The 56,985-nt window shown below is 71.2% G+C and carries 49 protein-coding genes (2 of these 49 cut by a window edge); 24 read left to right on the top strand and 25 right to left on the bottom strand.

The genetic code is table 11. The features are described from left to right. From ACIQFZ_RS01455 to ACIQFZ_RS01470, 4 genes are all read left to right on the top strand, one after another. Window positions 1-200, top strand: the final stretch of a protein-coding gene (locus tag ACIQFZ_RS01455; RefSeq protein WP_402690367.1) for a hypothetical protein. 376 nt of this gene lie to the left of the window's left edge; 200 of the gene's 576 nt are visible here — the last part of the coding sequence; the start codon falls outside the window, past its left edge; it ends in the stop codon at window positions 198-200. Between the two features lie 11 nt (window positions 201-211). After that, window positions 212-838, top strand: coding sequence for an OmpA family protein (locus ACIQFZ_RS01460; protein WP_402690368.1), 627 nt, complete (start codon window positions 212-214; stop codon window positions 836-838). A gap of 196 nt (window positions 839-1,034) precedes the next feature. Next, window positions 1,035-3,194 (top strand): hypothetical protein, encoded by a 2,160-nt coding sequence (locus tag ACIQFZ_RS01465; protein WP_402690369.1) that lies wholly within the window; start codon window positions 1,035-1,037, stop codon window positions 3,192-3,194. Then, window positions 3,191-4,057, top strand: a complete 867-nt coding sequence (locus ACIQFZ_RS01470; RefSeq protein ID WP_365418185.1) for a hypothetical protein — start codon at window positions 3,191-3,193, stop codon at window positions 4,055-4,057. The genes ACIQFZ_RS01465 and ACIQFZ_RS01470 overlap by 4 nt, the downstream gene beginning before the upstream one ends. 23 nt (window positions 4,058-4,080) lie before the next feature. On the opposite strand, the gene ACIQFZ_RS01475 is transcribed toward ACIQFZ_RS01470, so the two are convergent. Further along, window positions 4,081-4,446: a DUF192 domain-containing protein gene (locus ACIQFZ_RS01475; protein ID WP_365774032.1), complete on the bottom strand. Its 366-nt coding sequence runs from the start codon at window positions 4,444-4,446 to the stop codon at window positions 4,081-4,083. A gap of 85 nt (window positions 4,447-4,531) precedes the next feature. Here ACIQFZ_RS01475 and ACIQFZ_RS01480 point away from each other — a divergent pair, with 85 nt between their 5' ends. The 6 genes from ACIQFZ_RS01480 (at window position 4,532) to ACIQFZ_RS01505 (ending at window position 11,954) form a co-directional block, all read left to right on the top strand. After that, a complete protein-coding gene (locus tag ACIQFZ_RS01480) occupies window positions 4,532-5,314 on the top strand; it encodes a prepilin peptidase (protein ID WP_383130651.1) in 783 nt (260 codons plus the stop codon). A gap of 89 nt (window positions 5,315-5,403) precedes the next feature. Next, window positions 5,404-6,198, top strand: a complete 795-nt coding sequence (locus tag ACIQFZ_RS01485; protein WP_365418193.1) for a methyltransferase domain-containing protein — start codon at window positions 5,404-5,406, stop codon at window positions 6,196-6,198. Window positions 6,199-6,903: 705 nt separating this feature from the next. Continuing rightward, window positions 6,904-7,677: an isoprenyl transferase gene (locus ACIQFZ_RS01490; protein WP_361413139.1), complete on the top strand. Its 774-nt coding sequence runs from the start codon at window positions 6,904-6,906 to the stop codon at window positions 7,675-7,677. 340 nt (window positions 7,678-8,017) lie between these two features. Further along, the gene (locus ACIQFZ_RS01495) at window positions 8,018-9,343 is read left to right on the top strand and encodes a PhoH family protein (RefSeq protein WP_365418196.1); all 1,326 of its coding nucleotides are present in this window, start codon (window positions 8,018-8,020) and stop codon (window positions 9,341-9,343) included. Window positions 9,344-9,776: 433 nt separating this feature from the next. After that, window positions 9,777-10,511 (top strand): transglycosylase SLT domain-containing protein, encoded by a 735-nt coding sequence (locus tag ACIQFZ_RS01500; RefSeq protein WP_365418199.1) that lies wholly within the window; start codon window positions 9,777-9,779, stop codon window positions 10,509-10,511. Window positions 10,512-10,643: 132 nt separating this feature from the next. Next, window positions 10,644-11,954: an AI-2E family transporter gene (locus tag ACIQFZ_RS01505; RefSeq protein WP_365774035.1), complete on the top strand. Its 1,311-nt coding sequence runs from the start codon at window positions 10,644-10,646 to the stop codon at window positions 11,952-11,954. 57 nt (window positions 11,955-12,011) lie between these two features. On the opposite strand, the gene ACIQFZ_RS01510 is transcribed toward ACIQFZ_RS01505, so the two are convergent. Further along, the gene (locus ACIQFZ_RS01510) at window positions 12,012-12,545 is read right to left on the bottom strand and encodes an alkyl hydroperoxide reductase (RefSeq protein WP_361413143.1); all 534 of its coding nucleotides are present in this window, start codon (window positions 12,543-12,545) and stop codon (window positions 12,012-12,014) included. 4 nt (window positions 12,546-12,549) lie between these two features. Continuing rightward, window positions 12,550-13,104 (bottom strand): peroxiredoxin, encoded by a 555-nt coding sequence (locus ACIQFZ_RS01515; protein ID WP_141366301.1) that lies wholly within the window; start codon window positions 13,102-13,104, stop codon window positions 12,550-12,552. A gap of 133 nt (window positions 13,105-13,237) precedes the next feature. On the opposite strand from ACIQFZ_RS01515, the gene ACIQFZ_RS01520 reads away from it, so the two are divergent. After that, window positions 13,238-14,197: a hydrogen peroxide-inducible genes activator gene (locus tag ACIQFZ_RS01520; protein ID WP_402690370.1), complete on the top strand. Its 960-nt coding sequence runs from the start codon at window positions 13,238-13,240 to the stop codon at window positions 14,195-14,197. Window positions 14,198-14,243: 46 nt separating this feature from the next. Here the strand turns inward: ACIQFZ_RS01520 and ACIQFZ_RS01525 are convergent, their stop codons facing one another. The 5 genes from ACIQFZ_RS01525 to ACIQFZ_RS01545 form a co-directional block, all read right to left on the bottom strand. Beyond that, window positions 14,244-16,580: an ABC transporter permease gene (locus ACIQFZ_RS01525; protein ID WP_402690371.1), complete on the bottom strand. Its 2,337-nt coding sequence runs from the start codon at window positions 16,578-16,580 to the stop codon at window positions 14,244-14,246. Next, a complete protein-coding gene (locus ACIQFZ_RS01530) occupies window positions 16,577-17,266 on the bottom strand; it encodes an ABC transporter ATP-binding protein (protein WP_376651266.1) in 690 nt (229 codons plus the stop codon). The genes ACIQFZ_RS01525 and ACIQFZ_RS01530 overlap by 4 nt, the downstream gene beginning before the upstream one ends. After that, on the bottom strand, window positions 17,263-17,787 hold the full coding sequence (locus ACIQFZ_RS01535; protein WP_361413147.1) for a PadR family transcriptional regulator: 525 nt from the start codon (window positions 17,785-17,787) through the stop codon (window positions 17,263-17,265). The genes ACIQFZ_RS01530 and ACIQFZ_RS01535 overlap by 4 nt, the downstream gene beginning before the upstream one ends. A gap of 105 nt (window positions 17,788-17,892) precedes the next feature. Next, window positions 17,893-18,156: a hypothetical protein gene (locus tag ACIQFZ_RS01540; protein ID WP_225075367.1), complete on the bottom strand. Its 264-nt coding sequence runs from the start codon at window positions 18,154-18,156 to the stop codon at window positions 17,893-17,895. Beyond that, window positions 18,153-19,046, bottom strand: a complete 894-nt coding sequence (locus ACIQFZ_RS01545; RefSeq protein WP_365418225.1) for an SPFH domain-containing protein — start codon at window positions 19,044-19,046, stop codon at window positions 18,153-18,155. The genes ACIQFZ_RS01540 and ACIQFZ_RS01545 overlap by 4 nt, the downstream gene beginning before the upstream one ends. A 342-nt stretch (window positions 19,047-19,388) precedes the next feature. Here ACIQFZ_RS01545 and ACIQFZ_RS01550 point away from each other — a divergent pair, with 342 nt between their 5' ends. Then, window positions 19,389-21,737 (top strand): transglycosylase domain-containing protein, encoded by a 2,349-nt coding sequence (locus tag ACIQFZ_RS01550; RefSeq protein ID WP_402690372.1) that lies wholly within the window; start codon window positions 19,389-19,391, stop codon window positions 21,735-21,737. 376 nt (window positions 21,738-22,113) lie between these two features. Here ACIQFZ_RS01550 and ACIQFZ_RS01555 read toward each other — a convergent pair whose 3' ends face one another. From ACIQFZ_RS01555 to ACIQFZ_RS01570, 4 genes are all read right to left on the bottom strand, one after another. Continuing rightward, a complete protein-coding gene (locus ACIQFZ_RS01555) occupies window positions 22,114-24,297 on the bottom strand; it encodes a SpoIIE family protein phosphatase (protein ID WP_383058207.1) in 2,184 nt (727 codons plus the stop codon). A gap of 285 nt (window positions 24,298-24,582) precedes the next feature. Further along, complete coding sequence (locus ACIQFZ_RS01560; protein WP_365774042.1) at window positions 24,583-25,275, bottom strand: DUF402 domain-containing protein; 693 nt, start codon at window positions 25,273-25,275, stop codon at window positions 24,583-24,585. A 72-nt stretch (window positions 25,276-25,347) separates the two neighbouring features. Continuing rightward, window positions 25,348-26,733, bottom strand: coding sequence for a class II fumarate hydratase (locus tag ACIQFZ_RS01565; protein WP_365774044.1), 1,386 nt, complete (start codon window positions 26,731-26,733; stop codon window positions 25,348-25,350). A gap of 104 nt (window positions 26,734-26,837) precedes the next feature. Then, window positions 26,838-28,517, bottom strand: coding sequence for a fumarate hydratase (locus tag ACIQFZ_RS01570; RefSeq protein ID WP_365422849.1), 1,680 nt, complete (start codon window positions 28,515-28,517; stop codon window positions 26,838-26,840). Between the two features lie 173 nt (window positions 28,518-28,690). Here ACIQFZ_RS01570 and ACIQFZ_RS01575 point away from each other — a divergent pair, with 173 nt between their 5' ends. Together ACIQFZ_RS01575 and ACIQFZ_RS01580 are read left to right on the top strand one after the other, a co-directional pair. Continuing rightward, window positions 28,691-29,386: a DUF1707 domain-containing protein gene (locus tag ACIQFZ_RS01575; RefSeq protein WP_365422851.1), complete on the top strand. Its 696-nt coding sequence runs from the start codon at window positions 28,691-28,693 to the stop codon at window positions 29,384-29,386. A gap of 141 nt (window positions 29,387-29,527) precedes the next feature. Continuing rightward, window positions 29,528-29,905, top strand: a complete 378-nt coding sequence (locus tag ACIQFZ_RS01580; protein ID WP_361413154.1) for a WhiB family transcriptional regulator — start codon at window positions 29,528-29,530, stop codon at window positions 29,903-29,905. 170 nt (window positions 29,906-30,075) lie between these two features. On the opposite strand, the gene glpX is transcribed toward ACIQFZ_RS01580, so the two are convergent. After that, entirely contained in the window at window positions 30,076-31,110 is a 1,035-nt protein-coding gene (glpX, locus tag ACIQFZ_RS01585; RefSeq protein ID WP_326803908.1) for a class II fructose-bisphosphatase, read from the bottom strand. Window positions 31,111-31,237: 127 nt separating this feature from the next. On the opposite strand from glpX, the gene ACIQFZ_RS01590 reads away from it, so the two are divergent. Next, on the top strand, window positions 31,238-31,762 hold the full coding sequence (locus ACIQFZ_RS01590) for a DUF4245 domain-containing protein (RefSeq protein ID WP_365422854.1): 525 nt from the start codon (window positions 31,238-31,240) through the stop codon (window positions 31,760-31,762). 227 nt (window positions 31,763-31,989) lie between these two features. Here ACIQFZ_RS01590 and ACIQFZ_RS01595 read toward each other — a convergent pair whose 3' ends face one another. Continuing rightward, a complete protein-coding gene (locus ACIQFZ_RS01595; protein ID WP_365422857.1) occupies window positions 31,990-32,223 on the bottom strand; it encodes an exodeoxyribonuclease VII small subunit in 234 nt (77 codons plus the stop codon). Between the two features lie 9 nt (window positions 32,224-32,232). Further along, a complete protein-coding gene (gene xseA / locus ACIQFZ_RS01600) occupies window positions 32,233-33,441 on the bottom strand; it encodes an exodeoxyribonuclease VII large subunit (RefSeq protein WP_365422859.1) in 1,209 nt (402 codons plus the stop codon). Window positions 33,442-33,567: 126 nt separating this feature from the next. Here xseA and ACIQFZ_RS01605 point away from each other — a divergent pair, with 126 nt between their 5' ends. Both ACIQFZ_RS01605 and ppgK read left to right on the top strand, forming a co-directional pair. Then, window positions 33,568-34,584 carry a 4-hydroxy-3-methylbut-2-enyl diphosphate reductase gene (locus ACIQFZ_RS01605; RefSeq protein ID WP_402690373.1) on the top strand — a complete coding sequence of 339 codons (1,017 nt, stop codon included), beginning with the start codon at window positions 33,568-33,570 and terminating at the stop codon, window positions 34,582-34,584. 29 nt (window positions 34,585-34,613) lie between these two features. After that, on the top strand, window positions 34,614-35,360 hold the full coding sequence (ppgK, locus tag ACIQFZ_RS01610; RefSeq protein ID WP_365422865.1) for a polyphosphate--glucose phosphotransferase: 747 nt from the start codon (window positions 34,614-34,616) through the stop codon (window positions 35,358-35,360). Window positions 35,361-35,466: 106 nt separating this feature from the next. On the opposite strand, the gene ACIQFZ_RS01615 is transcribed toward ppgK, so the two are convergent. Continuing rightward, window positions 35,467-35,808, bottom strand: coding sequence for a DUF6542 domain-containing protein (locus ACIQFZ_RS01615; RefSeq protein ID WP_376651270.1), 342 nt, complete (start codon window positions 35,806-35,808; stop codon window positions 35,467-35,469). A 353-nt stretch (window positions 35,809-36,161) separates the two neighbouring features. Here ACIQFZ_RS01615 and ychF point away from each other — a divergent pair, with 353 nt between their 5' ends. Together ychF and ACIQFZ_RS01625 are read left to right on the top strand one after the other, a co-directional pair. Beyond that, a complete protein-coding gene (gene ychF / locus ACIQFZ_RS01620) occupies window positions 36,162-37,250 on the top strand; it encodes a redox-regulated ATPase YchF (protein ID WP_376651271.1) in 1,089 nt (362 codons plus the stop codon). 375 nt (window positions 37,251-37,625) lie between these two features. Further along, a complete protein-coding gene (locus tag ACIQFZ_RS01625) occupies window positions 37,626-40,370 on the top strand; it encodes a SpoIIE family protein phosphatase (protein ID WP_402690374.1) in 2,745 nt (914 codons plus the stop codon). Between the two features lie 135 nt (window positions 40,371-40,505). Here the strand turns inward: ACIQFZ_RS01625 and ACIQFZ_RS01630 are convergent, their stop codons facing one another. Genes ACIQFZ_RS01630 through ACIQFZ_RS01645 form a run of 4 tightly spaced genes read right to left on the bottom strand, consistent with a single transcriptional unit; the run spans window position 40,506 to window position 44,794 of the window. Further along, the gene (locus ACIQFZ_RS01630; protein WP_383058195.1) at window positions 40,506-40,976 is read right to left on the bottom strand and encodes an HIT family protein; all 471 of its coding nucleotides are present in this window, start codon (window positions 40,974-40,976) and stop codon (window positions 40,506-40,508) included. Between the two features lie 2 nt (window positions 40,977-40,978). Next, a complete protein-coding gene (locus ACIQFZ_RS01635) occupies window positions 40,979-42,451 on the bottom strand; it encodes a carboxylesterase/lipase family protein (protein ID WP_402690375.1) in 1,473 nt (490 codons plus the stop codon). Then, a complete protein-coding gene (locus ACIQFZ_RS01640; protein ID WP_402690376.1) occupies window positions 42,448-43,482 on the bottom strand; it encodes an alpha/beta fold hydrolase in 1,035 nt (344 codons plus the stop codon). Before ACIQFZ_RS01640 ends, ACIQFZ_RS01635 begins: the two co-directional genes overlap by 4 nt. Window positions 43,483-43,504: 22 nt before the next feature. Beyond that, window positions 43,505-44,794 (bottom strand): lipase, encoded by a 1,290-nt coding sequence (locus ACIQFZ_RS01645; RefSeq protein WP_361413166.1) that lies wholly within the window; start codon window positions 44,792-44,794, stop codon window positions 43,505-43,507. A gap of 402 nt (window positions 44,795-45,196) precedes the next feature. On the opposite strand from ACIQFZ_RS01645, the gene ACIQFZ_RS01650 reads away from it, so the two are divergent. Then, the gene (locus ACIQFZ_RS01650) at window positions 45,197-45,451 is read left to right on the top strand and encodes a hypothetical protein (RefSeq protein ID WP_402690377.1); all 255 of its coding nucleotides are present in this window, start codon (window positions 45,197-45,199) and stop codon (window positions 45,449-45,451) included. A 58-nt stretch (window positions 45,452-45,509) separates the two neighbouring features. Here ACIQFZ_RS01650 and ACIQFZ_RS01655 read toward each other — a convergent pair whose 3' ends face one another. The 3 genes from ACIQFZ_RS01655 to ACIQFZ_RS01665 all read right to left on the bottom strand — a co-directional run bounded on the left by ACIQFZ_RS01655 (window position 45,510) and on the right by ACIQFZ_RS01665 (window position 49,718). Further along, window positions 45,510-46,862 (bottom strand): MFS transporter, encoded by a 1,353-nt coding sequence (locus tag ACIQFZ_RS01655; protein WP_365436718.1) that lies wholly within the window; start codon window positions 46,860-46,862, stop codon window positions 45,510-45,512. Window positions 46,863-46,959: 97 nt separating this feature from the next. Further along, window positions 46,960-48,612, bottom strand: a complete 1,653-nt coding sequence (locus tag ACIQFZ_RS01660; protein WP_383058189.1) for an amidohydrolase — start codon at window positions 48,610-48,612, stop codon at window positions 46,960-46,962. A gap of 158 nt (window positions 48,613-48,770) precedes the next feature. Further along, window positions 48,771-49,718 (bottom strand): Lrp/AsnC family transcriptional regulator, encoded by a 948-nt coding sequence (locus tag ACIQFZ_RS01665; RefSeq protein WP_376651279.1) that lies wholly within the window; start codon window positions 49,716-49,718, stop codon window positions 48,771-48,773. 207 nt (window positions 49,719-49,925) lie between these two features. Between ACIQFZ_RS01665 and ACIQFZ_RS01670 the strand changes: the two genes are divergently transcribed. Both ACIQFZ_RS01670 and ACIQFZ_RS01675 read left to right on the top strand, forming a co-directional pair. Continuing rightward, entirely contained in the window at window positions 49,926-50,897 is a 972-nt protein-coding gene (locus tag ACIQFZ_RS01670) for a C-terminal binding protein (protein WP_402690378.1), read from the top strand. Between the two features lie 20 nt (window positions 50,898-50,917). Beyond that, a complete protein-coding gene (locus ACIQFZ_RS01675; protein WP_383058185.1) occupies window positions 50,918-51,721 on the top strand; it encodes a class II aldolase/adducin family protein in 804 nt (267 codons plus the stop codon). Window positions 51,722-51,755: 34 nt separating this feature from the next. On the opposite strand, the gene ACIQFZ_RS01680 is transcribed toward ACIQFZ_RS01675, so the two are convergent. Further along, a complete protein-coding gene (locus ACIQFZ_RS01680; RefSeq protein ID WP_365417948.1) occupies window positions 51,756-53,270 on the bottom strand; it encodes a PucR family transcriptional regulator in 1,515 nt (504 codons plus the stop codon). A 135-nt stretch (window positions 53,271-53,405) separates the two neighbouring features. Between ACIQFZ_RS01680 and ACIQFZ_RS01685 the strand changes: the two genes are divergently transcribed. After that, window positions 53,406-54,896, top strand: a complete 1,491-nt coding sequence (locus tag ACIQFZ_RS01685; protein ID WP_402690379.1) for a purine-cytosine permease family protein — start codon at window positions 53,406-53,408, stop codon at window positions 54,894-54,896. Further along, window positions 54,877-55,752: a polysaccharide deacetylase gene (locus ACIQFZ_RS01690; protein ID WP_383058182.1), complete on the top strand. Its 876-nt coding sequence runs from the start codon at window positions 54,877-54,879 to the stop codon at window positions 55,750-55,752. The genes ACIQFZ_RS01685 and ACIQFZ_RS01690 overlap by 20 nt, the downstream gene beginning before the upstream one ends. Window positions 55,753-56,340: 588 nt before the next feature. Here the strand turns inward: ACIQFZ_RS01690 and ACIQFZ_RS01695 are convergent. After that, a protein-coding gene (locus ACIQFZ_RS01695) for an IclR family transcriptional regulator (RefSeq protein WP_383058180.1) crosses the window boundary here: on the bottom strand, window positions 56,341-56,985 show its 3' portion. It continues 225 nt past the right edge of the window; the window shows 645 of its 870 coding nt (coding positions 226-870); its start codon lies beyond the right edge, outside the window; the stop codon is at window positions 56,341-56,343.

Here is a 56,985-nt window from a genome sequence, read left to right on the forward strand (position 1 = left end):
TGGACTCCCAGGGCAGGAAGCGCTACTACGTGTTGCGTGATACCGACGGGCGGCCTCTCACCACGACTGACCTCACCACTGTGAAGTCGGGCCAAACCATCCCCGTCTTCATGCAGTTCCCGTCCCCACCGTCGAACACCGCCGAAGTCACGCTGCAACTGCCCACCTTCTCCAGCGGCACTATCGAGATCTCTGGCTGAGGCGGCCCGACATGACCCACACCCGTCTCACCCTGACCCTCACAGCCGCCGGCGTCATGGTCGCCGCGAACCTCTACGGTGCCGTGGCGGCTCGCGCGGACAGTGGCCCCAGTGTGCCCCCGGGCACCGAGCCCTCCGCCTCCGCCCCCGTGAAGGTCGACCCGAGCGACCCCGACCTCAAACTGCCCGAGGGGGCCACCCTCGCGGCACCCAAGGTGCTGGACATCAAGTCGGTGGTCGAGGAGCAGGGCGGTGAGGAACGCCGTGAGGACACCAACACGGACGTGACGTTCGCCCTCCAGGCCGAGGTGCTCTTCGCCAAGGACAGCGCGAAGCTGAGCGACCAGGCGAAGGCCCGGATCGACACGATCGCGCAAGAGATCAAGAAGCAGAAGGCGAGCCAGGTCCGCGTCTTCGGCTTCACGGACAACCTCGGCACCCACGCGCACGGCGTGGTCCTGTCCAAGCAGCGCGCCAACGCCGTCCAGGACGTCCTCTCCCAGGAGCTGAACGACCCGAACATCACCTTCGACGTACGCGGTTACGCCGAGCAGTACCCCATCGCGGACAACTCCACGGAGGACGGCCGCAAGAAGAACCGCCGAGTGGAGGTCACGTTCCCCCGCAACCAGAACTGACGGCGTGCGCCGCCAGTCGCAGGTGCCGAGCGAACTCGCCGCCTGTGACTGCGGTTTAACCCGTGCGTACCCGGCGTGAGCGGGCCGCGCTGCCCAAGCGCTGATTGGGTGTCCGTTTGGGTCTCCGGGCCCATGCTGGGCGGGTGGTCGTTCCCTAACCTCGGGCGGAGTTGTGCGCCAACCGGGGGGAGGGCACATGCCACGGTCGCTGTCGGCGGCGTTGGTGCTCGTGCACGCACTGTTCGTTGCCACCGTGCTCGGCGGGATCGGTCTGCTGCTGACGGCCGGGTCGTACGGCGCCCTCGACGGCGGTGTCATCGCCCTCGTCGCGTACGCCGCCGCGCCCGGGGTGCTCGGCTGGTGGCTCGCCCGGCGAAGCTGGGAGGGCGGGGGCCGGATCCGGTGGGCGCTGATCGGCGTACAGGTGTGGCTGATCCTCGGGGGGCTCGCCAACCTCACCGGAGGTTCGGCCCGCGGCGGCATCCAGCTCTTCCTGCCCATCCTCATCCTCTACTTCCTGCTTCAGTCCGAGACCCGGCAGTGGTACGAACTCCCGGTACCGGCGCGGGCCGAGCGCCGTCCCTTCTCGTTCGCCCGGATGATCCGGTGGCGGCGGGGGGACGAAGGGCAGACCGCGGTCGAGTACGTGGGCCTGGTCGCGATCGTGGCCGCCATCGTGCTGGCACTGGTGTTCAGCGGTCTCGGCACGCAGATTTTCGTGAGCATCGAGGCCCAGGTCTGCAAGGTCGTCGGGACGGGCTGCGCGGCCCCGGCGGGCAACGGCACCGACACCCACGCCTCCGGCGACACCAGCGGCGGCACGACCGGTGGCGGTGCCGGCACCAGTGGCGACACCAGCGGCGGCGGTACGACCGGTGGTGGTACCGCGACCGGTGGCGACACCAGCGGTGGCAACACGACCGATGGCGGCACCACCACTGACGACGGCGACCAGACCACCGGCGGCGACCAAACCACCGAAGACACCCCGCCCACCGAAGACACCCCGCCCACCGAAGACACCCGCACCACCGAATCCGACAAGACCGACAACACCAGCAGCCCCGACGAGAAGAAGGACGACGGCTGTTTCTCCGGTTTCGGTGCCTTCTTCGGGTGTGCCGGGGATCAGCTCAAGCAGCTCGGTGAGGGGATCTTCGTCGACGGTGTCTGGGGGGACGTCACCGGGATCTGGGACATGGTCACGAACCCGAAGGACACCCTCAGCGGGATCGCCGACTACGGCAAGCAGCTCGGGCAGGACTGGCTGGAGGACTCCAAGGAAGCCGGGAAGAAGTGGTCGGACGGCGACTACTTCGGGGCCATCTGGGACTGGGGCGGGGCCTCGCTGAACACCGGCGGGACGGTTCTGTGGGACGTGTTCATCGGCGACGACGTGGCCGAGGACTGGAACAACGGCGAGAAGACCCGCGCCGTCTCCCACGTCGTCTGGAACATCGGCTCCCTCTTCATCCCCGGCTACGACATCGGCAAGGTCGTCGAGAAGGTGGGCGACCTCGGCAAACTCGGGAAGCTCGGCAAGCTGGGCAAGTTCGCGGAGCAGGCCGGCGAGGCGGCGGAGGACGCCAAGAAGGCGGCAAAGGCGGGTGACGTCGAGGGCGCCGAGCGGGCCGCGAAGAAGGCGGACGAGGCGGCCGACGAGGCCGAGCGGAAGGCACGCGAGTCCGGCTGCACGATCGCCGCACCCGACCGCCGGATCCCCTACGAGGGCGGCGGCGGCCTCGGCGGAGGCGCCGGCACCACCGTCCTCGCCGCGGGCGGTCCCCGTTACGTGATCCTCGCCGAGGGCCACTGCGACGAGGAGGCGAAGAAGGAGGCCGCCGAGGCCCGCAAGCAGGCGGACGAGGCGGACGAGGCCGCCGAGGACGCGCGGCGCGAGAGCGGCAGGCCGGCCAACGAGTGGCAGGCGGGGGACGACGTTCCCGGCCCGGCGCGCGGGAAGACGCTCAAGTTCCCCAACAAGCGTCACACGATCAGCGGAGCGTCGGGCGGTCAGGTCAAGGAGCGCAACACGGTGATCCTCAGGGGCAACGAGGACCTCGTACGCTCGGACATCGAGGGCATCGCCAAGGGCCGGGCGAACCTGTCGCCGGACGGGAACACCTACGAGATCAACGGCCGCAAGTACGAGGTGGAGGCCAACGGGACGGTCTTCCCCAAGTCCGGTCCGGGACTGGTCGAGCTGGACCGCATCGAGTACGCCGCCCTGAAGGAGATCGCGCGGAACAAGGGCGACCTGAGCAAGTCGCAGCAATTGCAGCGCGACCCCAAGTTCGTCAACAATCCCGCGAAGGTGCAGAAGGCCAAGGAGATCTACGACGGGACGTACCAGTGATCGCGAACCTCTTCACCGTCGCGGCGCCGGCGCCGGCCCGTCTTCGAGGGGCCCTGGCCGACCTGCTGGCGGTCCCGGAGGACGCGGTGGACGTGGCCGACGCGGACGGCGACCAGGAAGGGCGGCACTGGGAGGCTCCCGTGCTGTGCACCTACCGCCGGCTGCCGCCGGGTGACCTCGCCCTCGAACTGGACCTCACGGTGGAGGACGGCACCGCCGGACGCCTCACGGAGGGAGGGCTCGCGCAGGGCCTCGCGGCGAGGGCGGGTACTTCCGTGCTCCACCCTGCGGAGGTCGAACTGCCGAGTGCCTACTGGGTGGCGACGCCTGACGGTCGTTCGGTCAGGTGCCGCCTGGACGCGCTGGACGCCGAGGACGACACGGCGTACCGCGTCGAGGCGGTGGAGGAGCCGGTGGCGGATCTGCCGGACGCGGTGGTCGAGACGCTCCCGGAGATCCTGGACCGGGAGCCCGTCGACACGCCCCTGTCCGACGCCGTCCTCGCCGGGCGGCCCACGGGCCCGGTGGCGAGCGTCGAGGGACACCTGCACTACGGACTGCGGGTGTGGGAGAGGCTGTGCCGCAGACTGGAATCCGGGTGGCGGCCTTCGGGCCGCTACCGGGAGGACCTGTTCCGGCGTGACCTGGAGGCCCGGGACGACCTCGCGGACGTCGTCGGACATGTCGACGAGCCCGGCGCCGACGCGCTGCGGTCCGCCGTGGCCCGGCTCGACCTGATCTTCCGTGAGCACACCGAGGAAACACAGGAAACACAGGTCGCTCACCGCGCGGCGGACGACACGGCGGATGGGAAGGCGGACCGCTGGTGGTGGCACCGCCGTCCCCGGAACGTTCCGTGGTGACGCCCCCGCCGGGCCTCGGCCCCCTACTCGGTCTCCTCCACCGTCACCAGCACCCCCGCCCGCAGCCCCCACCCCGCCATCGCCCCGGCCTCCGCCTCCAGTACGTGGCGCGAGCGTGGGCGGGGCAGGCCCAGGCGGTTCGGCCTCATGGTGACGACGGTGAGGACGCGCAGGTCGCGGTCGAGGTAGGCGACGTCGATCGGGATGCGCATGCGGAAGGTGTGCACGCTGTTGGCGGGGGAGAGCAGGATCGCGCCGTCGACCGTGTCACGGCCCAGCAGGCCTTTGGTGCGGGCCCGGTAGGAGGTCGCCAGCTCCAGCGGGACCGTCACCGGTGCCGAACCGTGCACGATCAGCCTGCCCCGCCCGTCACGCCGGCGTCGTCCCATGCCGAGCCGCCCTCCCACCGAATCCTGTGCCCTGCCGACCGACCGTATCGGCGGGACGGTGGGCCCCGCATGGGTCCACGGGCCCATGCCCCGCGCGCACGCCGCGGCTAGGGTCCCCGGCGTGCGCGTACTTGTGACCGTCGTGGCCGCGCTGTGGGGTGCGGGGGCCGGGCTGCTGCTGCCCCGGGCCGCCCACCGGTTCTCGGTCGGCGCCGGGGAGGCGTGGAGCGCCCTGTGCCCCGGCGGGCATCCGATCACCGGCGCGTTCGGGGGCTGGGTGGGCCGGGCCCGCTGCACGGGCGCGGTGGCCGGATGCGGACCGTACGGGCCGCGCGCCCGGGCCGTGGCCGTCGTGACCGCGCTCGTCTGCGCCGCGCTCGCCGCCGCCACCGGCCCCCGCCCCGAGCTGGCGGTCTGGCTGCTCGCCGCGCCGGTCGGCGTGCTGCTGGCGCTCGTCGACCACCGCGTGCACCGGCTCCCGGACGTGCTGACGCTGCCGCTGGCCGCCGCGACCGTCGCCCTGCTCGGTGCCGCTGCCGCGCTGCCCGGCGCCGCGGGCTCCTGGCCCACCGCCCTGCTCGGCGGACTCGCCCTCGGCGCCGCGTACTTCGTGCTGTTCCTCGTCAACCCGGCCGGCATGGGCTTCGGCGACGTCAAACTCGCCCTGGCGCTCGGCGCGGCCCTCGGCTGGTACGGCTGGCCGGTTCTCGTCGTCGGCGCCTTCGCCGGGCTGCTCTACGGCGCCGGCTACGGACTGGGTCTGGTGGTGCTGCGCCGGGCGGGCCGCAAGTCGGCCATCGCACTGGGGCCGTTCATGCTCGGCGGGGCCCTGACCGGGCTGCTGCTGGGGGCGTTCGCGGTGGCGTGAGGGGTGGGGCGGGCGGAGAGGACGTCCGAGGAGGTGCGCGCCCGTATATGGGAGGCGGCGGGGGGCCGGTTTCGGGGACGATCACCTGTATGGCAGACCGTCAGCACCGTCCCGCCCGCTCTTTCGAGGACCTCGTCGCGGAGGGGGCCGCCGTTCCCACCGAGGGCTGGGACTTCTCGTGGTTCGCGGGCCGGGCCACCGAAGAGCGGCCCTCCTGGGGGTACGCCGTCTCGATGGCCGCCCGGCTGGCCCGGGCCCGCGCCGTGCTCGACGTGCAGACCGGCGGCGGGGAGGTCCTCGACTTCGCGCTCGGCCGGGCCGGGGCCGCGCCCGCGCTGCTCGCCGCCACCGAGGGCTGGCCGCCGAACGTGGCCGGGGCCACCGCACTGCTCCGCCCGCGTGGCGTCGTGGTCGTCGATTCCCCGGAGGACGCGCCGCTGCCGTTCGCCGACGGCGCTTTCGACCTCGTCGTCAGCCGGCACCCCGTACGCCCGCACTGGGCGGAGATCGCCCGCGTCCTGGAACCCGGCGGGACGTACTTCGCGCAGCACGTCGGGCCCGGCAGCGTCTTCGAACTCGTCGAGTACTTCCTCGGGCCCCAGCCGGAGGAGTCGCGCGCCGCCCGCCACCCCGACCGCGAGAGCGCGGACGCGCGGGCGGCCGGTCTGGAGGTCGTCGACCTGCGCGCGGAACGCCTGCGCATGGAGTTCCACGACATCGCCGCCGTCGTGCACTTCCTGCGCAAGGTGGTCTGGATGGTCCCCGGGTTCACCGTCGAGGCGTACGAGCCCCGGCTGCGGGCGCTGCACGAACGGATCGAGGCGCGGGGTCCGTTCGTGGCGTACAGCACCCGCCACCTCTTCGAGGCCCGCAGACCGAGGTGAAACACCCACAATGGGGCGCCTGTTCCCACATCGTTACCGCCCGCCCCTCGCGTCACCCATTTCGCCGCACGTAAAGTTCAGACCAAGGGAATTCGCGTGAGCAAAGCCACGCGGTCGGCGCCGCGTGGTGGAGGGGGCTGCGCGGTGCCGCAGTCCCTGATGGCGGTATCCGCCCGGCCCGGAGGCCGGTGCGGGGCGGGTGCCGTCGGCGTCAAGCGGGCGTTCGCGGCCGGGTCGCCCAGGGGAGGGATCCGGGGGCAACACGCCGTGCGACCCCAAAGGGCCGAGCCTCTTCGGTTCTCGTCGGATCCCGTCCGTTTCGCCGCTGATTCCGTCGTGATTCGGCCATGATCAAGCGCGGAATGACGGATTCCGGCGCTCCGGTGCGATCCCCATGCGTCGCCGCACGACTTCGGAGAGTAATTTTGTCGCGTCTGAGCACACACCAGCCCTTACGAAGGGTTATGGTGGAAACCCCCCCTCGGGCCGGTCCGTCTCCCCCCCCACGGACCGGCCCGTTTTCTTTGGGAGTCGCGAGGTCCGCGTCTGATACACCAGGGCGCGCACAGTGCCCTGTTGAGGGACGCTGGAAACGCCGGGGGTAGGCTTCGCCCCCGGGGACCGCCATACGGACCAGGCCGCCGCACGGACAGGGAACGCCCCCGGCCGCGCCTGTCCGATCCATACGGAGGGGCTGACGAACACGTGAACCTGCGCGACAAGCTGCGCGGCCTGCTGGTCAGGCTGTACGCACGCCGGGTGGAGGGCCACCTGGACCCCGCTCAGGTGCCCAAGCACATCGGCGTCATCATGGACGGCAACCGGCGCTGGGCGAAGGCCGCCGGTTCCACCACCGCTCAGGGCCACCGGGCCGGCGCGGACAAGATCGAGGAGTTCCTCGGCTGGTGCACCGAGGCGGACGTCGAGGTCGTCACGCTCTGGCTGCTCTCCACGGACAACTTCGACCGGCCCCAGGAAGAGCTCGTCCCGCTCCTCGGCATCATCGAGGACGTCGTGCGCACCCTGGCCGCCGACGGCCGCTGGCGCGTTCACCACGTCGGCACCATGGACCTGCTGCCGCCGGTCATGCAGGCCACCCTCAAGGAGGCCGAGGAGGCCACCGCCCACGTCGACGGAATAGTCGTCAACGTCGCCATCGGCTACGGCGGCCGGCAGGAGATCGCCGACGCCGTGCGCTCCATGCTCCTCGACGCCCACGACCGGGGCACCTCCATGGAGGACCTCGCCGAGTCCGTCGACGTCGAGATGATCGGCCGCCACCTGTACACCAAGGCCCAGCCCGACCCGGACCTGGTCATCCGTACCAGCGGGGAGCAGCGGCTGTCCGGATTCATGCTCTGGCAGACGGCGCACTCCGAGTACTACTTCTGCGAGGTCTTCTGGCCGGCCTTCCGCAAGGTCGACTTCCTGCGCGCGCTGCGCGACTACGCGGCCCGCCACCGCCGCTACGGCGGCTGAGCACATACCCCTTCCGCCACCCGGGTGCCACCTCTTCACGAGGGGTTCATTCGTGCGTCGTTCTACGTATTTGCATGGCGGCGCATCTTCGAGGGCATAAGGCAAACAGGTCGACACCCGAACCACGGGCGTCGGATCTCAGCGGACGGCTCGGGGCCGTCCGCCCGGGAGGCCCTTTGTACGAGCCCGACCGTGCGGTCACGGCATGGACGAAGACGTGGAGGGCCGGTTTTCGGCCCGCCGTGCGCGGGGGCCGTCGACCGGTCGGCTTCCTCCCGCCCGCCCAGCCCGGCCTCCATCTCGTCGCTCCCCGACCTCATCCGAGGGGGTACGTCCTTCCGTGGTGACCAGCACAAAGCGCCACAAGCCAGACCGGCGCACCTACGTTCTCGACACCAGCGTCCTGCTGGCGGACCCGAAAGCCCTGACCCGCTTCGACGAGCACGAGGTCGTGCTCCCGATCGTCGTGGTCACGGAACTGGAGGCCAAGCGGCACCATCCCGAACTCGGCTACTTCGCCCGGCAGGCCCTGCGTCTGCTGGACGACTACCGGGTCCGGCACGGTCGCCTCGACGCCCCCATCCCGATCGGGGACCTCGGCGGAACGGTCCGGGTCGAGCTCAACCACTCGGACCCCAGCGTGCTGCCCACCGGCTACCGCCTGGGGGACAACGACTCCCGCATCCTCGCGGTCGCCCGCAACCTGCAGGCGGAAGGGTACGACGTCACCGTCGTCTCGAAGGACCTGCCGCTGCGCATCAAGGCGTCCTCCGTCGGCCTGCTGGCCGAGGAGTACCGCGCGGAACTCGCCATCACCGACTCCTCCGGCTGGACCGGGATGTCCGAACTCACCCTGCCGGGTGAACAGGTGGACATCCTCTTCGAGGAGGGGCACCTCCACGTCCCGGAGGCGGCCGACCTGCCCGTGCACACCGGTCTGACGATCCAGTCCGAGCGGGGCAAGGCACTGGGCCGCGTCACACCCGAGGGCGGCGTCCGCCTGGTGCGCGGCGACCGGGAGGCGTTCGGCATCAAGGGGCGCAGCGCGGAGCAGCGGATCGCGCTGGATCTGCTGCTCGATCCGGACGTCGGGATCGTGTCGATGGGCGGCCGGGCCGGCACCGGCAAGTCGGCGCTGGCCCTGTGCGCGGGCCTGGAGGCGGTCATGGAGCGCCGTCAGCACCAGAAGGTGATGGTCTTCCGTCCGCTGTACGCCGTCGGCGGCCAGGAGCTCGGCTATCTGCCGGGCACCGAGGCGGAGAAGATGAACCCGTGGGCGCAGGCGGTCTTCGACACGCTGTCGGCGGTCACGTCCCGGGAGGTCATCGAGGAGGTCACCGCGCGCGGGATGCTGGAGGTCCTGCCGCTCACTCACATCCGCGGCCGGTCGCTGCACGACGCGTTCGTGATCGTGGACGAGGCCCAGTCGCTGGAGCGGAACGTCCTGCTGACCGTTCTGTCCCGGATCGGGGCCAATTCGCGGGTGGTTCTGACCCATGACGTGGCACAGCGGGACAATCTGCGGGTCGGTCGCTACGACGGTGTCGTCGCCGTCGTGGAGAAGCTGAAGGGTCACCCGCTCTTCGCGCACGTGACACTGACCCGGTCCGAGAGGTCCCAGATCGCGGCCCTTGTGACCGAAATGCTGGAGGACGGGCACATCTGATCGAATTCACGCACCTGGATGTGGTGGTGCGGGAGTTGGCGCCGTCCGGCAAAGGCCTGAGCCTAGCCGGGCGGCGTCCGCATGTGCGGGCATTTGGAGAAATCCCTTGGGCCGAATGGTGTGTGAGCTTTCACACGCAACTCGGAATTGCCTTGCGGCGCCGGATTACGGCAGAGTCTCACTCCTGTCAGGCCCCGCATACGACACAGCTGTACCCCCTGGGGGGCACCTCCCAGGCGTTAAGCCCTTGGGCAGGTACAGCAACACCTGAGCAGCACGCTTCAACTCCATAGCGTCGTCGTATGCCGCCCGAGCACCACGCGGCGCTCCCCTCGAGGGAGTTGCCCACCGGGCCCGCGCCTCCCGTGACCCCGCAGTTGGGAGGCCAGTGCCAGGGGCACGATTGCGTCCGCCAGGGTCACCGAAGCGGGCGATGCTGGAAGGAAACCGTGTGAGCCGGATCTCGGTCCGGGGATTCGCAGTGGCCTCCGCCACCGCGGTCACCGCTGTCGGAAGCGTCGTCGGCGTTGCCTCGGGCAGCACCGCGCAGAACAACGACGCCGAGGCGATGGCAGCCGACGCGACGCTTCTCGCAGACATCCCCATGGGTCAGCAGGCCCAGGTGCAGACCGCCTCCCTGGCACAGCAGGCCGACGCACAGGCCATCGCCGCGGACGCGAGCGCCAAGAAGGAGGCCGAGCAGGCCGCCCGCAAGGCCGCCGCCCAGACGGCGATCGCCAAGAAGGCGGAGGCCGAGACCAAGAAGGCGGAGGCCGAGAAGGCCGCCAAGGAAGCCAAGGAGCGTGCCGCGCTCCAGGCGGCGGCCAGCCGTTCCGCGAGCCGCGACGCCTCCAGCTTCCCGGTGCAGAGCTCGTACAGCATCTCGCAGATCCAGGCGATGGCGCGCTCGATGGTGCCCGCGGGCCAGTTCCAGTGCTTCAGCAACATCGTGGACCACGAGTCCAGCTGGAACTACCGGGCGGTCAACCCCTCCTCCGGCGCGTACGGCCTGTTCCAGGCGCTGCCCGGCTCCAAGATGTCCTCCGTGGGCGCCGACTGGCAGACCAACCCGGCCACCCAGATCAAGTGGGGCCTGAACTACATGGACAGCCGCTACGGCAGCCCCTGCGACGCGTGGAACTTCTGGCAGGCCAACCACTGGTACTGAGCCGGACCACCGCCGAACTCAACCTCCGCACAGCCCCTCCCCGTCTTAGGGGGAGGGGCTGTTGCCCTGTACGGTCGGACCGGACGACTCCAGGGGGGAGTGGTGGGGAGAGACGGGGGAAGAGGACGGATCATGTCGCGAGTGCCAGGGTGGCTCGGCCGGCTCGGCGCCGGACTCACCGAAATGGGTGAGCGGTTGGACGAGCGCCGCGCCGAAGTGGAGAAGGACCACACCGACCCCGCCGGGCCGGAGCCGGACGTGGATCCCCAGCCCCTGCCGGACCCGATCGCCAACCACGCCCGGTCCGATCCCGCCCAGGCCGTGCCGTGGGGCGTACGGGTGGCGGCGGAGGCAGGCTGGCGAGTGCTGGTGCTCGCGGGCACGGTGTGGGTGCTGATGCGCGCCATCAGCGCCATCCAGCTGGTGGTGCTCGCGTTCGTCACCGCGCTGCTCATCACGGCGCTGCTCCAGCCGACGGTGGCGTGGCTGAGGCGGTACGGGCTGCCGCGCGGGCCGGCCACCGCGCTCACCGCGATCCTCGGCTTCGTCATCATGGGGCTGATCGGGTGGTTCGTGACCTGGCAGGTCATGGAGAACATCGACACGCTCTCCACCCAGATCCAGGACGGCATCGACCAGCTGCGCAAGTGGCTGCTGAACAGCCCCTTCCATGTGACCGACAAGCAGATCAACCAGATAGCGAAGAACCTGCGGGACGCGGTCGGCGCCAACACCGACCAGATCACCTCGGCCGGCCTTCAGGGCGTGACGGTGATCGTGGAGGCGCTGACCGGGATTCTGCTGACGGTCTTCTCCACGCTGTTCCTGCTCTACGACGGCCGGCGCATCTGGGAGTGGACGCTGAAGCTGGTGCCGGCGGCGGCGCGTCCGGGCGTGGCCGGTGCCGGTCCGCGGGCCTGGCGCACGCTGACCGCGTACGTGCGCGGCACGGTGATCGTGGCGCTGATCGACGCGATCTTCATCGGGCTGGGGATCTACTTCCTCAATGTGCCGATGGCGGTGCCGCTGGCCGTCTTCATCTTCCTGTTCGCCTTCATCCCGCTGGTGGGCGCGGTGGTGTCGGGCGCGCTGGCGGTGGTCGTGGCGCTGGTCACCCAGGGAGTCTTCACCGCGGTGATGGTGCTGGTGGTGGTGCTGGCGGTGCAGCAGCTCGAGGGGCACGTGCTGCAACCGTTCATCCTCGGCCGGGCGGTGCGGGTGCACCCGCTGGCTGTGGTCCTGTCGGTCGCCGCGGGCGGGCTGATCGCGGGGATCGGCGGCGCGGTGGTGGCGGTGCCGCTGGTGGCGGTGACGAACTCGGCGGTGGGATATCTGCGGGCCTATGCGCGCGAGCAGGAGCGGCGTCAGGCACGGATGCACGAGCCGGCTCCGGCGGAGCCGGCCACCGTGCCGTCCGGCTCGGGGAGTTCCGAACCGAGTTGAAACCAACGAACCCCGTCCACCCTCGAGGGTGGACGGGGTTCGGTCATGCGGTGCGCGTCACTCCGCGAGGGCCGCTTCCGCGTCGAGGGTCGTCGCGACGGCCTGGACCACCGCGGCGATCTTGAAGGCCTCCTGGACGACCTCGCGCTCCACGCCGGCCTTGCGCAGGACCTGCTCGTGGGAGTCGAGGCACATGCCGCAGCCGTTGATGGCGGAGACGGCGAAGGACCACAGCTCGAAGTCGACCTTGTCGACACCGGGGTTGCCGATGACGTTCATCCGCAGGCCGGCCCGCAGGGTGCCGTACTCCTGGTCGGACAGGAGGTGGCGGGTGCGGTAGAAGACGTTGTTCATCGCCATGACGGCCGCCGCGGCCTTCGCCGCGGTGTACGCCTCCGGCGACAGGTTCGCCTTCGCCTCCGGCTCCAGCTCACGCAGGACGATCGGCGAGCGCGAGGCGATCGCCGTGGCCAGCACCGTGCCCCACAGCTGCTGCGCGGGCAGGTCGCTGTTGCCGATGACCGAGCCCAGGTTGAGCTTCAGGTCCTTGGCGTAGTCCGGGACGGCGGACTTCAGGGAGTCCAGGGACATGGGGTCACTCACCCGCCAGCAGGGCGACCGGGTCGAGGGTCTCGTCGCCCTTGGTCCAGTTGCAGGGGCACAGCTCGTCCGTCTGGAGGGCGTCCAGAACCCGCAGGACCTCCTTGGGGTTACGGCCGACCGAGCCCGCCGTCACCATGGAGAACTGGATCTCGTTGTTCTGGTCCACGATGAAGACCGCGCGCTTGGCGAAGCCGTCCTCGCCCTCGATGCCGAGGTCGCGCATCAGCTCGTGCTTGGAGTCCGCCATCATCGGGAACGGCAGGTCACGCAGGTCGTCGTGGTCCTTGCGCCAGGCGTGGTGGACGAACTCCGAGTCGCCGGAGAAGCCGAGGACCTGGGCGTCGCGGTCGGCGAACTCGTCGTTCAGCTTGCCGAAGGCGGCGATCTCGGTCGGGCACACGAAGGTGAAGTCCTTGGGCCAGGCGAAGACGACCTTCCACTTGCCCTCGTAGGTCTTGTGGTCGATCGTCTCGAACTCCTTGCCCTTCTCCAGCGAGACGCAGGCGGTCAGTTCGAACGCGGGGAACTTGTCACCGACAGTGAGCACGTGCTCTCCTTGCAGCGAGGAAACACCGGTCGTACTGGTGATTCCCATGGGTTGGACGATGCTGATGTTGGCACACGGTGCATTGATTACAGAAATAGCTACACTCGGTCGGGTTGATCGGAGGTGGTTATCAGTGACCGTCGGTAATCCCGGAAAGCGCAGGCAGCCTAGCCTGTCCCAGTTGCGCGCCTTCGCCGCCGTCGCGGAGCACCTGCACTTCCGGGACGCCGCCGCGGCGATCGGCGTGAGCCAGCCGGCCCTCTCCGGAGCCGTCTCCTCGCTGGAGGAGACACTCGGTGTCACGCTGCTGGAGCGTACGACGCGCAAGGTGCTGCTCTCGCCCGCCGGTGAGCGGCTCGCCGTCCGGGCCAAGGCCGTGCTCGGGGAGGTCGGCGCCCTGCTGGAGGAGGCCGAGGCCGTCCGGGCGCCCTTCACCGGCGTACTGCGGCTCGGCGTCATCCCCACCGTCGCGCCCTATCTGCTGCCCACCGTGCTGCGGCTCGTCCACGATCGCTACCCCGACCTCGACCTCCAGGTCCACGAGGAGCAGACCGCCAACCTGCTGGACGGGCTCGCCGGCGGGCGGCTCGACCTGCTGCTCCTCGCCGTCCCCCTCGGCGTGCCCGGCATCGTCGAACTCCACCTGTTCGACGAGGACTTCGTCCTGGTGACCCCGCTCGACCACCGGCTCGGCGGCCGGGAGGGCATCCCGCGCGAGGCCCTGAAGGAGCTCAATCTGCTGCTGCTCGACGAGGGGCACTGCCTGCGCGACCAGGCGCTCGACATCTGCCGCGAGGCCGGGCGCGAGAACGCCCCGGTGACGACGACCGCCGCGGGGCTGTCCACCCTCGTCCAGCTCGTCGCCGGCGGCCTCGGCTGCACCCTGCTGCCCCGTACCGCCCTCAGGGTCGAGACCTCCCGCAACAGCCAGCTCCTCACCGGCTACTTCGCCGACCCCGCACCCTCCCGCCGTATCGCCCTGGCCATGCGCACCGGCGCGGCCCGCGCCGCCGAGTACCGGGAACTGGCCGCCGCCCTGCGCGCGGACCTGCGGCCCCTGCCGGTGCGGGTGCTGGACGGCGGCCGGGACTGAGCCCCCGGGTGCGGGGTCCCAGTCCCGGGTGATCAGTCCCGGATGATCACTCCGTGCGCAGGCCTTCGGGGCGCATCAGGCGCAGCAGCGGCGGAAGGCTGAGCAGGGTGACCGCGAGGACGACTCCCGCGCCCATGCCGGTCATCGCCAGCACGCTCGGCCAGTGCACGCCCACCGTCGTGCCCGTCATCTTCAGCAGCACCGCTCCCAGCGTCACCCCCACCGCCGCGGCCAGCAGCAGGCCGAGCATGATCGGGATCGCCGTCTGCCACAGCACCGACAGGCTCAGCGTGCGCCGCCGGGTACCGAAGGCGACCAGCGCCGACAGCAGCTTCTTCCGCTCCCGCAACTGCTCCAGCTGCGACACCAGCAGGCTCGCCCCGATCAGCAGCAGCACACAGGTCGCGCCGACGAACAGGCCGGTGCGGATGGAAGCGAACTTCTTCGACTCCTCGGTGGCGACCCACACGTGCGCGCCCGTCATCGGGTCGATCGCCGCCGCCGTGTTGCGCACGTGCTCGTGCACGCTCGGGACCGACTGGTCGATCGACAGGTAGATCTGTCCCCAGACCGTCGTGGCCGTCCCCGGGGGCGCGGCAGCCGGTGTCACCAGCAGGCCGCTGCGCTTTTCTCCCATGGGGTCCTCGACCGAGCGGGCGGGCTTCAAGGTGGCCGGGACGGTCCACGGAACATCGTCCTGCTCCACGCCCGAGGACATGTCGAAGTACAGCTCGCGGCCGGGCTTGGCCAGCTTCACGGTGTCGGCATCGAACTGGCTGCCGCTGAGGGCGAAGACGTCCCCGTCGCGGCAGGAGGACATGCGTGCCACTTCGCGCAGGGAGGCGCAGTCGCCGATCGTCACCGTGGCCGAGACACGAGATTCCTCCTCGCTCTTCCAGGACTTGTCACCGACCGATGCCTGGGACAGCACCGTGGCCTTCCGCACGCCCTTCGTGGCCGAGAACTTCTCGGCGGCCCCGGTGAGCGAGATGCCCCGCGGCGCGCTCACCTCCATCTGGGCCCGGTGGAGGTTCTTTCCGGAGTCCTTGGTGTAGTTGCCCTGGACCCCGGCGAAGAGCATCTGGAGCGCGATCGCCCCGGCCACCGCGACCGCGATGCCGCTGACCAGCCGTGCCGCCGTACCGCTGCTCAACTGGAGCCGCCGTACCGCCAGTTGCCAGGCCACTGAGCCGCCGCCGAGCCGGGCGACGACCGTCTCCACGGTCCACGGCAGCAGCGCGGTCACCCCGATCAGCAGCAGGGTCACGCCGCCGATCACCAGGTACTGGTTGAAGTCCCCGTTGCCGCGGCCCTGGCCGAACATCGGGTAGAGCATCCCCAGCCCCACGACGGGAAGCAGCAGCCGCCACCACAGCCGGCGCCGCGCGGGCTTCGCCGTGCGCACCACGCCCAGCGGCTCGATGACCACTCCGCGCAGCGCCAGCAGGGTGACCAGCACCGCCGCGGCCGGCACCGCGACCGCGACCAGCGCGGCCAGCCAGGGGGAGGGGTTGAGGTAGCTGGGGAAGACGCTGATGCCGACGACCTCGACGGACCCGGCGGCCTGACGGCCGATCAGGAAGAAGACCGTGCCGAAGACCAGCCCGAGCAACGCGCCCGCCATCGCCTCGCCGGCCGCGATGCGACGGGTCATCCGGCCGTCGGAGCCGACCAGCCGGAGTGCGGCGAGCCTGCGGTCGCGCTGCTCGCCGCCGAACCGCACCGCCGCGGCGATGAACACGGCCACCGGCATCAGCAGCGCCACGAAGACGACCATCACGAGCAGCAGCAGCACCGGGTCCGAGCGCTCCGTCCGATGCGGACTGCCGTACTCGGTGATCCGGGCCACCTGCCAGCCGTTGATGCGCGGCGCCAGGTTCTCCACGCCCGCGTAGTAGGCCATTTCTCGGGAGCCGATGAGTCCGCTCTCGGCGATCGTGCCCACCACGCGGTACGGCAGCCGCTCCCGCAGCAGCCTCCCGGAGCCGGAGTCGAGCAGTTCCCCGAGCGCGGGGGAGACCACCATCTCGCCCGGCTTCGGGTACGCGGCCACGCCCGGGGGAAGCGGCGCCCGCGGCCCCTCGGGCTCGACCAGTCGTCCGCGCACATCCTTGTCTCGGTACTTGGTGTCGACGTCCGCGATCACCAGGGTGTCGTCGGCCTTCGGCGGGGGGTTCTGGCTGTAGGTGTAGTCCTCGCGGGCCTCGCTCCGCTCGTGCCGTACCGACAGCGCGCTCGGTATCGCGGTCGTGAGCAGCAGCAGAGCCACGCCGAGCCCGACGCCGACCGCCGTGAGCACGACCCGGAGCCATCCCTCGCGTCCCCCCGTGAACGCGAACCTGGCCCCCATGCTCAGGTCGCGGGCCCACTGACGCGCACTCATGCGATCCGCTCCATGTCCCGGGACTTGCCGTCCCGTACGACGATCTCGCGGTCGGAGTACGCGGCGACCCGCGCCTCGTGGGTGACGAGGACGACCGCCGCGTTGGACGACCGGGCGGCCTCCGTGAGCAGTTCCATCACCCGCTCGCCGTTGAGCGAGTCCAGGGCGCCGGTCGGCTCGTCGGCGAACAGTACACGCGGGTCGGTGACCAGCGCCCGGGCGACCGCGACGCGCTGCCCCTGACCGCCGGAGACCTCGCCGGGGCGCTTCTTGCGCAGGTCGTCGACCTCCAGCCGGCGCATCCACTCCAGCGCCGCCCGCTCGGCCTCCTTGCGGGAGGTGCCGTTCAGCCGGAGCGGCAGGGCGACGTTCTCCACGCAGGTCAGCTCGGGCACCAGCTGGCCGAACTGGAAGACGAAGCCGAACTCCGAGCGCCTGAGCGCACTGCGCTGGGCGTCGGTCATGGTCGACAGCTCACGGCCGTCGTAGGTGATCGACCCCGAGTCGGGGGTGACGATTCCGGCGAGGCAGTGCAGCAGCGTGGACTTGCCGGAGCCGGAGGGGCCCATCACGGCGACGACCTCGCCGGCGTGGATGGAGAATCCGGCGCCGTCCAGGGCGGTGGTCGGGCCGTAGGCCTTGTGCAGGTTCTCGGCGGCCAGCAGGGAGCCGGGGGGAGGGGTCATCGGGCCACCGCCTCACGGAGCTTGTCGAGGCGGGCCGCGGTCAGCTCCAGCCAGCGCAGATCGGCCTCGAGGTGGAACAGGGCGTGGTCGCAGATGAGTTGGTCGGCGAGATCCCCCTTGCGCTTGCGTTCGGTCAGGATCCGCATGCTGCGCAGGTGCTCGGCGCGCTGGGTGTCGAGGACGTCGGCGGCGTCGCGGTGGGTGAGCAGCGCCAGGACGACCTTGGTGTAGAGCGTCGACTGAAGGTACAGTTCCGGCTTCTCCGGCGTGGCGAGCCACCGCTCCACGTCGGTGACGCCGGCCTCGGTGATCGCGTACCGCTTGCGCTCGGGGCCGTCACCCGCCTCGATTCCGTCGACCTCGACGAGCCCGTTCTTCAGCAGTCGGGACATCGTCGAGTAGACCTGGCCGTAGTGCAGCGGCCGGTCGTGACCGAACTTCTCGTCGAAGGCCCGCTTCAGGTCGTAACCGTGGCGCGGGCCGGACTCAAGGAGTCCCAGGAGGGTGTGACCGATGGACATGCCGACGACTCTACACAGTGTGTATACGCGGCATGTATACATCGAGTGTCCATGCGGCGGCGGAAGGGACGACCGCGCAGGTGGGAGGCGATTGTCACGGTTCTGCTACGGGGTCTGAGGTCCCTCGGGAGGTCGCGGGGTGCGCGGAGGGCGGCCCCGGCGCGGGAGGGGGCCCGCCTCGCCCGGCAGGCGGCCCGTCTCCGCGAGAGCGCGGCGCAGGAGGAACTCGATCTGCGCGTTGGCCGAGCGGAGCTCGTCCGAGGCCCAGCGGGCGAGCGCGTCGTACACCGACGGGTCCAGCCGCAGCAGCACCTGCTTGCGCTGCCGCGGCCGGCGACCGGGCGAGGACCCTTCCTCGGTGGCGGTCACTGGTAGAGCGTCCCGGTGTTCAGTACGGGCTGCGGTGCCCGGTCCCCGCACAGCACCACCATCAGGTTCGACACCATCGCCGCCTTCCGTTCCTCGTCCAGTTCCACGATCCCCTGCTCGGAGATCCGGGCGAGCGCCGCCTCGACCATGCCGACCGCGCCGTCCACGATCTCCCGGCGGGCCGCGACGACCGCACCGGCCTGCTGCCGCTGGAGCATCGCCGAGGCGATCTCGGGTGCGTAGGCCAGATGCGTGAAGCGGGACTCGACGATCTGCACCCCGGCCGCCTCCACGCGCGCGTGGAGTTCGGCGGCGAGCTTCTCGGTGATCTCCTCGGCGTTGCCGCGCAGGGACAGCCCGTCCTCGTCGTGGGCGTCGTAGGGGTACTCGATGGCGATGTGCCGTACGGCCGCCTCGGTCTGGGTGGAGACGAACTCCAGGAAGTCGTCCACCTCGAAGGTGGCCTGCGCGGTGTCCCGCACCTTCCACACCACGACCGCGGCGAGTTCGATGGGGTTGCCGTAGGCGTCGTTGACCTTGAGCACGGCGGTCTCGTGGTTGCGTACGCGGGTGGAGATCTTCGTCCGGGAGGTGAAGGGGTTCACCCAACGCAGCCCGTCCTCGCGGATCGTGCCCCGGTAGCGGCCGAAGAGCTGGACGACCCGGGCTTCGCCGGGCGCGACCGTGTTCAGCCCGCCCATCCCGAGCAGCGCGCCGATGCCGACCAGGAGGGCGACGACGATCAGCGCGGCCTTGGCGCCGGTGGCCGAGGCGTTCACCCCGCCCGCGAACAAGGCCGCCGCGACCAGCAGTCCGAGGAGGCCGAGGAGCAGGGCGATCCCGCCCCCGATGCTGTGCGCCGGGAACTCCCGCACGCGCGGCTCGGGCATTTCGGGCAGTTCGGCCGGGTCGGTGGCGGGTGCGGAGTCCTGCGCGAGGTCGCGCGTGGCGTCGCGCGGTGGCTGTGCGGGCATGGCGGGTCCCCCTGGTCGTCGTAGGCCCGCGGCGTCGCGGGCCATGGTTTCTGTCTATCTAAGTGATATCACTTTATCGCCTCACGGCAACCCTTGGTGCCCCTGGAACGTCGGTTCCACTGGGACAGGTGCTGATTGTCACGTCCGTAATGGGGCGGATCAGGGGGCCTTTGTCATAGACGGCGGTGTTAGCTTTCTGAGCTGACCCGGACCACGCACCTGAGTGACAGCCGAGACGGAAGCGGAGCGTACGGACCCATGGGACGAGCGGAAGACAGACGAGCGCGGCAGCGTGGTGGCCGCCGCGCGGCGCCCCAGGGGTCGTCCGGGATGCCGGCGGCCGGCATAGGACCCGCGGGCGGCGGCAGGGCCGCGGCCCGCCGGGCGGCGAGGCCGGCGGGGAAGAGCGGCATCGGCCGCCTGTTCACCTGGAAGAAGATCCTCGGCACCTTCCTCGGCCTCTGCCTGCTGGGCATGGGCACCTTCATCGTGCTGTACATGGTCGTGGACATACCCGAGGGCAACCCCGACGCGCAGCTCCAGAGCAACGTCTACAAGTACAGCGACGGCTCGATTCTGGCCCGTACCGGCGAGATCAACCGCGAGATGGTGGATCTGTCCAAGGTGCCCAAGGACGTCCAGCACGACTTCGTCGCCGCCGAGAACAAGACCTTCTACACCGACTCCGGCGTCGACCTGAAGGGCACCGCCCGCGGTCTGCTCAACACGCTGTCCGGCAAGGGCGCGCAGGGCGGCTCGACGATCACCCAGCAGTACGTCAAGAACTTCTACCTCAACCAGGACCAGACCATCACGCGCAAGCTGAAGGAACTGGTCATCTCGCTGAAGGTGGACCAGCGGATGTCGAAGGAGGACATCCTCGCCGGCTACATCAACACCAGCTACTACGGCCGGGGCGCCTACGGCATCCAGGCCGCCGCGCAGGCCTACTACCGCGTCGACGCCAAGGATCTCGACGTCCAACAGGGCGCGTACCTCGCCGCCCTGATGCAGGCCCCGAGCCAGTACGACTGGGCCGTCGCGAGCGACACCGGCAAGCGGCTCGCGCAGCAGCGCTGGAACTACGTGCTGGACAACATGGTCAAGCAGGGCTGGCTGGACGCCGGCAAGCGACAGACCATGAAGTTCCCCGTCCCCAAGGAGCCCCGGCCCGCTCCCGGGCGGGAGGGCCAGAAGGGCTACCTGATCGCGCTCGCCAACCAGCAGCTCGAACAGCAGCTGATGAAGGACCAGGGCCTGACCCAGGGCCAGGCGGAGCAGGCGGTCGAAGGTCAGGGCTGGAACATCACCTTGAACATCGACAAGAAGAAGCAGTCCGCGCTGGAGGAGGCGGTCAAGGCCCAGCTCACCAGCAAGCTGGACGCGAAGAAGCGGACGGTGGACGGGCATGTCCAGGCCGGTGCCGTCTCCGTCGACCCGGAGTCCGGGCACATCGTCGCCCTGTACGGCGGCGAGGACTACCTGAAGCACTACCTCAGCAACGCGACCCGGCGGGACTTCCAGCCGGCCTCCACCTTCAAGCCGGTGATCCTGGCCGCGGCGCTGGAGGGGGACTCCAGGACCCAGGACGGCCGGCCGATCGCGGCGAACACCGTCTACGACGGCACCAGCGGCCGTCAGGTCGTCGACCACGGCACCAAGGTCGGCTTCGGGCCGCCCAACGAGGACGACCAGAACTACGGCAACATCACCGTCCAGACGGCCATGAACAAGTCCGTCAACTCCGTCTTCGCGCAGATGGGCATCGACGTGGGCATGGACAGGGTGATGGAGGTCGCCGGCAAGCTCGGCATGAACACCAAGGGCATGCAGGCGGTACCGGCCCAGACGCTGGGCTCCATGGGCGCCAGCCCGCTGGAGATGGCCGGGATGTACGCCACCCTCGACAACCACGGCAAGCAGGTCACCCCGACCATCGTGAAGTCGGCCGAGCAGAAGAGCCGTTCGGTCAAGATGGCCGACCCGATCGGCGAGCAGGTCATCAGCCGCGAGGCCGCCGACACGGTCACCTCCGTGCTGACCGGCGTGGTCGACGACGGTACGGCCCAGGGGTCCGTGCGGAACAATCCCCTGCGCAACGGCCAGCAGGTGGCGGGCAAGACGGGTACGTCCGACGAGAACAAGTCCGCCTGGTTCACCGGCTACACGCCGGGCCTGGTCACCTCCGTCGGCCTGTTCGGCGAGAACCCGAAGACCCACGCGCACACCACGCTGAGCGGTGCCACCGGACTCATCCCGGGCAGCGGCCGTATCAACGGCGGTGGCTACCCCGCGCAGATCTGGGCCGACTACACCTTCAACGCGATGGGCGAGGTCAGCAAGTTCGACCTGGAAGCCAAGCAGGGTGCCGCCGTGGAGCCGTCCACGTCCCCGACGGTCACCGAGTCGCCGAGCGAGACTCCGTCCGAGACGCCCACCACCACCGCGCCGTCGGTGTCCGAGTCGCCCAGCGAGACGCCCAGCCAGACGCCGTCGCAGACACCGAGCCAGACACCGTCGCAGTCGCCGAGCGACACGCCGGCGAGCAGAGAGCCGACAGACGGACCCAGCGACAACCCGCTCCTGCCCAACGCCAACGGTCAGTAAGTTCGAGGTTTCCCGGCTCCCCTGGATCGAGTTGACGGTTGTCCTCGGTCCAGGGTGAGCCGGGTGGAACAGCGGCTTCGGCAACGAGGGCGCGGGCACGATCGACGCCTTTGACCCGAAGCGCCGAAGCGTGTCGCGCGCGTTTGAACGGCGCACTGCGTAAGCGCGGCGGGCCGGTACCGCGGGCTGGTGAGCCGGTTGCGGACCAACGGCCGCAGGACACGCTCACCGGCGGGGTGTGTCCGACCGTTCCGACCGTTCCGGCCTGGTCGGTGGCGAGCTTGCGCAGCCGCTGAGCCCCTCCCGCTCGGCCGCGTTCAGCCCGCCACCCACTGCCTTCCTCGGCTCACATGTCCCAGTCTCCAGGTGGCCAGGATCAACGGGAGGCTTCAGTCGAGGGATTGACCTCGAACCAGACCACCTTGCCCGTACTGAGCCGGGTCGCGCCCCAGCGTCTGGCCATCCGGTTGACCAGGTACAGCCCGCGTCCGCCCTCGTCCGTGGCGCGGGCCTGCCGCAGACGCGGCAACTGCGGGACGTCGTCACCGACCTCGCAGCGCAGCACATCCGTGCGCAGCAGGCGCAGGGTGACCGGGCGGGAGGCGTAGCGCACGGCGTTGGTGACGACCTCGCTGATCAGCAGCTCCACGGAGTCGGTGAGTTCCTCCAGGCCCCAGCGGGCCAGCGCCTGGCGGGCCAGGCGGCGGGCCTGTCCGGGGGCGGCGTTCTCCGGGTCCAGGGTCCAGTACTCCACGTCGTTCGGCGCGATGCCGTCGAAACGGGCGGCGAGGAGCGCGATGTCGTCGTCCCGGTCGCCCGGGCCGAGCATGTCGAGCACCTCGTCGCACAGCGCTTCCAGCGGCGGCGGATGGTCGGGGCCGGTGAGCTGCGCGGTCGCCGAGAGCTTCTCGCGCAGCTGCTCTATGCCCGTCCACACGTCCCGCAGCCGCGACTCGACCAGGCCGTCGGTGTAGAGCAGCAGGGTCGCTCCTGCCGGGGCTTCCAGCTCGACCGCCTCGAAGTCGACGCCGCCGACGCCGATCGGAGCGCCCGGCGGCACCCGCAGCACCTCCGAGCGGCCGCCCAGGTGCAGCAGGACCGGCGGCGGGTGGCCGGCGTTGGCGATGGTGATGCGGTGCGCGACCGGGTCGTAGACCGCGTACAGGCAGGTCGCCATGCGGTCGGAGCCCAGGCGCTGCGCCTGCTCGTCGAGGTGGTGCAGCACCTCCTGCGGCGGCAGGTCGAGCCCGGCCAGGGTCTGCGCGGTGGTGCGCAGCTGGCCCATGATCGCGGCCGAGGTCATGGAGTGGCCCATGACGTCGCCGACGACGAGGGCGACCCGGCTGCCGGGCAGCGGGATCGCGTCGTACCAGTCCCCGCCGACCCGCGCGGTCTCCGCGGCGGGCAGATAGCGGGAGGCCAGCCGTACGCCGGTGGGGCGGGGCAGCGTCTCCGGCAGCATGGTGCGCTGCAACTCGTCGGCGATGTACGCCTCACGGCCGTACAGCACCGCTTTGTCGATGCCGAGGGCGCTGTGCGTCGCGAGCTGTGCGGCGACGAGCAGGTCGTCGGGCTGGAACGCGTGGCGCTCCGGGCGGCGCAGGAACAGCGCGGCACCGATGACCCGGCGCCGGCCGCGCAGCGGGGCGAGAATGGTGCGCTGCCCGTCGGGCACGACCAACGCGGAGTCCTCGCCGAGAAGTTCCGTCAGGGCGGCGTGGGCGGACGCGGTGTCCGTGAACACCGGACGTACGCCGCGCAGCACCTCGCCCAGCGCGGAGCCGGGCCGTACCTCGCACAGCTCGTTGGTCACCGCCGACAGCTCGGCCGGCTGCTCCGGCACCGGCGCCGGCATGAACCCCAGCTCGGTGTCGCGCTCCGCCGGTATCCGGTCGGTGCGCCGCAGCCGCAGGACGAGCGGGCCGGCGGGCCGCTCGTCGCCCACCGGCAGCGGCTCGCGCAGATATACGAGGATGGCGTCGGAGAAGGTCGGCACGGTGGCCCGGCACAGCCCCAGGACGATCTCGTCGAGGTCCATGCCGCGGGCGATGCGCCGGGTGGCCGCCCCCACGAACCGCAGTCGGTCCCCGTCCCGGCGCATCGGCAGCGTCCGCCCGGGCGGCAGCCCCTGTCCGGTACGGCGCTCCCGGCCGTCGGGAAGCACACCGCGCCCGGCCCGCCGGTCCTGGCCGCCGGGCCCGCCCGCCGCGCGGGGTGCCTCGGGGTTCGCCTGCCCGGAGTCGGTGCCGTCGGGGGTTCCGTCCTCGCCGGTCCTGCCCCCGGGGACCCTGGCCGCCGCGTCCGGCTGGGCGGGGATGCCCTCCGGCGCGGGGCGCGGACGGTGTGCGTCGGGCTCGGCGGACGCCGGCTGGGAGTGCTCGGATCCGGCCGCGCCGACCGGACGCGGCGCGTCGTCGGCCGGGCCGGACTGAAGCGGTAACGCCGCGGCCCCCGGGGTGGTGGGGGTACGCAGAAGCGCCCCACGGGCGTCCGCGGGGTCGGCGCCCGGCTGGGGGCGTTCGAAGGAGGTCGGCTGCTCCGTCACGCGTGTCGAATCCATCCGTCCGGGGCTGCGCGCCGGGCGCGCAGTTCGTCCCGCCGTAGACCCGATACCCGGAATACATGCCCCAGGAACGGATTTCCGGCGTGGTCAGAGGCTGTTTCTGTGCCGCCGGCGAACCGACCGCGGTCCGCACGGGTGTTGCCCTCGTACCCCTCGCTCACGTCCTGCCGCCCCTCGGTGACGTTCGATCAGACCCGGTTTGTGCTCCGGGAGTTGGTACCGGACCTTCGCCTGTTGCGGAGGACGATCCTACGTTTCCCGCCCGGGGGCGCATCAAGGGTCTCATGAGGCCACGCGTGTGGGGGAGCGGTCCCAGTCGTCCGGCAGTGACGGTACCTCCCAGGCCGGGTCCGGGCGCCACTGCTGCCAGGACTCGCAGAACGGCGGCCGCCAGGCGCGGATCGTCTCCACCGCATCCCGGCCCGCGGCCCGGACCCGTTCGGCGAGTTCGGCGTCCACCAGTCCGTCCCGCTGCGCCTGCGCGAACTCGTCCTCGTCCCGCCAGTGCCAACTGCGGTCCGGGTGAACGGAGATGTCCAGAAAGTGATCCTCGGAGTCCACCCCGTCCGCCCAGCGGGCCAGTGGTTCCTCCAGGTTGACGTACCAGTTCTTGAACCGCCAGCCGGGCTCCCAGAACAGCCACACCGACCAGGGCTCGCCGGGCCGGGCCAGCTTCAGCACGCCCGTGCCGAACCAGCGGTCGCGCTGCACGGCGCGCGGCTTGGTGTAACGCGACGCGAGCGGTTCCAGGTGCACGGGTGTGCCGTCGGCGAGCACGGGTCTGACGCACTCGGTGCCGGGCGCCATCCACACGGCGAGCAGCCCCGGGTCGTCCTGTACGACGGTCACGGGCCGCACGATGTGGAAGCGCGCGCCGCCGTTCTCCCGGTACCGCCACAGGATCCGGCTGCCGGGGGTCCAGGGCGTCGCCGCACCGCCCGTCGTCGCGCGTGCGGTCGCTCCGTCGTGTGCCATGGGCAAATATTAGGTGCCCGGGGCATCCGCCGCCGTGCAGGACGTCAGGGTTCACGCCCCGGCAGCACCAGGTTACGGACGTGTCATCCGCAGGACGTCCAGCGCCCGGTCGAGTTGCTCCGTCGTGAGCAGGCCGCGCTCGACGTAGCCGCCTTCCACGACGACCTGACGGATCGTCTTCTGCTCGGCCAGCGCCCTCTTGGCGACCTTCGCCGCCTCCTCGTACCCCAGGTACTTGTTGAGTGGGGTGACCACGGACGGTGAGGACTCGGCGTACTCGCGGGCGCGTTCGCGGTGGGCGACGATCCCGTCCACGGTCCGGTCGGCGAGCAGCCGGGACACGTTGGCCAGCAGCCGGACCGACTCCAGCACGTTCTTGGCGATGACCGGGAGCATGACGTTGAGCTCGAAGTTGCCGGCGGCGCCGGCAGTGGCGACGGTGGCGTCGTTGCCGACGACCTGGGCGCAGACCATGAGCACGGCCTCGGGGATGACCGGGTTGACCTTGCCGGGCATGATCGAGGAACCGGGCTGGAGGTCGGGCAGGGAGATCTCGGCGAGCCCGGTCCTGGGCCCGGAGGCCATCCACCGCAGATCGTTGGCGATTTTCGTCAGCCCGACGGCGATGGTCCGCAGCTGGCCGCTGGTCTCGACGATGCCGTCCCTGGCCCCCTGCGCCTCGAAGTGGTCGCGGGCCTCGGTGAGCGGCAGCCCGGTGGCGCGGGCGACCTCCTCGATCACGGCGGCGGAGAAGCCGGGCGGGGTGTTGATGCCGGTGCCGACGGCGGTGCCGCCGAGGGGCAGCTCGGCCAGTCGGGGCAGGGAGGCGTTCAGGCGCTCGACGCCGTACCGCACCTGGGCCGCGTACCCGGCGAACTCCTGGCCGAGGGTCACGGGTGTGGCGTCCATCAGGTGCGTCCGTCCGGACTTCACCACGTCGGCGAACTCCTCGGCCTTGCGGGTGAGCGCGCTCGCGAGGTGGTCCAGGGCGGGCACCAGATCGCGGGTGACGGCGGCGGTGGCGGCGATGTGGATCGACGACGGGAAGACGTCGTTGGAGGACTGCGAGGCGTTGACGTGGTCGTTGGGGTGCACGTCCCGGCCCAGCCGTTCACCGGCGAGGGTGGCGATGACCTCGTTGGTGTTCATGTTGGACGAGGTCCCGGACCCGGTCTGGAACACGTCGACGGGGAAGTGCTCGTCCCATTTGCCCTCGGCGACCTCGGCCGCCGCGTCCTGGATCGCCCCGGCGACGTCCTCGTCCAGCACCCCCAGCCGTGCGTTCACCTTGGCCGCGGCGCCCTTGATCCGCGCCAGCGCCTCGATGTGCGCGCGTTCGAGCCGCTGCCCGGAGACGGGGAAGTTCTCCACCGCCCGCTGCGTCTGCGCACGCCACTTGGCGTGCACGGGGACCTGGACCTCGCCCATGGAGTCGTGCTCGATGCGGTATTCGCTCATACCGCGTACAGCGCGGGCGGCGGTGCGGATGTTCCGGCGGTGGTCCGGACGGGGCGGAGCCCCCGGCGGCTGCCGAGGGCTCCGGGAGGATTGTGGGGACCGGCTCAGGCCAGACCGGGGCCCCGGACCGGGATCGACGTGAAGGTCGGCTGGGGGGCCGGGTCCTGGAAGAAGTCGTTGCCCTTGTCGTCGACGACGATGAACGCCGGGAAGTCCTCGACCTCGATCTTCCAGACGGCCTCCATGCCGAGTTCCTCGTACTCCACGACCTCGACCTTCTTGATGCAGTCCTGGGCCAGGCGGGCCGCCGGGCCGCCGATCGAGCCGAGGTAGAAGCCGCCGTGGGTGCCGCACGCGTCCGTGACCTGCTTGCTGCGGTTGCCCTTGGCCAGCATCACCTTGGAGCCGCCCGCCGCCTGGAACTGCTCGACGTAGGAGTCCATGCGGCCGGCCGTGGTCGGGCCGAAGGAGCCGGACGCGTAGCCCTCGGGGGTCTTGGCCGGGCCCGCGTAGTACACCGGGTGGTCCTTGAGGTACTGCGGCATCTCCTCGCCCGCGTCGAGCCGCTCCTTGATCTTGGCGTGCGCGATGTCGCGGGCCACCACGAGCGGGCCGGTCAGCGACAGCCGGGTCTTGACCGGGTACTTGGTCAGCTCGGCCAGGATCGACTCCATCGGCTGGTTGAGGTCGATGCGGACCACGTCCGACGACTCGTCCAGGTGCTCGTCGGTGGTCTCCGGCAGGAACCGCGCCGGGTCCTTCTCCAGCTGCTCCAGGAAGACGCCCTCGGGGGTGATCTTCGCGAGCGCCTGGCGGTCGGCCGAGCAGGAGACGGCGATGGCCACCGGGCAGGACGCGCCGTGCCGCGGCAGCCGGACCACGCGCACGTCGTGGCAGAAGTACTTGCCGCCGAACTGCGCGCCGATCCCGATCTTCTGCGTCAGCTCGAAGACCTTCTTCTCCAGCTCCTCGTCCCGGAAGCCGTGCCCGAGCGGCGAGCCCTCGGTGGGCACGTTGTCCAGGTAGTGCGCGGAGGCGTACTTCGCCGTCTTCAGGGCGTACTCGGCGCTCGTGCCGCCGACCACGATCGCCAGGTGGTACGGCGGGCACGCGGCCGTGCCCAGCGAACGGATCTTCTCCTCCAGGAACTTCATCATGGAGGCCTCGTTCAGGACGGCCTTCGTCTCCTGGTACAGGAAGGACTTGTTGGCCGAGCCGCCGCCCTTGGCCATGAACAGGAACTTGTACGCGCCGCCGTCCGTCGCGTACAGCTCGATCTGCGCGGGCAGGTTGGAGCCGGTGTTCTTCTCCTCCCACATGGTGAGCGGAGCCATCTGCGAGTAGCGCAGGTTCAGCTTGGTGTAGGCGTCGTAGATGCCCCGGGAGAGGGCCTTCTCGTCCTCGCCCGCCGTCAGCACGTTCTGGCCGCGCTTGCCCATGACGATCGCCGTGCCCGTGTCCTGGCACATGGGCAGCACGCCGGCCGCGGCGATGTTCGCGTTCTTGAGCAGGTCCAGGGCGACGAACTTGTCGTTCGCCGAGGCCTCCGGGTCGTCGATGATGCGGCGCAGCTGGGCGAGGTGGTCCGGACGCAGGTAGTGCTGGATGTCGTGGACGGCCTCTTCGGCCAGCTTGCGCAGCGCCTCCGGCTCGACCTTGAGGAACGTACGCCCGTCGGGCCCCTCGACGGTGGATACGCCCTCGGACGTGACCAGTCGGTACGGGGTGGTGTCCTCACCCTGGGGGAGCAGATCGGTGTACGCGAACTCAGGCATCTGGCCCATTCCTCACTCGGCAGACGGCTGCCCGCCGACACCGGCGGGCGACCACCAGCGTAGAACCTGGCCCCGACAGCGAACCTGTGAGGTCCCGCTCAGTCCCGGTGGGGCGCGGTGCGCGGCACGCCCGTCGTCCACATCCCTAGTCGCGATCTATCGCGTTTCGGTACGCTGCTGCCGTGGACCTTCAGAAGCAGACCGAACCGCGTACGGCCGCCGCCCCTGTCGCCGAACTGCGCGCCTCGGACGCCGACCGTGACCGTATCGCCGACATCCTGCGCGAGGCCCTCGCCGAGGGCCGTCTGAACGCCGACGAGCACGCCGAGCGCGTCGAGGGGGTGCTGAACGCCAAGACGGTCGGCGAGCTGGAGGTCTTCATCCAGGACCTGCCCGCCGCACACCAGCGCCGCGCGGCCGCCGCGTACACCCCCGCGCCGAACCGGCCGGCGGCCGGCGAGATACCCCCCGTCGCCGACGAGAACGTGGTGGCGGTGTTCAGCCAGGCCACCCGCCGCGGCCGCTGGCGCCCCGGACGCCGGGTGCACGCGTACGCGATCTTCGGCAGCGTGGAGATCGACCTCAGCGAGGCGGTCTTCGAGTACCAGCAGGTCGTCATCAAGGCCGTCTCGGTCTTCGGCGACGTGCAGGTCCGCGTCCCGGAGAACGTGTCGCTGCGCGGCACCGGCGGCGGCGTCCTCGGCAACTTCGAGGTGGTCACGCTGGATTCGCCCGAGTCCGAGGCACCCGTCGTCTACGTCGACGGCTGGGCCGTGCTGGGCAATGTCGAGGCGCGGCCGAAGCGGGGCAAGCTCGTCGCAGACATTCTCGACCGCGTCCAGAGCAAGGTGGACAAGCATCTGCGCAAGCACATGTGACAAGGGCGGTCGTCCTCGGACGACGGCGGTCACCGGCCGGGCGGTTGGGAACTCAGTGCATAGGCACGCGCACAGCGGGTAGGCCTTGCTGCATCGTCTCTCGGACCCTCCAGCTCGCGAAGCCGTCGTCAGGAGAAGACCGTGCTGCAACCGCCGCATTCGTCGCTGCAGGTAGCTGCCGTTCCGGCCCGGCGGGCGCCGGCGCGAGACAGGGATCAGGACGCGCCCTGGCACACGGAGGCGGTGTGCCGGCGTGACGAGGCGGGCCTGTTCTTCGCACCCTCCAAGGAGCCCACCGCCGCGCGGCTGTCCCGCGAGGAGGCGGCCAAGCGGGTCTGCGCGCGCTGCCCTGTCATGGTCGAGTGCCGCGAGCACGCGCTGCTGCAACCCGAGCCGTACGGCGTCTGGGGCGGCCTCACCGCCGCCGAGCGCCGCGTCGTCCTGGCCCGGCGCCGCCGCCGCGACCTGGAGCTGAAGAAGGCGGCCCGCGCCACGGGACGCATAGCGGCGGCGGGGTAGGGCCCGCCCCGGGGGCGGCGGGGTGAGGCCCGCCCACCGGACCGGCTCCGCCCCGCCCCGGCCACCCTTTCGGACCGGGCAACCGGCCGCCGGACCGAACGCACGTACGCGTATGGGGCGCCCCCTCCGCACTGGGAGCGCCCCATCGCCGTAACCGATCCGCGGACCGGCTACTTCGCGCGGTCGAAGTCGATCGCGCTGTACGCCCGCAGCTTGCTCAGCCGGTGCTCGGAGTCGATCCGGCGGACTGTGCCGGACTTGGACCGCATCACGATCGAGTCGGTCGTCGCCGTCTCGGCGCGGTAGCGCACGCCGCGCATCAGCTCGCCGTCGGTGATGCCGGTGGCGACGAAGAAGACGTTCTCGCCGGAGACCAGATCGTCCGTGGTCAGCACGCGGTCCAGGTCGTGCCCGGCGTCGAGCGCCCGCTGCCGCTCCTCGTCGTCCTTCGGCCACAGCTTGCCCTGGATCGTGCCGCCCAGGCACTTCACGGCGCAGGCCGAGATGATGCCCTCGGGCGTGCCGCCGATGCCGAGCAGCAGGTCGATGCCGGTGCCGTCGCGCAGCGCCAGGATCGAGCCGGCCACGTCGCCGTCGGAGATCAGCTTGATGCGGGCGCCCGTCTCCCGGATCTCCCTGATCATGCTCTCGTGCCGCGGCCGGTCCAGGATGACGACCGTGACGTCCTCCGGCGTGGACCGCTTGGCCTTGGCCACGCGCTTGATGTTCACGGACACCGGAGCGTTGATGTCGACGAAGTCGGCCGCCTCCGGCCCGGTGACCAGCTTGTCCATGTAGAACACGGCGGATGGGTCGAACATCGCGCCGCGCTCGGCGGCGGCGAGGACCGCGATCGCGTTCGGCATGCCCTTGGCGGTCAGGGTGGTGCCGTCGATCGGGTCGACGGCGATGTCGACCTCAGGCCCGGTGCCATCGCCGACGTGCTCGCCGTTGAAGAGCATCGGGGCCTCGTCCTTTTCCCCCTCGCCGATGACGACGACGCCGTTCATCGACACGGTGGAGACGAGGGAGCGCATGGCGCGCACGGCGGCGCCGTCGGCGCCGTTCTTGTCACCGCGCCCGACCCAGCGGCCCGCGGCCATGGCCGCTGCCTCGGTCACCCGGACGAGTTCCAGGGCGATGTTGCGGTCGGGCGCCTCGGAGGGCACCTCGAGCTCGGAGGGAAGATGATGATGCTCGGTCATCGGAGCGCACCTTTCTGATACGACGACGGCCGGATGAGGGTGTTGGCCCCGACTCTATCTCTGGACGGGCAGAATGAGCAGGGGGCCCCACGGATGAGCGGGCCGGGCACCTGCGACGATAGGGGGCGTGGCAGGTTCGAACGGCAAGCAGAAGACGGTCCGGGACATGATTCTCTCCCTGGGCCTGATCGGGATCGCGGCGGCGGTCATCTACCTCTTCGTCCCGCACGACAGCAAGGCTCCCGACATCCAGCGGGTCGACTACAGCATCGAGTTGACCACCGCGCGCCGGGCGGCGTCGTACCCGGTGGCCGCGCCCGAGGGCCTGCCCGACACCTGGAAGGCCACGTCGGTCCGCTTCCGGGCCCATGAGAAGGACCACTGGCACCTGGGTTTCCAGGATCCCGACGGTCAGTACGTGGCGGTCGAGCAGTCCGCGCAGAAGCGCAAGGACTTCATCGACGCGGCCAGCCTGGGCGGGCGGGCCACGAAGGTCACCGAGGAGATCGACGGCCGCACGTGGACGCGCTACACCGGCGGCCGCTACGACGCGCTCGTGCTGGAGGACACCAAGGGGGCCACGACGGTGGTGGCGGGCACGGCGCCCTTCGACCAGCTGACGACGATGGCGCGAGCGCTGAAGACGCCCTGAAAGCCCGCCCACGGGCTGACAGCGACCCCGCCTTGACCGGCCGGGTCCCCTGACCCTGACCGTCGGCCCCGGCTGTGACGGCGGGCCCTGGCCCGGGTCGTCGGGGCTGCCCCCGACCGCAGGCCCCCGGCCTTCAGCGCGAGCCTCGGCCCTGACCGGCCGGATCTCCGTCCTGATCCGCGTGCCCTGGCCCTGACCGGCGGGCCCGCTCGACCGTGGTCCCCGCCCTACTCCGAGCTCTCCGACCCCTCTCGTTCCGCTTCCTCCGCGAGGGTCGCGTCCAGGCGGGCGCGGGCGCCCTCCAGCCAGCGGCGGCACACCTTGGCCAGTTCCTCGCCGCGTTCCCACAGCGCGAGGGACTCCTCCAGGCTCGTACCGCCCGCCTCCAGGCGCCGGACGACCTCGATCAGCTCGTCCCGTGCCTGCTCGTAGCCGAGTGCCTCATCCGCCTTGCTTGTCATCCGCCCACCCTATGTGTCGACACGAACCGTGAACTCGCCCTCGGCGACCCGGGCCCGCAGGGCCTCGTCCGCCGTCACTTCTCCCGGGTCGCGGACCACGTGCCCGTCCGCCTTCTGGAGCACGGCGTACCCGCGCCGGAGAGTCGCGGCAGGGGAGAGGGCCACCACACGCGCGTGCGTGTGCGTCAGCTCGGAGTCCGCGCGGTCCAGCAGGTGCCGCAGGGTGCGCCGGCTACGGTCGAGGACCGACGCGACCTGGTCCTCGCGCTCCTCGATCATGCGGTGCGGGTCCTCCATGCAGGGCCGGGCGAGCGCGTGGGCGAGCCCCCGCTCCTCTCGCTCGACGAGCGCCCGCACGCACCTGCGGGCGCGGTCCCGTAGCTGCCGTACCCGCTCGTACTCCTCGCCGACGTCCGGTACGACCCTCTTCGCGGCGTCGGTCGGCGTGGAGGCGCGCAGGTCGGCGACGTAGTCGAGCAGCGGGGTGTCCGGCTCGTGCCCGATCGCGGACACCACGGGCGTACGGCAGGAGGCGACCGCGCGCACCAGCTGCTCGTCCGAGAACGGCAGCAGGTCCTCCACGCTGCCGCCGCCGCGCGCCACGATGATCACGTCCACCTCGTCGGTCGCGTCCAGCTCCTTCACGGCCTGCACGACCTGTGGGACGGCGTGCACGCCCTGCACGGCGACGTTGCGCACCTCGAAGCGGACCGCGGGCCAGCGGTGCCGGGCGTTCTCCAGCACGTCCCGCTCCGCGGCCGATGCCCGGCCGCAGACCAGCCCGACGAGCTGGGGCAGGAAGGGCAGGGGCTTCTTCCGCTCGGCCGCGAACAGTCCCTCCGCCGCGAGGGTCTTCTTCAGCTGCTCCAGCCGGGCCAGCAGCTCACCGACGCCCACCGGCCTTATCTCGACGGCCCGCAGCGACAGCTGCCCGCGCGGCGCGTACCACTCCGGTTTGGCGTGCACCACGACCCGCGCGCCCTCGCCGACCACGTCAGCGATCGCGTCGAACACCTGGCGGTAACAGGTCACGCTGACGGAGATGTCGTACGACGGATCGCGCAGCGTCAGGAACACCACGCCCGCACCCGGGCGCCGCGACAACTGCGTGATCTGCCCCTCGACCCACACCGCGCCGAGCCGCTCGATCCACCCCCCGATCAGCCGCGACACCTCGCCGACGGGCAGGGGAGCTTCGGGAGACGTGGAGACAGCCATGCCCGCGAGAGTAGCCGCCCACACCGACAACCCCCACCCCCTCGCCCACCGGCCCGGGCCGCGCGTCCGTGGGGCGATCGTGGGGCGAACGCGGGGCGATCTTCGGGCCCCGGTGGCGGCCTTACGATGGGGGGCATGACCGCTTCGTCTGGCCGCCGTGTCCTGCTCGCCGCCCCCCGGGGCTACTGCGCGGGTGTGGACCGCGCCGTGATCGCCGTCGAGAAAGCCCTTGAGCAGTACGGGGCTCCGATCTATGTCCGGCACGAGATCGTCCACAACAAGTACGTCGTGCAGACCCTGGAGAAGAAGGGCGCCGTCTTCGTCGAGCGCACCGAGGAGGTGCCGCCGGGGAACATCGTGATGTTCTCGGCGCACGGCGTGGCCCCCACCGTCCACGAGGAGGCCGAGCGGGGCCACCTGGCCACCATCGACGCCACCTGCCCCCTGGTGACCAAGGTCCACAAGGAGGCCGTCCGGTTCGCGGGCGAGGACTACGACATCCTCCTGATCGGGCACGAGGGCCACGAGGAGGTCATCGGCACCACCGGCGAGGCCCCCGACCACATCCAGCTCGTCGACGGCCCCGAGGACGTCGCGAACGTCGAGGTCCGCGACCCCTCCCGGGTCGTGTGGCTGTCGCAGACCACGCTGTCGGTCGACGAGACCATGGAGACGGTCGACGCGCTCAAGGACAAGTTCCCGCAGCTGCTCTCCCCGCCCAGCGACGACATCTGCTACGCCACGCAGAACCGCCAGCTCGCCGTGAAGCAGATGGGCGCCGAAGCCGACCTGGTGATCGTCGTCGGCTCCCGCAACTCCTCGAACTCCAAGCGGCTGGTGGAGGTCGCCAAGCTCGCGGGCGCGGACCAGGCCTACCTCGTGGACTTCGCCGACGAGGTCGACGAGAGCTGGCTGGAGGGCGTCACCACGGTCGGCCTGACCTCGGGCGCCTCCGTGCCGGAGGTCCTGGTCGAGCAGGTGCTCGAATGGCTGTCGCAGCGCGGCTTCGAGGACGTGGAGATCGTCAAGGCGGCCGAGGAGTCCATCACCTTCTCCCTGCCCAAGGAGCTCCGCCGGGACCTGCGCGAGGAGGCGGCCGCGCTGGTCGCCGAGCGCGGAGGGTCCGGTACGACGCAGGGGTGACGGTCCGTCGTACGTCGTAACGTGGAGCCATGCAGATCTTCGGCGTGGACATCGGCGGGTCCGGCATCAAGGGCGCCCCTGTGGACCTGGACAGGGGAGACCTGACCCAGGAGCGGCACAAGGTGCTGACCCCCCAACCGGCGACCCCCGACACCGTCGCCGACGGGGTCAAAGAGGTGGTCGACCACTTCGGCTGGACCGGACCGGTCGGGCTGACGTTCCCGGGGGTCGTCACCGGCGGCGCCATGGTCCGTACGGCGGCCAACGTCGACAAGAGCTGGGTCGACACCGACGCGCGCGCGTTGTTCGGCGGCCGGCTGGGCGGTCTGCCGGTGACGGTGGTCAACGACGCGGACGCGGCGGGCGTCGCCGAGATGCACTTCGGCGCCGGGCGCGGCCGCAAGGGCACGGTGGTGCTGCTGACCTTCGGTACCGGCATCGGCAGCGCCGTCTTCGTCGACGGCGTCCTCGTCCCCAACACCGAACTCGGGCATCTGGAGCTGAACGGCCACGAGGCGGAGAAGCGGGCGTCCAGCAAGGCCAAGGACGACCACGAGCTCAGTTGGGAGCGCTGGGCGCGCCGGGTGGGGAAGTACCTCGCCCATGTCGAGATGCTCTTCAGCCCGGAGCTGTTCATCGTCGGCGGCGGCGTCAGCCGCAAGTCCGAGAAGTTCCTGCCCCTGATCGAGGACATCAAGGCGGAGATCGTTCCCGCCCAGTTGCAGAACAACGCGGGGATCGTCGGCGCGGCGATGCACGCGGCGGAGCACGGGTGAGGCGGTAGCCCTCGACGCGATGACGTGCTGACGCGGACGCGCTGACCGCGCAGACGGGTCCGGGCGGGCGCCGGCAGCCCTCCCGCCGGCGGCTCACCCCGGCGCGTCAGCCCGCCACGCGCTTGCGCACCGCCCGCCGTCGCGCTGCCAGCGCCACCCGCCGCACCAGCACCGTCACCACCGCGATCAGCGTCCCCGCGTACAGCCAGGGCGCCTCGGTGGCGAGCGCGGTCACCAGGCCCATCAGCTTGCCGAGGAACCCCACCTCCCCGTCGATCACGGGCAGCAGCCCCACGGCGAACCCGATCGGCGCCACGACGGGCGCGGTCAGCAGGTCGCCCTTGCGCACCCACAGCGCGGTCAGCGCGCACACCGGCAGGAACAGCACGCCGTACGCGGTGGAGGCCCCGTCGAAGAGCAGCAGGTCCAGACCGCCGAGCAGGAACATGACGGCCCCGCAGAACATCCCGGCGCCCAGGCCCGTCAGCCGCGGACCGGACGGCCGCCGCGGCGCGGGTGCCGGGGCCGCCGCCGGAGCGGGGGGACGTCGTGCGGCAGGAGGCCGTCGCGCCGGGGGTACCGGCGGCCTGCCTCGTCGCGGTCCGTGCTGCTGGTGTCGCGTCTTGTGCTGCTCCACTGGACCAACCTAGGTCTGCTTATGTGGCGAATCGCCCGCCTGACACGCCGTGCGCGGCAGCTTGGCCAAGCGTTCGAACCGTCGCGGGGCCCGGTTGTGGCACGCCGTAGACTGGTGGATCGGCCGCCTGGCCCTCAGTCTCCTCACGTACGGGAAGTCGCAACGTGTCGCTCACGATCGGAATCGTCGGTCTGCCGAACGTCGGCAAGTCGACCCTGTTCAACGCCCTGACCAAGAACGACGTGCTCGCGGCCAACTACCCGTTCGCCACGATCGAGCCGAACGTCGGTGTCGTCGGAGTGCCGGACGGTCGTCTCGCCCAGCTCGCCTCGATCTTCAAGTCGGAGCGGATCCTCCCGGCCACCGTCGACTTCGTCGACATCGCCGGCATCGTGCGCGGCGCCAGCGAGGGCGAGGGCCTGGGCAACAAGTTCCTCGCGAACATCCGCGAGTCGGACGCGATCTGCCAGGTCATCCGCGCCTTCAAGGACGAGAACGTCGTCCACGTCGACGGCAAGGTCTCGCCCAAGGACGACATCGAGACGATCAACACCGAGCTGATCCTCGCCGACCTCCAGACCATCGAGAAGGTCCTGCCCCGGCTCCAGAAGGAGTCGCGGATCAAGAAGGACGTCGCTCCCAAGGTCAAGGCCGTCGAGGAGGCCAAGGAGATCCTGGAGAAGGGCGACACGCTCTTCGCGCACGGCATCGTCCAGGGCAGCGAGCGCGCCGAGCTCCTGCACGACTTGCACCTGCTCACCACCAAGCCCTTCCTGTACGTCTTCAACGTCGACGAGGACGAGCTGGTCGACGAGGACTTCAAGAACGAGCAGCGCGCCCTGGTCGCCCCCGCTGAGGCGATCTTCCTCAACGCCAAGCTGGAGGCGGACCTCGCCGAGCTGGACGAGGACGAGGCACTGGAACTCCTCCAGTCCGTCGGCCAGGACGAGCCCGGCCTCGCCACCCTCGCCCACGTCGGCTTCCGCACCCTCGGCCTCCAGACCTACCTGACGGCCGGCCCCAAGGAGTCCCGCGCCTGGACCATCAAGAAGGGCGCCACCGCCCCCGAGGCCGCCGGTGTCATCCACACCGACTTCCAGAAGGGCTTCATCAAGGCCGAGGTCATCTCCTTCGAGGACCTTCTGGAGTCCGGCTCGGTCGCCGAGGCCCGCGCCAAGGGCAAGGCCCGCATGGAGGGCAAGGAGTACGTCATGCGCGACGGGGACGTGGTGGAGTTCCGCTTCAACGTTTAGCGGCTGCCCCGGCGTTGAAGAGCCCGGTTCAGCGAATATCAGGTCAGAAGGGGTCGGCCCGGTTCGGGGCCGGCCCCGTCGCTGTGCCCGCTGCCGGATCGGTGCCGGTCCGGCTGACGGTGCGTCAGTTGAAAGAGGTGTGCCGCTCCGTTTTCCAGCCCCGCGCTTCAAAAAGCGAACGCCGGCCACAAGATGAAGTTCCTTGCCGACCTTCAAGAGAGCTGATTCTCTGTATTTCCGGCGCCCACTCGACTCCGTTTCCCCCTTCTGTGGATCGGAGTGAATCTTCGAATGGAAAGTCCTTCACGCTGTATTGCGGGGATCCCGGCGGCGTATATTTGATCGGGGTGGCTCGCTTACGGGCGAGGAGGCGATATGAGGCTGGACTGGGACGACGCGCGACGCCTCGAGGAAGCGCGCCTCAAATTCCTCAGCGGCGAGCCCGTGGACCTCGCGGTGCGCAGCGCTGTGCTCTTCTCCTGGCAGCGTTGCCGCTTCCGGGGCATCGCGGCGGATCACGTCAGCATCCCCTACTCCGGAAACGTGAACCAGGAGGACAGTGTTCTGTCCCTCGCCGGGCCGGCCCTGGACCGACTGCAGTCCCAGCTGTCGGGGATGGATGTTGTCACAGCCCTCTGCAATCCCAAGGCGCAGGTGCTGGAACGCCGGGTGGGTATCCCCGCGCTGAGCCGCTCGCTGGAGGGCCTGCGAGTCGAACCAGGATTCGGTTGGTCGGAAGGAGCCGTCGGAACCAACGGCATTGGTACGGCACTCGCGGACCGGCGCCCGGCCTTCATCCGTGGCAGTGAGCACTTCGCCGATATCAACCGGAATTTTGCCTGCGCGGCAGCGCCCATACGCGATCCGCTCAGCGGACGAGTCCGCGGTGTGATCAATGTGTCAAGCATCAACGACCTCGGCGACCCGGTGATGCTTGTCCTGGTACAGGAGACGGCCAACACCATCGAACGTCTGCTTCTCGACGACATTGAGGAACACGAGCGATCCCTGCTCCGCGCGTTTCTGCGAGCCCAGCGCAGGACGGCCGCCGGCGCCACGGCACACTTCGCGAGCGACGTCGTCAGCACGGCGGGGGAACCGCTGCGCCGCGACGACCTGGAGGTCCTGCGGAGGGCGGCGGCAGAACTCATCTCCGCCGGACAGGCAGCGGTCGTCGAGGTACCCCTTGCCCGAGGTCGCACCGCCGCGCTGCGCAGCCGACCCGTGGAAGGCGCCACCGATGCCCTCACCGGATTCGTCGTCGAGGCCCTGCGCGCCGATGGCGCGCTCCTGCGCCTGGAGCCCATGAGCCTTCAGGCCGCGGAGACAACGCCCAGGCCGACATCCGTGTCGGCGAGGCCTGCCCCGGCCCACGCCTCGCCGTCCGTCGGTGAGCACCAGGGCGCCGTGGCGGGCGGGCTCGTCGCCGTGGGCGAGCCCGGCATCGGGCGTCTGGCCGTGCGGGCGCGACAACGCCTCGAACTGCTGTGCAGGGCGGCGGAGCGCATCGGCACGACCCTGGACGTGACCAGGACCGCCGAGGAGCTGACCGAGGCAGCGGTCCCGGCCTTCGCCGACTTCGTCACGGTCGACCTCGCCGAGTCCGTGCTCACCGGCGACGAGCCGACGAACCCGGGTGAGGAGATGCGCCGGATCGCCCTCGGTGCCGTCCGCCGGGGTTCACACCTCTACCCGGCGGGGACGCGGATGGAATACACCCCGTCCATGCTGCAGAACCGCTGCCTGACGACCGCGCAGTCGGTCCTCGAACCAGAACTGGAGACGGCCTACGCCTGGACGGCTTACGACCCGGCACGTGCTGAGCAGATCCGTGAGGCGGGGTTGCACTCACTCATCGCCGTCCCTCTGTGCGCCCGGGGTGTCATCCTGGGCGTGGTGACGTTCTACCGCTCCGAGCGGCCTGGTCCCTTCGAGGAGGACGACCTCTCCCTTGCCGAGGAACTCGCGAGCCGGGCGGCGGTGTGCATCGACAACGCCCGCCGCTACACCCGCGAACACACCACCGCTCTGGCCCTGCAGCGGCGCCTGCTCCCGCACACTCTTCCCGAGCAGAACGCCGTGGACGTCGCATGCCACTACCTGCCCGCGCAGTCAGCCGTGGGCGGGGACTGGTTCGATGTCATTCCGCTGTCGGGTGCCCGGGTGGCACTCGTCGTCGGTGACGTGGTCGGCCACGGTCTGCAGGCGTCCGCCACGATGGGCCGCCTGCGCACGGCCGTCCGCAACTTCTCGGATTTCGATCTGCCGGTGGACGAGGTGCTCACCCGACTGGACGACTTGGTGGTCCGCCTCGACCTCGACCCGGAGCCCGAAGGGGGCGAGCCGAGTGAGGTCGTCGGTGCGAGCTGCCTGTACGCGGTCTACGACCCCTCCTCAAAGCGCTGCACCCTGGCCCGCGCAGGCCACCCGGCACCGGCCCTGGTCCTCCCCGACGGTACGGTCGACTTCCTCGACGAGTCGGCCGGGCCGCCTCTGGGCCTCGGCGGCCTGCCGTTCGAGACCCTTGATCTGGAACTGCCCGAGGGAAGCCAGCTGATCCTGTACACCGACGGCCTCGTCGAGCACCGGGATCGCGACATCGGGACGGGACTCGAGCACATGCGGCGGCTGCTCCGCGGTGCCCGCGGCTCGCCCGGCGAAACCTGCCGAGTGCTGGTCGACGGTCTGCTTCCCGCCCGACGCGGCGACGACGTCGCCCTGCTCGTCGCACGCACCCGCGCCCTGGACGCGCGGCACATCGCGCGCTGGGATCTCGCCGATGACCCGGCCGCCGTGTCCCACCTGCGTGAGGAGGCCGTTCGTCAGTTGTCCGAATGGCAACTGGAAAGGCTGACCTTCACCACCGAGCTGATCGTCAGCGAACTGGCCACCAACGCCATCCGGTACGCGGCACAGCCGTGCGAGTTGCGGCTCATCCTTGACCGTACCTTGATATGCGAAGTCTCCGACTGCAGCAGTACCTCACCGCGTTTGCGGCGTGCCACCAGCACCGACGAAGGGGGACGAGGGCTGTTCCTCGTCGCCCAACTCGCCCAGCGCTGGGGGACCCGCTACACCCCGACCGGAAAGGTCATCTGGACAGAGCAGTCACTGCGCTGAAGGCGCCCTGGCCCCACAGCACAGTCACCAACGTGTCGAAGACACAGGCGGCAAGGGGCCGGCCCCTCATCGTGATCCTCGCGGCCCGCTACCACTACTGAAGCGCCGTCGGCGGCGTCCACGTGGTGCCTTCCCCTACGCGAGGCGGTTCAGTTCCTCTGTGATCGCCTTGCGCAGCGTGTCGTGCCGGGGGCTGAGCGCGTACCGCTCGTCGTGCCAGCGCTCGCGCGGATACAGCCACACCGGCCGGCCCACGAGATCGGGCGGCTCCCAGTCGAAGCGCGGCCACACATGGGCGTGCAGGAACGGATCGGCGTTCCCCAGGATCTCCAGATTGACCCGCCGGAAAGCCGGGTCCAGCCGCCTGCAAGCCCGTTCGACGGCTTCCCCCAGCTTGTCCATGTCGGACAGGAACGCCATCCGCCTGTTCTTCGGAAGCTCCGACAGCCGCTCCACCGCGGGGTCGTCCACCAGAAGCACCGAGTACCCCGGCAGGAACTGCACGTCCCCGATCACCGCGAAGCCCGCTTCCAGCCTGCGGAGCACGGCGGGGTTCTCACCCCGCAGCGCACTGCCGATGCGGTCCTTCTGCCAGTCACCGGTCATGACTAGCGCCTGCCTTCCCACAGCAGGCGTTCCTCGCTGCGTGAGTCGTTTTCCGGGGTCGGGTCCTCGGTGAAGACCATCGTCGTGCGGGTGGTCGTGTCGTAGGCGGGCCAGCCAGGGTTGCCCGTCTTCGCGAAGGAGAGCCAGGCCGTGTGCATCGCGTTCGCGAGGGGCTGGGGTGGGTGGGGGCCCAGTAGAGGGGTGTACGACGGGTCGTGGAGGCGGTTGAAGGTGAAGGGGAGTTCCAGGGCGTGGCAGGCGCCCAGGTGACCGTCGAACTGGGGGGAGCGCCAGGCGAATTCGTAGACGTGGGAGCCCGGGACGGACTCGGCCAGGCGGATGGCGGGGATGCGGTAGAACCAGTCCGTCGCCACCGCGGAGAGGAGTTCGCCCGGGGTGGCGGTGGGGCGGGTCGCCCGGTAGACCGGGAGGGCCTTGGCCGGGTCGAGGCCGTATGCCGTCGTTGCGGCGTGGAGTGCGGAGTCGGGAATCGCGTCCAAGAGGCCCGTGGGGACCAGGAACAGGCGGTACTCCTCGCGGTTGCTGCCGATCAGGAGGTCGACGCCGCAGTCGGGGCCGGGCAGGGACAGGCCGGCCGTGACCGGTTCGAACGGCATCAGGTTGAGCACCGCCTCGCCCCACAGGGCCGGGTCCGGGCGGGCGCTCACCTCCGCGCGGAGTTCGGCCTGGGCGGGGAGAAGGTCGGTCAGGGGGACCGCGGCGAAGGACTCCAAGGTCGGTTCGATGCCGAGCTTCGCGGCCAGGCGGGCCGTGATCAGGGCCGCCGAGGGCGGGCGCAGGAAGTGGTGGCAGGCGCCGCTCTGCAGGATCGCCCGGTGGAACAGTCCGCGGGCCATGCCGGTGGCCAGCAGGGCGCCGATGCTCATCGCGCCCGCCGACTCGCCGAAGACCGTCACCCGGTCGGGGTCGCCGCCGAAGGAGGCGATGTTGGCGCGGATCCAGCGCAGGGCGGCCACCTGGTCCAGCAGCCCGCGGTTGTCCGGGACGCCCGGCAGGCTGAGGAAACCGTCCGAACCCAGGCGGTAGTTGAGGGTGACGCAGACGACCCCGCCGCGGGCGAAGGCGCTGCCGTCGTACGCCGACGCCGAGCCCGAGCCGTTGGAGAACGCCCCGCCGTGCAGCCACACCATCACCGGCAGGCCGGCCCCCGGCTCCGGGGCGGGCGTCCAGATGTTGAGGTTCAGGCAGTCCTCGCCGGGGATGACGTCCTCCGGGATGAGTGCGTCGAAGGGCGGCGCGTAGGGCGCGTGCGGCACGGTCGGGCCGTAGGCCGTGGCGTCGCGCACGCCCGCCCAGGGCTCGGGCGGGCCCGGCGCCAGGAAGCGGCGGGGGCCGAACGGCGGGGCGGCGTACGGGATGCCCAGGAAGGACGCCACGCCGCCGTCCGCGGAAGTGGAAACACTGCCGCGGACAGCGCCCTGTTCGGTCGTGCATACCGTGGTGCGTGGTGTCATGCCGTGAGGATCCCCAGCAGGGCCGCGCCGAACTCCTCCGGGCGTTCCAGATGCACCGCGTGCCCGGCGTCGGGAACGGCGACCTCGCGGACCGTGCCGCCGTGCCCCGCGTAGCGGCCCAGCACGTGGCGGGTCTGCGCCACCATCGGCTGGGCAGGTGTCCCGTCCCAGCCGGGCACCGCGCCGATCGCGCCCAGGTGCGCCAGGTCGAACATCGAGGTGTCCGAGACGATCACGTCGTCCTCGCCGCGGATCCACAGCACCGGCGGCTTGGGGTCGATCAGATGCAGCTCGTCGAGGCGGAAGTACAGCGGGGAAAGGCAGTTGAGGACACCCCGGGTGCCGGGAGCCACGCCAGGCCAGGCCGTGGACGGCACGCTGTCGCCCGGGTAGTGGTCGTCGCCGGTGCGCGTGGTGAGCATGGAGTCGACGTAGGCGTCCTCCTGCGCGCCCTCGGGGCGCCACGGCGGCTTGACGTAGCAGGTCGCCAGGACGGAGCGGGGCGCGACCGGGGAGTCCTCGCCGCGCTCGCCCTTGGCCAGCAGCGCGACGAACTCCGGGTTCGCCGTGCCGCCGCCCGAGCCCGCCCCGTCCTCGGAGTTGAGGGTTCCGTCCACCCCGTGCGTGCCACCGAAGCCGTACGGGGAGACCGGGTTGACCAGGCTCAGGGAGCGCACCGCGGACGGGTGGTCGTTCAGGTACTGCATGATCACGCCCCCGCCCATGGACCAGCCCACCAGGTGCGCCCGGTCGATCCCGAGGACCGCCAGCAGTGCCGCGAGGTCGTCGGCGTGGTCGCGCAGGCCGCGCGTGGCGTCGATGGGCAGCGGGTCGGTGCCGCCGAAGCCGCGCAGGTCCAGCGCGATCGGGCGGTAGCGGTCCGGCAGCAGGGCCATGGTGGAGTGCCAGAAGGCGGACGAGGAGACGTTGCCGTGGACGAAGACGACCGGTTCGCCCTCGTCCCGGAGGTCGGTGACCTGGACGGTCAGGCGGTCGGTGGGTACCCGGCGGGTGCGGATGCTGCTGGTCATCGTCATCTGATCCTTTGGTCCTTTACGAGAGCCAGGTGGCGACCTGGGCGGCGGCCGAGCCGTTCCAGCCCAGCTCCAGGTGGTTGGCGCCGACGATGGTCGCGGTGCCGCCGACCGTGGGGATGCCGGTGGTGTCGAGCGCGCTGGCGATGAAGACGACACCGTCGCTCGGCCCGCGGTTCTCGTTGAAGATGCCGACGACGGTGGGGGATCCACCGGCCAGCAGATAGGTGGTGACGGAGGCGGGTACGCCGGCGTCGTGCAGCGGTTTGATCAGCGAGCCGGCGTCGATGGCGGCCTGGATGCCGCTGCCCGCGGTGTAGAAGCCCTGGCCGCCGTAGTACGTGGTGTACCAGTCCTGCGCGGCGCCGTCGACCCCGTACCTCCCGTCCCAGCGGGCCAGCATCTGCCGCTGGCCGGGGTAGTTGTCGTAGCCGCCGGAGGGCGTCATCGAGAACTCGGGGTGCGCGGTGTACAGGCCGTAGCAGGTCATCCGCGAGTGCGGGGAGGGCGCGTTGACGGTGCCGCCGCACTCGGGCCAGATGGAGAAGTCGTGCGCCCAGCCGTGCGCGTACGGGTAGTCGTAGCCGCCGTTCGGACCGCCGACGGTGATCAGCCTGCGCACGTCGCCGGCGTACGCCCGCCCCCAGCTCGGCTTCAGCGACGACACGTACGCGCGGGTCGACATCTCGCCCTTGCTCCAGCCGACGAGGTCGACCTTGGCGACGCCCAGCTTCGCCTTGATGGCGGCGATGGCGTCGCCGACGATCTGCGCCTGCATCAGGTTGTCGCCCTGCTTGTGCGCGAAGCCGACGGCGAAGACGCGGTGGCCGCGTGCGGACAGGTACTGCATCAGCCCGGTGGACGGGCAGGACAGGGCGCCGCAGCCGTAGCCGCCCGCCTCGCCCGGGTTGGCCCAGGCGCGGTCCGCGGTGTCGTTGGCGCCGTGCACGAGCAGGACCGGTGTGGTGCGGCTGCCGGTGTTCCAGCCGGGGGCCGAGTAGAGCAGGAAGCGGCCGGAGGACGGGCGGGAGACCCCGCCGAAGTACGTGACGCGCTTTCCGTCCTGGTCGCCGCGGCCGTCGGCCGGATAGCCCTCGGTGCGGAATCCGGGGGTGGTGTCGACGTAGCGCTCCACGCGCTCCCAGCCGTTGGTGACGGTGCCGGCTCCGTAGCTCGCCTCGAGGGTGAGGTAGGACGGCGGTTCGGCGGCCGACGCGGTGCCGGCGCCGGCCACCGGTCCGGCCGCCACGGCCATCAGCAGGGCGAGCAGCATCCGCCACCGGCCCGCACGGCTTCGTCTGTTCGGCATGTTCCCGCCCTCTCCTGCGCGCATCCACGGCTCCGTCCCACCGCGGCGGCCCACATTAGGCAGGGGGCAGGGAGGGAGGGCATGTGTGCGGAACCCATAAGGAGGGCGGTCTATATGGGGCAGCAGCCCGCAGCCCACCTCGTACAGCCGGCAGGCGAGTACCGGGTGGACGAGGTGGGCTGCGGAATGCGTGAACGAAGGCCTCAGGCGACCCGCCCCGCCCGCCGCCGGCCACGCACCCGGTACCCGTACGCCGCCAGCACCACCGTCAGGCTGAGGAAGCGCCCCCGCCGACTACGCCCGGCTGGCCACCCGGCACCTGGCGGCGCTCACCGGCCGGCCGTTCGTCTCCGCCGCGGACCTGGTGGAGGCCACGCAGGACGTGGGCTGGCGACCAGGTGCGTGCACGGCATCACCGCCGACCGGGACCGGCTGCGGGCGGGTGTCGAGCGCTCGATCGGGCTGGTGACCGCGCTGGTGCCGCACCTGGGGTATCACCGGGCGACCGAGGTGGCCCAGGCGGCGCTGCGCAACGGAACCAGCGTGGTCGAGGAGATCCGCGCCCAGCACCTGCTCGACGACACGACGCTGGTCACCCTGCTCGGCGACCCCGAACGGCTCGTGGGCCCGCGGCGCGAGCGGCGGTCCGACGGCTGAACCGGCACGGCGGGGAGGGTGGGCTCGAAGTGGAGCCCACCCTCCCCGCCGTGGGATGTCAGGAGGTCGCCGGCAGCGGCTCCGCCTCCGCGGTGGCCGGCTGAGCGGCCTCCCGCCGCACGCGGACGGTGTGCAGTCGCGCCGTGCACCAGATGCCAACCGCCGAGATGACCATCAGCAGTACGGCCGGGGGCCAGTAGTGGCCGCCCGCCAGCGCGGCCAGGGACACGCAGGCCACCGGTGCGAAGCCGCCGAAGATCAGGTTGCAGACCTGGTACGACAGGGAGATCCCGGTGTAGCGGACGTGCGGTTCGAAACCTTCGGCGAGGATCGCGGCGATCGGTCCGTACAGGGCCGACATCACGAACCGCATCGCGAGCATCATCAGGTAGATCAGCGCGACGCTGCCCGTGCCCATCACCATGAACTGCGGCGCCGCCAGGACGACGACTCCGGCGAGTCCGGCGATGACGACCTTGTGCGCGCCGACGCGGTCCCCGAGCCAGGCCAGGCCCGGGGTCACCAGCAGTTCGAGGAAGGCCGCCAGCGTCAGGCCGTTGAGCAGCATCGACTCGGACAGGTGCAGATGCCCGGTGCCGTAGGACAGCAGGTAGCTGGTCACCACGTAGTAGCCGCCGGTGGCCGTGGCCAGGGCGAAGACGCCGACCAGCACGGTACGCCAGGCCTTCTGGAGCACCTCCGCCACCGGCAGCTTGGCCTCACTCCCGCGCTCCTCGCGCTCCTCGCGCACCTCGGACATCACCGGCGAGTCCTCGAGCTTGACGCGGATGACGAGTCCGATGGCGACGAGGACGGCGGAGGCGAGGAACGGCACGCGCCAGCCCCAGCTGAGGAACGCGTCGTGACCGAAGAGGTTCATCAGGCTGAAGGCGCCGGTGGACAGCAGGGCGCCGACGGACGAACCGAGCTGGGCGAACGAGCCGAAGAAGGTCCTCCTGCCCTTCGGGGCGTTCTCCACCGCGATCAGCACCGCGCCGCCCCACTCGCCGCCGATCGCGATGCCCTGGACCAGGCGCAGGACGATGAGCAGGACCGGAGCCAGGGCGCCGACCTGGGCGTAGGTCGGCAGCAGGCCGATGGCGAAGGACGCGATGCCCATCATCAGCAGGGTGATGACGAGGGTCTTCTTGCGTCCCACCCGGTCGCCTATGTGCCCGAACACCACGCCGCCGAGCGGTCGCAGCAGGAAGCCGACGGCGAACGTGCCGAAGGCGGACAGGGTCTTGAGCAGCGAGGGCATGTCCGCGGGGAAGAACACGTCGTTGAAGACGATGGCCGCGGCGGTGGCGAAGGCGTAGAAGTCGTACCACTCGATCGAGGTGCCGGCCAGGGCGGCCAGCGCGGCTCTGCGCGCGTTTCTCGGATCGGGCTGGTGGGTGCGGTCCGGCATGCGGGACCTCCGGCTGAGGGTGGGGACGGGGGAGCGGGAGAGCGGCGCGGCGGTGCGCGCCGCTCCCGGGGAAGGGGACGGAGCGGGGACGGGAGCCTCAGCGGCCGGGGGCCGCCCAGGCGCGGCTGCCGCCGATCCAGGTCTCGCGCACGCCGATGCCGGCGAGTTCGTCGGCCGCGGTGTGCAGGGGGTCGGCGTCGAGGACGACGAAGTCGGCGAGCATGCCCGGCGCCAGCGCGCCCACCGCGTGCTCGCGGTGCAGGGCGCGGGCGGCCGCGGCGGTGTGCGCGTGCAGGCCGTCGGCGACCGGCAGCCGCAGTGTCTCGTCGCCCAGGACGGTGCCCAGGACCGTGCGCCGGGTGGCGGCCGCGGAGACCGCCTCCAGCGGGGCGGGCGGGGCGACCGGCGCGTCGGAGCTGAACACGACCGGAACGCCGGCCGTGAGGCAGCGGCCCGCGGGGTTGTAGCGGTGGCCGAGCTCGCCGACGGCGGTCAGCGTGCCGTCGCCGGTCCGCAGGTGGTGCTGCGGCTGCATCACCGGGACGACCCCCAGCGCGCCCATGCGCTCGATCTGCTCGTCGGTGGGCAGGCCGCAGTGCTCGATACGGTGCCGCATGTCCGGCCGGGGCCGGTCCGCCTGCGCCTTCTCGACCGCGTCGAGGACCATGCCGATGGCGTACGGGGACTGGGCGTGCGTCGCCGTCTGCAGACCCGCGCGGTGAGCCCGAGCGACGATCTCCGCGTACTCCTCGACCGAGTGGTACAGCTGGCCGTGGTGGCAGCAGTCGGCGGCGTAGCCCTCGGGGAAGTAGGCGGTCCAGCCGCCCAGCGTGCCGTCCGCGTAGAACTTGACGCCCTGCACACGGAACAGGTCGGCGCCGAAGCCGTGGACGACGCCGAGTTCGAGCGCGGTGTCCAGCAGCGCGGAGGTGAGATACGCCGACACCCGCATGCGCAGGGAGCCGGACTCCTGCGCCCGCAGATAGGTCTCCATCTCGCGGCGCGAGGCCTGCGCGTCGCCGACCGTGGTGACACCGGCGGCCAGGAAGACCTCCTGGGCGCGCGCCAGATGGTCGGCCATGACGTCGTCGGGTTCGGTGAGGTGGAAGTTCGGGCCGTGGTTGCCGATCTTCACCCCGCCCGGCCCGGTGAGCAGGTCGCACGCGGCGTCCCACAGCTGCCCGTCGGGCTCGCCGGAGGCGAAACGGCCGATGCTGCCCCCCTCGGGATCCGGGGTGCCGGCCGTGATGCCGCAGGTCCGCAGCGTGTGGGAGTTGACGACGCCGCCGTGACCGGAGGCGTTCATGACGTAGACCTCGCGGTCGTCGGCGACGCGGTCGAGGTCGTGGCGGGTGGGGTGGCGGCGTTCGGCGAGGCGGCGGTGCTCGTAGCCGAAGCCGCGCACCGGGACTCCGGCGGGCAGGCCGCGGGCGGCCTCGCGCAGCACGTCGACCAGGGTGTCGATGTCCGGTACGCGCTCGGGCCTGCAGTCGACCCAGGCCAGGGCCTGGCCGTACATCACCGGGTGGCAGTGCGCGTCGACGAAACCGGGGTGGACCAGACCGCCGTCGAGCTCCAGCTCGCGGTCCACGCGGCCGAGCGCGGCGCGGGCGTCGTCGGCGGTGCCGACGTGCACGATCCGGTCGCCGCGCACGGCCAGGGCTTCCGCGCGGGTCGTGGTGCCGGCGGCGGCGATCGCGGCGCCGGTCACCAGCAGGGTGCGGTCGGGGGCGTCGAGGGGGTGGTGCATGGGGCCTGCTTTCGACCAGGGGACGCCGAAGGTGCGCGGAGGCGACGCAACGGCTGATTCGTTCGCCTGGACGATAGATAACGAACGGCAGATTGGCTAGAGGTGCTTCGTAGAAAAATTTCGGAAGCTACCGGAGGTCTTTGATTACGGATCGTTCGTCAGAGGGGGTGGCTGTCCGCGGTTCCCGTTCCGGCGTCCGGGGCCGGGGCCGGGGCCGGGGCTCCCGGGTCGTAGCGCTCCTTCACCAGTTCCATGTGCAGCCAGCTCTCCACGCCGCTCACCTGCTCGCACGCCCGCATCCGCTCCAGGGTGGCCAGGAGTGCGGGCAGCGACTCGGCCGTGATGGTGCCGACCAGATCGGCCCGGCCGAGGCAGGCGGACAGGAACGACACGCGGTCCCAGGAGGCGAGCTGCTCGGCCACCGGATCCGCGGGACCGTCCAGGCGCACCGCGAAGCCGCAGAGATGGCCCATGCCCAGCAGTTCGGGCCGCACCAGGGCGAGCACCTTCGCGACGCCGCCGTCGAGCAGCCGCAGCGTGCGGGACCGGGTGGCGCCCGCCGACAGCCCCACCCGGTCGGCGAGTTCGGCGAACGGCAGCCGGCCGTCGCGCTCCAGCTCGTCCAGGATCCGCCGGTCCAGCTCGTCGAGTTCGGCGGCGGCCGGGGGGTCGGGCAGCAGGTAGGGGTCCTTCAGCTGGCGGGTGGTGATCAGCGGATCGACCGTCCGTACGCCCGGCAGGGTGCGCACCCGCTCGATCGCCCGGTCCAGTTCGGCGAACCCCTCGGTGCGCAACTCGGTCATGATGGCCCGCTGTCCCGCGGTGAGGGTGACGAACGGTGCCTGGGGCATCGCGGCGATGGCGCGTGCCACCGGTCCGGCCGCTCCGTGGGTGTCGATCGACAGGTGCGCCGAGGCGGTCAGCCCGCGCACGGCGGGGTGCACGATGGCCACCACGCGCACCGCGCCGGAGTCCAGCATCCGCTGGACCCGGGCCCGGGTGGCGGGCCGTGACAGGCCCACGCGCTGGGCCAGCGTCTCGTAGGTGAGGCGGCCGTCCGTCTGCAGCTCGCGCACGACGGCGAGGTCGGTGTGGTCCAGATCCACCTGGGTTGTTCCCCTCGGTTCCTTCGGTGTGTCGGCCCGTGGTGCGGCGGCGCCCGGGTCCGGTGTCATTCTCGGGCATCGTCCGCCGGGTCCACCGGCGGGTGATGCGCATCACTGCACGGTCGAGTCAATCACCAATAGACATCGGATCAGTCGAAACGTAAGTTGATGGCATTCCAAACGGTCGAATCAGTTGAGGAGGTCGCCGTGGGGCAACCCGTGGTCGTCTACACGGACCTGGGCGAGCTGGACCCGGAGCCGGGCGTCCGGCTCCTCACCGACGCGGGTTTCGCCGTGCGGATCGCCGACAGCCGCGACCCCGAGGCCATCGCGGCCGCGGCCCATGACGCGGTGGCGCTGATCGTCGGTTACGCACGCGTGGACGAGGCCCTCCTCGACCGCCTGCCGCGGCTCCGCGTCCTCGCCACCATGTCGGCCGGGTACGACATGATCGACGCCGCCGCGGCCCGCCGCCGCGGCCTGTGGGTGACCAACCTGCCCGGCACCGCCACCGAGGACGTCGCCGTCCACGCCCTCGCCTCGGCCCTCTCCCTCGTACGCCGGCTGCCGCAGGCCGACGCCGTCGTGCGCGGCGGGGGCTGGGCCACCGACTTCGCCAGGGCCGAACTTCCGCGCCGAGCCAGCGGGTTGACGCTGGGGCTGGTCGGGATGGGCCGCATCGCCCGGGAACTCGTCCGGATCGCGACTCCCGTCTTCGGCCGCCTCGCCGCGTACGACCCGCAGGCCGACCCCGCCGGATGGCCGGCCGGTGTCGACCGGCTCGGGCTCGACGAACTGGTGGGCGCGGCGGACGTGCTGTCCCTGCACGTCCCGCTCACCGACCGGACCCGGGGCATGGTCGACGACGGACTGCTCGCTCGCATGCGACCGGGCGGCCTGCTGGTGAACGTCTCCCGCGGCGAGCTCGTCGACCCCGAGGCCCTGCTCCGGGCGCTCGACAGCGGCCGGCTCGCCGGAGCCGCCCTCGACGTCCTGCCCGTGGAGCCCCCGCCCGCCGACGACCCGCTGCGCGGCCACCCGCGCATCCAGCTGTCCCCGCACAGCGCCTTCCTGTCCGACGCCTCGCACCGCGCGTACGTGTGCGAGCCCGCCGAGAACGTCGTCGCCTGGCAGCGCACCGGCCGTCCCCTCACGCCCGTCGTCGACCCCGAGGCCTGAACAGTCCCGAAGGAGCCCCCATGACCGACCTGCTGAGCACACCCGCCACCCGGAGCCCGGCCGCGCCGGCCCTCGATCCGGCCGCCGAGGAGCTGCGGCTGCGCCGCGAACTGGCCGCCGTCTACCGGCTCGTCGCGCACTTCCGCATGACCGACCTCATCTTCACGCACATCTCGCTGCGGCTGCCGGGCCCGGACCACCACTTCCTGATCAACCCCTACGGCCTGCTGTTCGAGGAGATCACCGCCTCGAACCTGGTGAAGATCGACCTGTCCGGCAACCCGGTCGAGCCGACCCCGTACCCGGTCAACCCGGCCGGTTTCGTCATCCACAGCGCGATCCACGCCGCGCGCGAGGACGCGTACTGCGTGCTGCACACCCACACCAAGGCAGGCTGCGCCGTCGCCGCCCAGCGCGACGGGTTGCTGCCGGTCAACCAGATGTCGATGGAGTTCCACAACCGGGTCGGCTACCACGACTACGAGGGCGTCGCCCTCAACCTCGACGAACAGCGGCGCCTCGTGGCCGACATCGGCGGCCACCCCGCCCTGATCCTGCGCAACCACGGGCTGCTGACGGTCGGCGAGAGCGCGGCCCAGGCGTTCCTGCGCATGTACTACCTGGAGAAGGCCTGCGAGATCCAGGTGACCGCGCAGGCGGGCGGCGGTCCCCTCGTCGTCCCGTCGGCCGAGGTCTGCGAGTACACCGCCCAGCAACTCGCGGGCGAGGCGACCTCGGACTTCGAGGACGTCGACGCGTACGAACTCGCCTGGGCGGCGCTGCTGCGCCTGCTCGACCGGACCTGCCCCGACTACAAGAACTGACCACCGTCCCCACCGCCCCGGCAGGGGAACGCGGTCAGACGAGCCGGCGGTGGACGCGCAGCGCCAGGTGCAGGGCCAGCGCCCGGGGCGTTCCCGTCGGATCGCCGCCCAGGAGGTCGAAGGCGCGCTGCAACCGCGCGTAGAGGGACTGGCGTTGCAGATGCAGTTCCGCCGCCGCGCGGGTCTTGTTGAAGCCGGTTTCGAAATACGTCTCCAGGGTGGTGAGCAGGAGGTCGCGTTCCTCGTGCCGCAGGGTGAGCAGGAGCCCGAGCTGTTCCCGTACGAGCCGCTCCGCCGGGATGCGCAGCTCGTCGTCGAGCAGCAGCCGCTCCGCACTCAGTTCGGTGGCGTCGACCACCCCGGCCCGGAACGCGCGCGTGGGGCGGCGCACGCACTCCAGCGCCGCCCCCAGCGAGACGGCCGCGTCCTCCAGGGCCGGCATCAGCGGGCCGACGGCGATCGCCGTCCGGTCGGACGAGCGCCACTCGGTGAGATCGGCGACGAGCCGGGCCCGCAGGCCGGCGGCGCCGTTGCGGTCCCGCAGTGACAGGAGTGTGTGCACGGCGAGCGGGGACGGCACGTCGACCGCGGTCCGGCCGTAGCGGGACAGCAGATCGTCCAGGCGGCGCAGTTCCGCCGACGGCCCGGTGGCGCGGGCGGCCACCCCGATGACCGGCGCGTCGGCGCTGAAACCGATCGACACGCCCAGCCGGCGGATCCGCTGCGGATGCGCGCCGTCCGCGGCGGCCAGCCGGACGAGTTCACTCGCGGCGAACTCCCGCGGGCCCGGCGGCCGGAACCGCAGCAGTGCCAGCTTCAGCGCCTCCACCGTCCGGTCCTGCGCCAGTTCCAGCGTCTCGACGTCCGCGTCGGCGTCCGGGTAGAGCACGAGGGTGGCCGCGGGGACCCCGCGGATCGTCAGCCGCGTCCCCATGCCGCCGAACGGGCTCGGCTCCTCCCGCGCGGTCCCGCTCCCCGGATCCCCGTCCGGGCTGCTGACGGTGATGAGCCGGTCGTTCGCGTCGAAGACGGCGGCCGCCGCCGACGTGTGCCGCACGAGCGCGTCCAGCACCTCCTGTACGCCACCGCCCTCGGCGAGCAGCTCGGACTGCTCCTGGGAAAGCGCGTCCACCGAGCGCAGCCGCGCCACGGAGTCGTTGATCAGGGCGCCGTTGATCACCTCGGCGACCTCCACGAACGGGACCACCCGCCGCAGCTCGACGAGCGGGAACTCCCGCGCGGTCGCCTCCTCGACGAGCGGCGCCGGAACCTCCCGGAGCTCGCCGCCGGTCTCGATGGCGACGCCCGTGACTCCCCGGACGGCCAGGCTCCGGACGTACGCGCGCTGCTCGTCCTCGCTCGCGCGGGCCAGCATGGTGCCGCCGGTCAGCAGCAGCTCACCGCCGCGCAGCAGCGGCGCCACCTCCAGGACCTCACTGGAGTGGAGCCAGCGCACGGTCCGCTCCAGACCCCGCGACCCGGCCAGGACCCGGGGCTCGGCCGGTGCGAGGCTCGGATGGGCGAGGACCCGCGACAGCGACATCAGCATGACGATTTGTTTAGCACGGCGGGACAACTGTATGACAGATCGTTTCTTGTTCCGTGTGACCGGGACCACCAGGATTGCGGGGCAAGCGGCCCGCCCCAGCGTGCGAACAGGCCGTCTCAACCTGGGGGTCAACCCATGTCTGCTTCTTCCGCACCCTCGTCCCCGCCACCGTCCACCGTCCCCGAGGTCGAGGCCGCGTTGCAGCCCGTCCCGGAGTCGGCCCGGACCAACAGCGTGTCCGGCCAGTTCTGGATCTGGTGCGGCGCCAACATCGCTCCCATCAACTGGGTCCTGGGGGCGCTCGGCGTCAAACTCGGTCTGGGCCTGTCCGACACGCTCATCGTGCTGGTCGTCGGCAACCTCATCGGCATGGCCTTCTTCGGCGTCTTCGTCCTCATGGGCCAGCGCACCGGTGTGACCGGCATGGTCCTGGGGCGCGCCGCCTTCGGACGCCGCGGCAACTATCTGCCCGCCGGCATCCAGGCGTTCCTGGCGATCGGCTGGTGCTCGGTCAACACATGGATCATCCTGGACCTGGTCATGGCCCTGCTGGGCAAGCTCGGCCTGGTCGATCCGCACGGCGCCAACCACGCGTGGAAGATCGCGGTCGCGGCCGTGATCATGGCGGTCCAGGTGTGCATCTCCTGGATCGGCTACCGCGCGATCTCCGCCTTCGAACGCTGGACGGTGCCGCCCACCATCGTGGTCCTGGTGGCCATGTCGGTGGTGGCCTGGTTCTTCCTCCACATCGACTGGTCGTACGCGGGTCCGCCCGGACACGTGCTCACCGGCGGTGCGCGCCTGGCCGCCATGACCGGGGTGATGACCGCGATCGGCATCGGCTGGGGCATCACCTGGTTCACCTACGCAGCGGACTACTCGCGCTTCGTCAGCACCGGCATGCCCCGACGCAGGCTCTATCTGGCCAGCACCCTGGGGCAGTTCATCCCCGTGGTGTGGCTGGGGGTGCTCGGCGCCACCCTCGCCACCAAGAACGGCTCCGTCGATCCGGGCCGTCTCATCGTCGACAACTTCGGGGCGCTCGCCATCCCCGTGCTGCTGCTCGTCCTGCACGGCCCCGTGGCGACCAACATCCTGAACATCTACACGTTCACCGTCGCCACGCAGGCCCTGGACATCCGGGTGCCGCGGCGCACGCTGAGCAGCGTGGTCGGCGTGCTGTCCATGGTTGCCGTGGTCTTCTTCATCTACCAGTCGGACTTCGCCTCCGTCCTCGACACCTGGCTGGTCGGCCTCGTGGCCTGGGTGTCCACCTGGGGCGGCATCATGCTCGTCCACTACTACCGGGTCGAGCGCGGTTCGATCCAGGTCGACCGGCTCTTCGACCCCGTCGGCACCAGGCGGCTGCCCGACGTCAACTGGGCCGGTTACACCGCGTTCTTCGTCGGTGTCCTCGCCACCTGGCTGTTCATGTACGGGGTGATCCCGGTCTTCCAGGGGCCCGTCGCCGTCGCCCTCGGCGGCGTGGACCTGTCGTGGCTGGCCGGCGGCGTCACCAGCGCGACGGTCTACGCGGTGCTCGGACCGCGTGCGGCACGCCCGGCCCGGTCCGCCGCCCTCCCCTCCGTCCCGGAAAGGACCGACGATGAACTTCCCCTGGCCTGACGGCCGCCGTGCCGCCGCCGCGTTCACCTTCGACGTCGACGCCGAGTCGTGCGTCCTCGCGCACGACCCCTCGGCGTCGTCGCGGATGTCGCTGATGACCCACCAGGCCTACGGCCCGCGGGTCGGTGTGCCCAGGCTGCTGCGACTGCTGCGGCGCCAGGACGTGAAGGCCACGTTCTTCGTCCCCGGATTCACCGCCGACACCTATCCCGACATGGTGCGGAGCATCGTCGACGAGGGGCACGAGGTGGCGCACCACGGCTACCTCCACGAGCCGATGCGGGGCATCGACGCGGCGCGGGAGGCCGAGTACCTCGACCGCGGCCTGGAGGCGCTGGACCGGCTCGGCATCCGCCCGGCCGGCTACCGGGCCCCGTGGTGGGAGATGAACTGGCACACCCCGGACCTGCTCATCGAGCGGGGCTTCCAGTACGACTCCAGCCTGCTCGACGGCGACACCCCGTACCGGCTGCACGGCACCGGGGCGGCGGGCAGCCTGGTCGAGATCCCCGTCGACTGGGGCCTGGACGACTGGGAGCAGTACGCCTTCTACCCCGGCTGGACGGGCAGCGGGGTGATCGAGAGCCCGCGCAAGGTGCACGAGATGTGGCTGCTGGAGGCACAGGCGCACCACGCCGAGAGCGGCTGCTTCGTCCTGACCAACCACCCCTTCATCTCCGGCCGCCCGTCCCGGGCGGCGGCCCTGGAACGGCTGATCGAGGACGTGCGGGCCCTGGACGGCATGTGGATCACCACGCTGGAGCAGATCGCGGCCCACACGGTCGGGACCGTCAAGGAGATCCGACGCATCGAACGCATCGAGGCACCCGCCTCACTCACCACGACTCACGGCTAGCCCTGGCCCAGGTAGCCCCGGGCAGCACCGGCCGGGCAGCACCCGACGAACGCGCCGAGCTCCCGCGGAACCGCCTGGGCGGACCGCCGGGAGTTCGGCGCGTTCGGCCTGCTGCGGACAGGCGTTCGGGGTTGTGGCCGCCGGGTTGCCGTGCCGCCGTCCGGCCGGCGGCGGGTACCGCGCGCCGTCGCGTCGGCCAGGGGGCGCGAGGTGTCCAGTCCGCCCCTGGAAGGGGCGGCCCCGGTCCGCTCAGGTCGGGCTGTCCTCAAGGCCGGGGTGGGGTGGGGTGGTTGGCGGCTTTGGCCTCCGCGGAACGTCTGGGTGCAGGGCCGGGAGTTCGGCGCGTTCGGCCTGCTGCGGACAGGCGTTCGGGGTTGTGGCCGCCGGGTTGCCGTGCCGCCGTCCGGCCTGCGGCGGGTACCGCGTGCCGTGGCGCCGGCCAGGGGGCGCGAGGTGTCCGGTCCGCTCAGGCCGAGCCGCCGTCCGGCCTCCGGCGGCTTGTACCGTGCGCCGTGGCGCAGCCGGGGGCGCGACGTGTCCGGGTCGTCCTTGGACGGGCCTGACCCGTCCTCTCGGGCCGGGCTGTCCTCAAGGCCGGAGCAGGGCGGGGTGGTCGGCGGCTTCGGTGCCGTGCGTTCCCTGCGGCCGGTCCGGGCTGTGGCCGCCGAGTCGGCGGGTCACCTGGGCGGCGGCGGTGCGTACCGCCTCGCCGAGAAGCGGCAGCCGGTCGGGGGAGACGCGGAAGCGGGGCGCCGAGGCGAGGACGGCCGCGGCCACCTCGCCGCGGTGGTCGAAGACCGGTGCGGCCACGCCGGCCTCCTGCAACGAGGTCTCCCCGTAGTTCGTGGCGTAGCCCTGCCCGTGCATCACGTCGAGCTGGGAGAGATACGCCTCGACCGCCGTCTCGTCGAGCCCGGGCAGGACCAGCGTGCCGCTGGTGAGCAGGGCGCGGACGGTGCCGCCGGGCGACTGGGCCAGGAACACCCGCACCGACGAACTGGCGGCGGTGTGGTACCGGGTGCCCAGCGCGGTGGTGTGCTTGACCTCGTGAGGGCTGGGGACCTGCTCGACGCACACGGCCTCGGAGCCGTTCCACAGCATCAGCGCCGAGGTCTCACCGGTGCGCCGGGTCAGCTCCCGCAGCACCGGGTGGGCGACGCGGCGCACATCGAGATCCGTGAGCAAGGGCCCGGCCATGGCGATGACGCCCAGGCCGAGCCGGAAACGCCGGGA

The organism is Streptomyces sp. NPDC093064, from assembly GCF_044754605.1.
GTDB lineage: Bacteria > Actinomycetota > Actinomycetes > Streptomycetales > Streptomycetaceae > Streptomyces.

Coding starts and splice junctions, on each gene's coding strand:
- ACIQFZ_RS01460 (WP_402690368.1), top strand. CDS start 212: ATGACCCACACCCGTCTCACCCTGACCCTCACAGCCGCCGGCGTCATG.
- ACIQFZ_RS01465 (WP_402690369.1), top strand. CDS start 1,035: ATGCCACGGTCGCTGTCGGCGGCGTTGGTGCTCGTGCACGCACTGTTC.
- ACIQFZ_RS01475 (WP_365774032.1), bottom strand. CDS start 4,446: ATGGGACGACGCCGGCGTGACGGGCGGGGCAGGCTGATCGTGCACGGT.
- ACIQFZ_RS01480 (WP_383130651.1), top strand. CDS start 4,532: ATGCCCCGCGCGCACGCCGCGGCTAGGGTCCCCGGCGTGCGCGTACTT.
- ACIQFZ_RS01485 (WP_365418193.1), top strand. CDS start 5,404: ATGGCAGACCGTCAGCACCGTCCCGCCCGCTCTTTCGAGGACCTCGTC.
- ACIQFZ_RS01500 (WP_365418199.1), top strand. CDS start 9,777: ATGCTGGAAGGAAACCGTGTGAGCCGGATCTCGGTCCGGGGATTCGCA.
- ACIQFZ_RS01505 (WP_365774035.1), top strand. CDS start 10,644: ATGTCGCGAGTGCCAGGGTGGCTCGGCCGGCTCGGCGCCGGACTCACC.
- ACIQFZ_RS01510 (WP_361413143.1), bottom strand. CDS start 12,545: ATGTCCCTGGACTCCCTGAAGTCCGCCGTCCCGGACTACGCCAAGGAC.
- ACIQFZ_RS01525 (WP_402690371.1), bottom strand. CDS start 16,580: ATGAGTGCGCGTCAGTGGGCCCGCGACCTGAGCATGGGGGCCAGGTTC.
- ACIQFZ_RS01530 (WP_376651266.1), bottom strand. CDS start 17,266: ATGACCCCTCCCCCCGGCTCCCTGCTGGCCGCCGAGAACCTGCACAAG.
- ACIQFZ_RS01535 (WP_361413147.1), bottom strand. CDS start 17,787: ATGTCCATCGGTCACACCCTCCTGGGACTCCTTGAGTCCGGCCCGCGC.
- ACIQFZ_RS01545 (WP_365418225.1), bottom strand. CDS start 19,046: ATGCCCGAGCCGCGCGTGCGGGAGTTCCCGGCGCACAGCATCGGGGGC.
- ACIQFZ_RS01550 (WP_402690372.1), top strand. CDS start 19,389: ATGGGACGAGCGGAAGACAGACGAGCGCGGCAGCGTGGTGGCCGCCGC.
- ACIQFZ_RS01555 (WP_383058207.1), bottom strand. CDS start 24,297: ATGGATTCGACACGCGTGACGGAGCAGCCGACCTCCTTCGAACGCCCC.
- ACIQFZ_RS01560 (WP_365774042.1), bottom strand. CDS start 25,275: ATGGCACACGACGGAGCGACCGCACGCGCGACGACGGGCGGTGCGGCG.
- ACIQFZ_RS01565 (WP_365774044.1), bottom strand. CDS start 26,733: ATGAGCGAATACCGCATCGAGCACGACTCCATGGGCGAGGTCCAGGTC.
- ACIQFZ_RS01570 (WP_365422849.1), bottom strand. CDS start 28,517: ATGGGCCAGATGCCTGAGTTCGCGTACACCGATCTGCTCCCCCAGGGT.
- glpX (WP_326803908.1), bottom strand. CDS start 31,110: ATGACCGAGCATCATCATCTTCCCTCCGAGCTCGAGGTGCCCTCCGAG.
- ACIQFZ_RS01595 (WP_365422857.1), bottom strand. CDS start 32,223: ATGACAAGCAAGGCGGATGAGGCACTCGGCTACGAGCAGGCACGGGAC.
- xseA (WP_365422859.1), bottom strand. CDS start 33,441: ATGGCTGTCTCCACGTCTCCCGAAGCTCCCCTGCCCGTCGGCGAGGTG.
- ACIQFZ_RS01605 (WP_402690373.1), top strand. CDS start 33,568: ATGGGGGGCATGACCGCTTCGTCTGGCCGCCGTGTCCTGCTCGCCGCC.
- ppgK (WP_365422865.1), top strand. CDS start 34,614: ATGCAGATCTTCGGCGTGGACATCGGCGGGTCCGGCATCAAGGGCGCC.
- ACIQFZ_RS01615 (WP_376651270.1), bottom strand. CDS start 35,808: ATGTTCCTGCTCGGCGGTCTGGACCTGCTGCTCTTCGACGGGGCCTCC.
- ACIQFZ_RS01625 (WP_402690374.1), top strand. CDS start 37,626: ATGAGGCTGGACTGGGACGACGCGCGACGCCTCGAGGAAGCGCGCCTC.
- ACIQFZ_RS01630 (WP_383058195.1), bottom strand. CDS start 40,976: ATGACCGGTGACTGGCAGAAGGACCGCATCGGCAGTGCGCTGCGGGGT.
- ACIQFZ_RS01635 (WP_402690375.1), bottom strand. CDS start 42,451: ATGACACCACGCACCACGGTATGCACGACCGAACAGGGCGCTGTCCGC.
- ACIQFZ_RS01640 (WP_402690376.1), bottom strand. CDS start 43,482: ATGACCAGCAGCATCCGCACCCGCCGGGTACCCACCGACCGCCTGACC.
- ACIQFZ_RS01645 (WP_361413166.1), bottom strand. CDS start 44,794: ATGCCGAACAGACGAAGCCGTGCGGGCCGGTGGCGGATGCTGCTCGCC.
- ACIQFZ_RS01655 (WP_365436718.1), bottom strand. CDS start 46,862: ATGCCGGACCGCACCCACCAGCCCGATCCGAGAAACGCGCGCAGAGCC.
- ACIQFZ_RS01660 (WP_383058189.1), bottom strand. CDS start 48,612: ATGCACCACCCCCTCGACGCCCCCGACCGCACCCTGCTGGTGACCGGC.
- ACIQFZ_RS01675 (WP_383058185.1), top strand. CDS start 50,918: ATGACCGACCTGCTGAGCACACCCGCCACCCGGAGCCCGGCCGCGCCG.
- ACIQFZ_RS01680 (WP_365417948.1), bottom strand. CDS start 53,270: ATGCTGATGTCGCTGTCGCGGGTCCTCGCCCATCCGAGCCTCGCACCG.
- ACIQFZ_RS01685 (WP_402690379.1), top strand. CDS start 53,406: ATGTCTGCTTCTTCCGCACCCTCGTCCCCGCCACCGTCCACCGTCCCC.
- ACIQFZ_RS01690 (WP_383058182.1), top strand. CDS start 54,877: ATGAACTTCCCCTGGCCTGACGGCCGCCGTGCCGCCGCCGCGTTCACC.